The 55,916-nt window shown below is 60.6% G+C and carries 57 protein-coding genes, 4 tRNA genes and 2 pseudogenes (2 of these 63 cut by a window edge); 51 read left to right on the forward strand and 12 right to left on the reverse strand.

Annotation, left to right across the window (positions count from 1 at the left end; translation table 11 throughout):
- The 3 genes from tsaB to EDC35_RS11180 form a co-directional block, all read right to left on the reverse strand.
- On the reverse strand, window positions 1–50 hold the start of the coding sequence (gene tsaB / locus EDC35_RS11170; RefSeq protein WP_132977334.1) for a tRNA (adenosine(37)-N6)-threonylcarbamoyltransferase complex dimerization subunit type 1 TsaB. Its footprint begins 622 nt before the window's first position; 50 of the gene's 672 nt are visible here — the first part of the coding sequence; the start codon lies at window positions 48–50; the stop codon falls past the left edge of the window.
- Window positions 19–993, reverse strand: coding sequence for a hypothetical protein (locus EDC35_RS11175; protein WP_207896193.1), 975 nt, complete (start codon window positions 991–993; stop codon window positions 19–21). Before EDC35_RS11175 ends, tsaB begins: the two co-directional genes overlap by 32 nt.
- A 146-nt stretch (window positions 994–1,139) precedes the next feature.
- Complete coding sequence (locus tag EDC35_RS11180; RefSeq protein WP_132977335.1) at window positions 1,140–2,129, reverse strand: adenosine kinase; 990 nt, start codon at window positions 2,127–2,129, stop codon at window positions 1,140–1,142.
- 324 nt (window positions 2,130–2,453) lie between these two features.
- On the opposite strand from EDC35_RS11180, the gene EDC35_RS11185 reads away from it, so the two are divergent.
- The 4 genes from EDC35_RS11185 (at window position 2,454) to EDC35_RS11200 (ending at window position 4,853) form a co-directional block, all read left to right on the forward strand.
- A complete protein-coding gene (locus EDC35_RS11185) occupies window positions 2,454–3,599 on the forward strand; it encodes a DUF6602 domain-containing protein (protein WP_132977336.1) in 1,146 nt (381 codons plus the stop codon).
- A 219-nt stretch (window positions 3,600–3,818) separates the two neighbouring features.
- Window positions 3,819–4,259 carry a hypothetical protein gene (locus EDC35_RS11190; RefSeq protein WP_132977337.1) on the forward strand — a complete coding sequence of 147 codons (441 nt, stop codon included), beginning with the start codon at window positions 3,819–3,821 and terminating at the stop codon, window positions 4,257–4,259.
- A gap of 172 nt (window positions 4,260–4,431) precedes the next feature.
- Window positions 4,432–4,635 carry a type II toxin-antitoxin system HicA family toxin gene (locus tag EDC35_RS11195; protein ID WP_132977338.1) on the forward strand — a complete coding sequence of 68 codons (204 nt, stop codon included), beginning with the start codon at window positions 4,432–4,434 and terminating at the stop codon, window positions 4,633–4,635.
- Window positions 4,632–4,853 carry a pilus assembly protein HicB gene (locus tag EDC35_RS11200; RefSeq protein WP_132977339.1) on the forward strand — a complete coding sequence of 74 codons (222 nt, stop codon included), beginning with the start codon at window positions 4,632–4,634 and terminating at the stop codon, window positions 4,851–4,853. Before EDC35_RS11195 ends, EDC35_RS11200 begins: the two co-directional genes overlap by 4 nt.
- Window positions 4,854–4,964: 111 nt before the next feature.
- Here EDC35_RS11200 and EDC35_RS11205 read toward each other — a convergent pair whose 3' ends face one another.
- The gene (locus EDC35_RS11205) at window positions 4,965–5,414 is read right to left on the reverse strand and encodes a DUF29 domain-containing protein (RefSeq protein ID WP_132977340.1); all 450 of its coding nucleotides are present in this window, start codon (window positions 5,412–5,414) and stop codon (window positions 4,965–4,967) included.
- 845 nt (window positions 5,415–6,259) lie between these two features.
- Here EDC35_RS11205 and EDC35_RS11210 point away from each other — a divergent pair.
- Window positions 6,260–8,278, forward strand: coding sequence for a glycoside hydrolase family 44 protein (locus tag EDC35_RS11210; RefSeq protein WP_243651626.1), 2,019 nt, complete (start codon window positions 6,260–6,262; stop codon window positions 8,276–8,278).
- Window positions 8,279–8,346: 68 nt separating this feature from the next.
- On the opposite strand, the gene cydC is transcribed toward EDC35_RS11210, so the two are convergent.
- From cydC to EDC35_RS11225, 3 genes are all read right to left on the reverse strand, one after another.
- Window positions 8,347–10,098: a thiol reductant ABC exporter subunit CydC gene (cydC, locus tag EDC35_RS11215; protein ID WP_132977341.1), complete on the reverse strand. Its 1,752-nt coding sequence runs from the start codon at window positions 10,096–10,098 to the stop codon at window positions 8,347–8,349.
- A complete protein-coding gene (gene cydD, locus EDC35_RS11220; protein WP_132977342.1) occupies window positions 10,095–11,882 on the reverse strand; it encodes a thiol reductant ABC exporter subunit CydD in 1,788 nt (595 codons plus the stop codon). Before cydD ends, cydC begins: the two co-directional genes overlap by 4 nt.
- Before the next feature lie 133 nt (window positions 11,883–12,015).
- Entirely contained in the window at window positions 12,016–13,455 is a 1,440-nt protein-coding gene (locus tag EDC35_RS11225; protein WP_132977343.1) for a sigma-54 interaction domain-containing protein, read from the reverse strand.
- Window positions 13,456–13,868: 413 nt separating this feature from the next.
- Here EDC35_RS11225 and rpoH point away from each other — a divergent pair, with 413 nt between their 5' ends.
- From rpoH to EDC35_RS11245, 4 genes are all read left to right on the forward strand, one after another.
- Window positions 13,869–14,708, forward strand: coding sequence for an RNA polymerase sigma factor RpoH (gene rpoH / locus EDC35_RS11230; RefSeq protein WP_132977344.1), 840 nt, complete (start codon window positions 13,869–13,871; stop codon window positions 14,706–14,708).
- Between the two features lie 198 nt (window positions 14,709–14,906).
- Complete coding sequence (locus EDC35_RS11235; RefSeq protein ID WP_132977487.1) at window positions 14,907–15,401, forward strand: 6-carboxytetrahydropterin synthase; 495 nt, start codon at window positions 14,907–14,909, stop codon at window positions 15,399–15,401.
- Window positions 15,398–16,099: an SDR family NAD(P)-dependent oxidoreductase gene (locus tag EDC35_RS11240; protein WP_132977345.1), complete on the forward strand. Its 702-nt coding sequence runs from the start codon at window positions 15,398–15,400 to the stop codon at window positions 16,097–16,099. The genes EDC35_RS11235 and EDC35_RS11240 overlap by 4 nt, the downstream gene beginning before the upstream one ends.
- Window positions 16,096–16,854 (forward strand): SDR family NAD(P)-dependent oxidoreductase, encoded by a 759-nt coding sequence (locus tag EDC35_RS11245; RefSeq protein WP_132977346.1) that lies wholly within the window; start codon window positions 16,096–16,098, stop codon window positions 16,852–16,854. Before EDC35_RS11240 ends, EDC35_RS11245 begins: the two co-directional genes overlap by 4 nt.
- Window positions 16,855–17,032: 178 nt before the next feature.
- Here EDC35_RS11245 and EDC35_RS11250 read toward each other — a convergent pair whose 3' ends face one another.
- Window positions 17,033–17,452, reverse strand: a complete 420-nt coding sequence (locus tag EDC35_RS11250; RefSeq protein ID WP_132977347.1) for an SCP2 sterol-binding domain-containing protein — start codon at window positions 17,450–17,452, stop codon at window positions 17,033–17,035.
- Window positions 17,453–17,591: 139 nt separating this feature from the next.
- A complete protein-coding gene (ppx, locus tag EDC35_RS11255; RefSeq protein WP_132977348.1) occupies window positions 17,592–19,112 on the reverse strand; it encodes an exopolyphosphatase in 1,521 nt (506 codons plus the stop codon).
- Window positions 19,113–19,374: 262 nt separating this feature from the next.
- On the opposite strand from ppx, the gene EDC35_RS11260 reads away from it, so the two are divergent.
- Window positions 19,375–19,557 carry a PA3496 family putative envelope integrity protein gene (locus EDC35_RS11260; RefSeq protein ID WP_132977349.1) on the forward strand — a complete coding sequence of 61 codons (183 nt, stop codon included), beginning with the start codon at window positions 19,375–19,377 and terminating at the stop codon, window positions 19,555–19,557.
- Between the two features lie 63 nt (window positions 19,558–19,620).
- Here the strand turns inward: EDC35_RS11260 and EDC35_RS11265 are convergent, their stop codons facing one another.
- The 3 genes from EDC35_RS11265 to EDC35_RS11275 form a co-directional block, all read right to left on the reverse strand.
- Entirely contained in the window at window positions 19,621–23,022 is a 3,402-nt protein-coding gene (locus tag EDC35_RS11265) for a mechanosensitive ion channel domain-containing protein (RefSeq protein WP_132977350.1), read from the reverse strand.
- 255 nt (window positions 23,023–23,277) lie between these two features.
- Window positions 23,278–24,639, reverse strand: a complete 1,362-nt coding sequence (gene argA / locus EDC35_RS11270) for an amino-acid N-acetyltransferase (protein WP_132977351.1) — start codon at window positions 24,637–24,639, stop codon at window positions 23,278–23,280.
- 54 nt (window positions 24,640–24,693) lie between these two features.
- Window positions 24,694–26,031, reverse strand: coding sequence for a UDP-glucose dehydrogenase family protein (locus EDC35_RS11275; RefSeq protein WP_132977352.1), 1,338 nt, complete (start codon window positions 26,029–26,031; stop codon window positions 24,694–24,696).
- A 187-nt stretch (window positions 26,032–26,218) separates the two neighbouring features.
- Between EDC35_RS11275 and EDC35_RS11280 the strand changes: the two genes are divergently transcribed.
- The 41 genes and pseudogenes from EDC35_RS11280 to rpmJ all read left to right on the forward strand — a co-directional run.
- Window positions 26,219–26,303: transfer RNA gene (locus tag EDC35_RS11280), tRNA-Tyr, on the forward strand.
- A 28-nt stretch (window positions 26,304–26,331) separates the two neighbouring features.
- Window positions 26,332–26,405, forward strand: a tRNA-Gly gene (locus EDC35_RS11285).
- Between the two features lie 29 nt (window positions 26,406–26,434).
- A tRNA-Thr gene (locus tag EDC35_RS11290) sits at window positions 26,435–26,510 on the forward strand.
- A gap of 66 nt (window positions 26,511–26,576) precedes the next feature.
- Window positions 26,577–27,767, forward strand: coding sequence for an elongation factor Tu (tuf, locus tag EDC35_RS11295; RefSeq protein WP_132977353.1), 1,191 nt, complete (start codon window positions 26,577–26,579; stop codon window positions 27,765–27,767).
- 66 nt (window positions 27,768–27,833) lie between these two features.
- Window positions 27,834–27,909: transfer RNA gene (locus tag EDC35_RS11300), tRNA-Trp, on the forward strand.
- A 32-nt stretch (window positions 27,910–27,941) separates the two neighbouring features.
- Window positions 27,942–28,319, forward strand: coding sequence for a preprotein translocase subunit SecE (gene secE / locus EDC35_RS11305; RefSeq protein ID WP_132977354.1), 378 nt, complete (start codon window positions 27,942–27,944; stop codon window positions 28,317–28,319).
- A 2-nt stretch (window positions 28,320–28,321) separates the two neighbouring features.
- The gene (gene nusG / locus EDC35_RS11310; protein WP_132977488.1) at window positions 28,322–28,855 is read left to right on the forward strand and encodes a transcription termination/antitermination protein NusG; all 534 of its coding nucleotides are present in this window, start codon (window positions 28,322–28,324) and stop codon (window positions 28,853–28,855) included.
- Between the two features lie 159 nt (window positions 28,856–29,014).
- Entirely contained in the window at window positions 29,015–29,449 is a 435-nt protein-coding gene (gene rplK / locus EDC35_RS11315; protein WP_132977355.1) for a 50S ribosomal protein L11, read from the forward strand.
- Window positions 29,449–30,144 carry a 50S ribosomal protein L1 gene (gene rplA / locus EDC35_RS11320; protein ID WP_132977356.1) on the forward strand — a complete coding sequence of 232 codons (696 nt, stop codon included), beginning with the start codon at window positions 29,449–29,451 and terminating at the stop codon, window positions 30,142–30,144. The genes rplK and rplA overlap by 1 nt, the downstream gene beginning before the upstream one ends.
- A gap of 275 nt (window positions 30,145–30,419) precedes the next feature.
- Window positions 30,420–30,947 (forward strand): 50S ribosomal protein L10, encoded by a 528-nt coding sequence (gene rplJ / locus EDC35_RS11325; RefSeq protein WP_132977357.1) that lies wholly within the window; start codon window positions 30,420–30,422, stop codon window positions 30,945–30,947.
- Window positions 30,948–31,008: 61 nt separating this feature from the next.
- Window positions 31,009–31,386, forward strand: coding sequence for a 50S ribosomal protein L7/L12 (gene rplL / locus EDC35_RS11330; RefSeq protein WP_132977358.1), 378 nt, complete (start codon window positions 31,009–31,011; stop codon window positions 31,384–31,386).
- A gap of 231 nt (window positions 31,387–31,617) precedes the next feature.
- Window positions 31,618–35,790 (forward strand): DNA-directed RNA polymerase subunit beta, encoded by a 4,173-nt coding sequence (rpoB, locus tag EDC35_RS11335; protein WP_132977359.1) that lies wholly within the window; start codon window positions 31,618–31,620, stop codon window positions 35,788–35,790.
- A gap of 175 nt (window positions 35,791–35,965) precedes the next feature.
- A pseudogene (rpoC, locus tag EDC35_RS19125) lies at window positions 35,966–38,101 on the forward strand (DNA-directed RNA polymerase subunit beta'); the annotation flags it as partial.
- A 288-nt stretch (window positions 38,102–38,389) separates the two neighbouring features.
- Window positions 38,390–40,498: pseudogene (locus EDC35_RS19130) on the forward strand (DNA-directed RNA polymerase subunit beta'); the annotation flags it as partial.
- A 271-nt stretch (window positions 40,499–40,769) separates the two neighbouring features.
- Entirely contained in the window at window positions 40,770–41,144 is a 375-nt protein-coding gene (rpsL, locus tag EDC35_RS11345) for a 30S ribosomal protein S12 (protein WP_132977361.1), read from the forward strand.
- A 50-nt stretch (window positions 41,145–41,194) separates the two neighbouring features.
- Window positions 41,195–41,665, forward strand: a complete 471-nt coding sequence (gene rpsG / locus EDC35_RS11350; RefSeq protein WP_132977362.1) for a 30S ribosomal protein S7 — start codon at window positions 41,195–41,197, stop codon at window positions 41,663–41,665.
- Window positions 41,666–41,708: 43 nt separating this feature from the next.
- Window positions 41,709–43,805 (forward strand): elongation factor G, encoded by a 2,097-nt coding sequence (gene fusA / locus EDC35_RS11355; protein WP_132977363.1) that lies wholly within the window; start codon window positions 41,709–41,711, stop codon window positions 43,803–43,805.
- 19 nt (window positions 43,806–43,824) lie between these two features.
- Window positions 43,825–45,015, forward strand: a complete 1,191-nt coding sequence (gene tuf / locus EDC35_RS11360) for an elongation factor Tu (protein WP_132977364.1) — start codon at window positions 43,825–43,827, stop codon at window positions 45,013–45,015.
- 4 nt (window positions 45,016–45,019) lie between these two features.
- A complete protein-coding gene (gene rpsJ / locus EDC35_RS11365; protein ID WP_132977365.1) occupies window positions 45,020–45,331 on the forward strand; it encodes a 30S ribosomal protein S10 in 312 nt (103 codons plus the stop codon).
- 10 nt (window positions 45,332–45,341) lie between these two features.
- Window positions 45,342–45,992: a 50S ribosomal protein L3 gene (gene rplC, locus EDC35_RS11370; RefSeq protein WP_132977366.1), complete on the forward strand. Its 651-nt coding sequence runs from the start codon at window positions 45,342–45,344 to the stop codon at window positions 45,990–45,992.
- Window positions 45,993–45,998: 6 nt separating this feature from the next.
- Window positions 45,999–46,610, forward strand: coding sequence for a 50S ribosomal protein L4 (rplD, locus tag EDC35_RS11375; RefSeq protein ID WP_132977367.1), 612 nt, complete (start codon window positions 45,999–46,001; stop codon window positions 46,608–46,610).
- Window positions 46,607–46,903 (forward strand): 50S ribosomal protein L23, encoded by a 297-nt coding sequence (rplW, locus tag EDC35_RS11380; protein WP_132977368.1) that lies wholly within the window; start codon window positions 46,607–46,609, stop codon window positions 46,901–46,903. Before rplD ends, rplW begins: the two co-directional genes overlap by 4 nt.
- Window positions 46,904–46,935: 32 nt before the next feature.
- Complete coding sequence (rplB, locus tag EDC35_RS11385) at window positions 46,936–47,763, forward strand: 50S ribosomal protein L2 (RefSeq protein ID WP_132977369.1); 828 nt, start codon at window positions 46,936–46,938, stop codon at window positions 47,761–47,763.
- 19 nt (window positions 47,764–47,782) lie between these two features.
- Window positions 47,783–48,061: a 30S ribosomal protein S19 gene (gene rpsS / locus EDC35_RS11390; protein ID WP_012971548.1), complete on the forward strand. Its 279-nt coding sequence runs from the start codon at window positions 47,783–47,785 to the stop codon at window positions 48,059–48,061.
- 15 nt (window positions 48,062–48,076) lie between these two features.
- Window positions 48,077–48,409, forward strand: a complete 333-nt coding sequence (gene rplV, locus EDC35_RS11395; protein ID WP_132977370.1) for a 50S ribosomal protein L22 — start codon at window positions 48,077–48,079, stop codon at window positions 48,407–48,409.
- Between the two features lie 16 nt (window positions 48,410–48,425).
- A complete protein-coding gene (gene rpsC, locus EDC35_RS11400) occupies window positions 48,426–49,103 on the forward strand; it encodes a 30S ribosomal protein S3 (RefSeq protein WP_132977371.1) in 678 nt (225 codons plus the stop codon).
- Window positions 49,104–49,106: 3 nt separating this feature from the next.
- On the forward strand, window positions 49,107–49,520 hold the full coding sequence (gene rplP / locus EDC35_RS11405; protein WP_132977372.1) for a 50S ribosomal protein L16: 414 nt from the start codon (window positions 49,107–49,109) through the stop codon (window positions 49,518–49,520).
- Complete coding sequence (gene rpmC, locus EDC35_RS11410; RefSeq protein ID WP_132977373.1) at window positions 49,520–49,720, forward strand: 50S ribosomal protein L29; 201 nt, start codon at window positions 49,520–49,522, stop codon at window positions 49,718–49,720. Before rplP ends, rpmC begins: the two co-directional genes overlap by 1 nt.
- Window positions 49,717–49,977 (forward strand): 30S ribosomal protein S17, encoded by a 261-nt coding sequence (rpsQ, locus tag EDC35_RS11415; protein WP_132977374.1) that lies wholly within the window; start codon window positions 49,717–49,719, stop codon window positions 49,975–49,977. The genes rpmC and rpsQ overlap by 4 nt, the downstream gene beginning before the upstream one ends.
- 111 nt (window positions 49,978–50,088) lie before the next feature.
- Window positions 50,089–50,457 (forward strand): 50S ribosomal protein L14, encoded by a 369-nt coding sequence (gene rplN, locus EDC35_RS11420; protein WP_132977375.1) that lies wholly within the window; start codon window positions 50,089–50,091, stop codon window positions 50,455–50,457.
- A 12-nt stretch (window positions 50,458–50,469) separates the two neighbouring features.
- Entirely contained in the window at window positions 50,470–50,787 is a 318-nt protein-coding gene (rplX, locus tag EDC35_RS11425) for a 50S ribosomal protein L24 (RefSeq protein ID WP_132977376.1), read from the forward strand.
- 14 nt (window positions 50,788–50,801) lie between these two features.
- Complete coding sequence (rplE, locus tag EDC35_RS11430) at window positions 50,802–51,341, forward strand: 50S ribosomal protein L5 (RefSeq protein WP_132977377.1); 540 nt, start codon at window positions 50,802–50,804, stop codon at window positions 51,339–51,341.
- 22 nt (window positions 51,342–51,363) lie between these two features.
- On the forward strand, window positions 51,364–51,669 hold the full coding sequence (rpsN, locus tag EDC35_RS11435; RefSeq protein ID WP_132977378.1) for a 30S ribosomal protein S14: 306 nt from the start codon (window positions 51,364–51,366) through the stop codon (window positions 51,667–51,669).
- 276 nt (window positions 51,670–51,945) lie between these two features.
- Window positions 51,946–52,341, forward strand: coding sequence for a 30S ribosomal protein S8 (gene rpsH, locus EDC35_RS11440; RefSeq protein ID WP_132977379.1), 396 nt, complete (start codon window positions 51,946–51,948; stop codon window positions 52,339–52,341).
- Window positions 52,342–52,354: 13 nt separating this feature from the next.
- Window positions 52,355–52,888 (forward strand): 50S ribosomal protein L6, encoded by a 534-nt coding sequence (rplF, locus tag EDC35_RS11445; RefSeq protein ID WP_132977380.1) that lies wholly within the window; start codon window positions 52,355–52,357, stop codon window positions 52,886–52,888.
- Window positions 52,889–52,900: 12 nt separating this feature from the next.
- Window positions 52,901–53,257 (forward strand): 50S ribosomal protein L18, encoded by a 357-nt coding sequence (rplR, locus tag EDC35_RS11450; RefSeq protein ID WP_132977381.1) that lies wholly within the window; start codon window positions 52,901–52,903, stop codon window positions 53,255–53,257.
- A gap of 10 nt (window positions 53,258–53,267) precedes the next feature.
- Window positions 53,268–53,774 (forward strand): 30S ribosomal protein S5, encoded by a 507-nt coding sequence (gene rpsE / locus EDC35_RS11455; protein ID WP_132977382.1) that lies wholly within the window; start codon window positions 53,268–53,270, stop codon window positions 53,772–53,774.
- A 3-nt stretch (window positions 53,775–53,777) separates the two neighbouring features.
- Window positions 53,778–53,984 carry a 50S ribosomal protein L30 gene (rpmD, locus tag EDC35_RS11460; RefSeq protein WP_132977383.1) on the forward strand — a complete coding sequence of 69 codons (207 nt, stop codon included), beginning with the start codon at window positions 53,778–53,780 and terminating at the stop codon, window positions 53,982–53,984.
- Window positions 53,971–54,405: a 50S ribosomal protein L15 gene (gene rplO / locus EDC35_RS11465; RefSeq protein WP_132977384.1), complete on the forward strand. Its 435-nt coding sequence runs from the start codon at window positions 53,971–53,973 to the stop codon at window positions 54,403–54,405. Before rpmD ends, rplO begins: the two co-directional genes overlap by 14 nt.
- Before the next feature lie 18 nt (window positions 54,406–54,423).
- The gene (secY, locus tag EDC35_RS11470; protein ID WP_132977385.1) at window positions 54,424–55,776 is read left to right on the forward strand and encodes a preprotein translocase subunit SecY; all 1,353 of its coding nucleotides are present in this window, start codon (window positions 54,424–54,426) and stop codon (window positions 55,774–55,776) included.
- Between the two features lie 28 nt (window positions 55,777–55,804).
- A protein-coding gene (rpmJ, locus tag EDC35_RS11475) for a 50S ribosomal protein L36 (protein WP_132977386.1) crosses the window boundary here: on the forward strand, window positions 55,805–55,916 show its 5' portion. 2 nt of this gene lie beyond the right edge of the window; only the first 112 of its 114 coding nucleotides appear in the window; its start codon is at window positions 55,805–55,807; only part of the stop codon is in view: it crosses the right edge, with 1 base visible at window position 55,916.

The raw sequence follows: 55,916 nt of genomic DNA on the forward strand, positions 1-55,916 counted from the left end.
AGGGCGGCGGAACAGGTATCACCAGAGGTATCGATTGCCAGCAGTTTCATAGGAATCGGGCCTTGAGAGCGGGGCGAAGTCGCCAAAATCCAGGGGGCTCGATTCTATACCCTCATCCTCTTCATCCTCGATCTGATGAATAAAGGGGTAGGGCGCCTGCAGAATCCAGCCCCGGAAGATCCGGTTCAAAGCGCCAGACTCCTGGCAGGGTGGCTTGTCGCTGTCGATCTCGATCACAAACAGCTTGATGCGACCCATCATCCGCTGGGGATCGGTGAGCAGGGTTTGGGCGGCCCAGCCTTCCAGACCATCCAGAAAATCCTCGCGGCGGATGATCGCGGCATTGAGTTGCGCCGCCAGTCCGAACAGCAGCAGTTGCTTGTACTCCAGCTCCGGATCCATCCACAGCATGGACGAATCAGTCGAACCGGGCAGACCGCCTGGATGCGTGCGCGGGTTCATCAATTCGAGGTGAAGCCGGTGGAGATCGCTCCAGGTCTGTGCCGGCAGGGGCGTGTTCCAGCGCGCGGCGTAACGGATCTGGCGATTGGCGAAGCGGAAAAGATTGCGGATCGCCCATTCGCGCTTGCGTTGCAGACGCTCTGACAGCGCAGCGGACGATTGGTCGATCTGACGCAGTGACTGATGCAGATTCACGAACATGAGTCGGTAGAGACGCTGTTCCAGCGTGACCCCGGACGCCGTCGGCAGGTGTGCGCCACCCGTGTGTTTCGGTTTGGGCAGGCTCGCGCAGGTCTTCAGCAGCGGCGCCTTGAGGGTCGAGAGGACGGAGAGCCGCCGGCTGGGCGAAATCTCCGCCCGGCGCAGGTTCTCCAGCGTCAGCATCAATCCCGGTCCGGCCTGACGCACGCCGGCTGATTTGAGTCCGTTCAGCCAGTCGTGCAGTTGCTCCAGATCGCCATCGAAGCGTGGTCGCATGCATTCGCGGATTGCCAGCGGCGAGGGGAGGGCAGGGGCGTCGAAGGTCGGCATGGCGCAGCTTCCGCTCAGGGAACGACGGTCAGACCGCAGCCGTCCGGTCCATCAGGCTGCGGGGCGTCGATTCAGTGTGGACACAGGGTCGTTGCCGACAATGTTAGCCTCAAGTGCCTGTACGGAAATGATGAGCCGGTCGCACTTCAGGACATCCGTTGCAGAATGGCCTGGGTTTCGGCGGTCGGAATGCGCGGGCCGAGACTGGTCACCAGCTTGGCCGAGGCCGCCGCAGCCAGATCGCCCGCGCGCTGGTGGCTCCAGCCCTGGCTCAGACCAAAGAGGAAGGCGCCAGCGAACATATCGCCCGCGCCCACCGTATCCACCGCCGTCACCTTGACCGGATTGATCTCGATCAGCGTCTGTCCGTCCCAGACCAGTGCGCCCTCTGGGCCACGGGTGATGGCGAAATTCCGGCTGATGGTCTTGAGATAATCCACCGCCTGATGCAGATCGTCGGAACCGGCCATGCCCATCGCCTCGAATTCATTGGCGAAGAGCAGATCCACGCCCGAGCCGATCATCTCCAGCAGACCCGGCTTGAAGAACTTGACCATGTTCGGATCGGACAGCGAGATCGCCGTCTTCACGCCCGAGGCATCGGCGATGCGCTTGGCCTCAATCGATGCCTGACGGGCCGTGTCCGACGTCACCAGATAGCCTTCGGTATAGAACCAGTCCGAATCCCGCAGCGCGTCCTCGATCAACTCGTTGGTGGACAGATTGCCGCTGACCCCGAGGAAGGTGCACATGGTCCGGTCGCTGTCCGGCGTCACCAGCACCACGCAGCGCCCGGTGTGGCCCTGATCCTTCAGGGTGTGATGATTGGTATCCACGCCGCCGTCGAGCAGATCCTGCATATAGAAGTGTCCCAACTCGTCGTCGGCCACCTTGCAGGAATAAAAGCCCTTGCCGCCGAACTGGCTGAAGGCAATGATCGAATTCGCCGCCGACCCGCCCGAGCCGCGCTGATGATGGCGATCACGCAGATGGTGCATGATGCTTGCCTGCTGCGCCTCATCGACCAGGGTCATCACCCCTTTGTCGATGCCGAGGATCCCCAGATCGCCGGCCTCCACCTCGTACTCCATGTCCACCAGTGCATTACCGATGCCGTAGATGTGATATTTCGCCATGATTGCTCCGCTGTTGGGTGTCAAACGCGGCATTGTACAGGGTCGGGCATGGTGATCTGGTATGGCGACGGTTCGTCTGTTATGCCTGACTGCATCGAACGGATGGTGCGCGCCAGGGTTGGGCCTGTTCCGGGACGCCGCGCCGCCGGAGCAGGTCGAGATAAGGCGCCCAGTTTGAAAGAGAGCCGTCCGCACGGCGTGCGCGTTGCGGCTTGACAGATGACATTTGCGGACTACGCTTGGGCCGGACTGCATGTCAGTCTAGGGCAAGAAAACGAGACTGCAATTTAGAACATGTTGTGTTACCTAAGTTGAGAGTTCACATTGAAAAGAGATCTGCGTAAACCGATACCTGAAATCGTACGTCGAAACCAAGCGCCTCCAACTGGACAAAGAGTTCTTCTTGAGGTTGATGGGATTGTTTCAGAATATTCGCATTTCGATAAATATGAGCGAGCTGAACATTTTGATGCCCGATTGCGGGCCGAGATTGATTGGATAGAAAGGTTTACCTCTCACGCTCCCAGTATTGGAACGCATTACGAAAAAATACTGTCCGATCTTGTTTCCGAGTATTTGCCGAGCAGCGTAAATGTCGGGACAGGATTTATATACGACTCACTTCGCGAACAGGTTAGCCCGCAAATCGATTTGCTCTGCTACAACGACCAATCTGTCTCGCCAATATATCAGAGAGATGACTTTGTTATTGTTCAGCCAGAAATGGTTATGGCCGTCTGTGAGGTCAAGAAGACACTTAAATGCAATGATCTGAAATCTTGGATCAAGAAGACAATGGGATGCAATATGGGAACTATGGTCTCTAAGCCAAGAGGTGTGCAGAGTATGTCCATCTTCGCTTATAGCTGCCCTGCCAAAACAAAGACAATCGTACAGAATGTGGCCGAAGCTACGGAAGAATTTTTGAATAACTTTGTAACGAGAACAAAAGGTGGCAATTTGGCATTGTTAGGAATTCAGCAGCTTTGCCTTCCTTCAATGTACATGCACGACCGAGAAGAGTTCGTGTCTGTATCAGTTGAAAGAAAGCTGCCGAATTCGATAGAGGGGCAGATTCGAATAACTACATTGAAATCTAGCGGCCCTAATGGAATTAGCCCTTTTTTGAGTTATCTATCAACTATAACTGATAGCCATATTGGTGCACGCCGTGATCATTGTTCAAGCTTCTTGCAAGAAATTGTAGATGAAATAATACTTGATGTCCCAGTGATGTTGCTTAGTTATATGGGTTCAACTGAACTGATGCGCTATTTCCCGGAAGCAAGATCAATATTGAGAAAAAACAAAGCGTATGGAGTCTGTTTTTCCTCATTTGAAGATCTAGGCAAACATGCAAACCTAGATTCGTTTACCGGTGTAGTGGGTTTTTCTTGGTGTATAGATGAGCGTGTAACACAACAAGGCACTCCAGCCGACGCTGAAAAGCAGCACGGTAGGTTGCCATGAAAGCCCGCCCAGTTGCGCGCAAAAGAGCCTTGCTGCCGCCGTCGCGACATTCTGGCGTCGCGTCACCGATACGCACCAGAGCGGTACGACGGCATTCCCACGCGGGACCGTGGGAACGAGCCGAATTTTGGTTAATAACCAGCTTCACGCGGACCCATCATGCAGCGCGGGTCCAGTGAGCCGAACCGTTAGGCTCTGAATTATCGGAACAGAACTATTATGCCTGAAAAGTCGATATGGGCCCTTATTGTTTCTCTAATACTATATGCGATAGGAACCACTCTGAAAATAGCGGAAACATCTCATTTGCTTAAGCTTGCCAATGATGAAGTCGCAAGGCTTAGGAAGCAACTCGAAGTGGCTCAAGATGAAATCAATAAAGGCGCGGGCCAAGACCGTCATGCTAATTCAAGTCTGCTATTTGGAGATCACCTCAAGACGCTTTTGTTTGATGAAAATACAGGAACTTGGATAGGGTTAGATTCTTTAAGATATTGCCCAAGATGCCAATCTTCAAATATATCATCACCGCTGAAAAACGAGGCCTACGGCTGGAAATGCGCTGTCTGCAACTACTATGCTGCTGATCCTGATCGCCCGATCCCGAGAGACAGAAATCCAGGCTCTTGGATAGCTGGAAAGGCCAGAATAATAAGGTAAATCTAGGGCCGTAGGTTGAGGTGAACGAGAGTGAACCCCAACATTCATAGAAGAAATCGCCTAATAATCGGTTAAAAAGCAGACCTCGCAGACGGCGCGGCGCTTATTAAAGGCTGTACTGGCGATGTCGCTTAACCGATTCGTTAGGCGAGTACGGCAAACAGGATTTCTAGTGCCACAGAAGATCCGTGACTTGCTCAACAATCTGAAACGCGCCGGCTTCAAAGAAATTGCTGGAGCTGGAAAAGGCTCGCACCGAAAGTTCGTTCACCCGAACTACCCCGGTGCAGTGACAGTGAGCGGACAGGCGGGTGATGACGCGAAGCGATATCAAGAGAAAGATGTGGCGCAGGCAATTGAAATGGTTGGCAAATGAAAGAACTTGACAAGTATCACAAATGGGTGGATTGGAGCGAGGAAGATCAGGTCTATATCGGTCAATGCCCTGACCTCATCACAGGAATCCATGGAGATGATCCCATCGCTCTTTATGGCGAGCTTTGCGCCCTCGTTGAGGACGTGATCCACCACTTCAACGCTGAAGGCCGACCCCTTCCGCAGCCAAGGGTTCGCCCTATGCGCGAAGTGGCATAGCGCCGAACAAGCGGTTAAAGCACGGACCCCGCAGACGCGGCGGAGCTTATTCTGCAATACCGTGCCAGCAGAGCCATTTAACCGATTCGTCAGGTGTTGCTGAAAAGCCGATCATTCCACCGAATTCGCCGCTTCCGGAAACCAGCCTGGATTCAAAATCTCGTCCTCGACTGACCAGGGGCAGTCATCGGGAAAGCAGTTCAGACCCGTTTCAGTCACGGCTTGGGCGACGGCTTTCGACCACACCATATCGAGCCAGCGGGGCTCCAGCAGTTTAGGTCTCAGGCTTGGGGTGTCGCTCAGGTGATAATCCAATTCCTTGCGCTGGGCCTTGATGGTTTTTTCCCAGCTTGCTCCGCGTCGTTCCGGCTGATAACGCCATTTCAGCAAGTGCGCAAGCAGAACGGCAAAACGGTTGGCTAATTCGCGCTGTTCACTTTTGCCCACGTCTTCGATTTCCTCGGCGATGTGCTCCAGATCCAGCAGATCGAAACGGCGGCTGCGAATCAATCGGGCCTGTTCCTGTGACCAGGCGAGGATGTCATTCTGATAAGTGTGCATCCCGTGTCGCTCCATTCGTCTGGCGGTTGGTGGTTCAGCCGGTGACTGCGGGGCCAGTCGCAAGCAGCGTGGACTGCATCGCCTGCGGCACAACCGAGACATCGCCGCGCGCCACTTCCTCTGGCTCCCACGCTCCAGAGACTGTGAAAGTATTCCCGCGTAGGTCAGGTTAGCACAGCGTAACCCGATGATCCGTGGAATAATGTCGGGTTACGGCGCGCTTTAAAGCATTGAATAATAAAAATAAGCCGTGCCGCGCACACCTAGCCCGACCCACGAGATGTGGTCGAGATGTCACGCCTGATCGGCGATTGGCAAATACTTTCACAGTCTCTCCAGCGTGGGAGCACGTCGCGACGCTCTGGCGATACGCACCGCTAAAGCGGTGCGACGGCATTTGACTCTCGCTACCGACATGAATAATAACGATGGCATGTCACTTTATCTATCCAGAGGCAAGGATTTCCACACATTCCAAATCAATCGCTTGGTGGGCTAAATTATTAGCCGTTTCTTTGGCGGTATTGTGTTGCTTCTGCCTTTTCTTCAAGGCATGTTGCTGTCATGCCTTCGCAGGTTGTTCGGAAGATGGCTGCCGGGCCTTTGAGTCGAGATCGATCTTGAGATCGGGAAGTCACGACTTGGCGGGACTGGCAGCGGGTTAAGCAAAGATCCTGACTATCGGCGGGGGGCTTTCCGCAAGTTCCTCGCCCACGAGGAGAAGCGTCATGTGTCCAATGGCCTGCAACGGCTCTCTGACAAGACGGTCAGACCTTCGGGGATGGCTGACAGTATTTGTGATTGCGGGTTTGATCCCGGCCTTCGCGGCACGCGCGGCCGATTTGATGATTTACGAGGATGCCCTGGCGGGCGGTTGGCAAGACTGGTCGTGGAATACGACTCTCAGTACCGACACGGCGAACAAGGCCACCGGCGCCTCGTCCCTGGCAGTGACCCATACCGCAGGTTGGGCGGGGCTGTCATTGCGTGCCAGCCCGGCGATCAACACCGCCGGTTATTCCTCGATCCGTTTTTCTGTTTATGGCAGGGCCAACAGCGGCGCGCTGGCGGTTTCCATCCAGACAACCGATAGCGGACCCGTGAGTAATCAGTTTGTATTGACGCCCACCCCGAATGCCTGGAAGGTGATCAATGTGCCCTTGAGCGCCCTGGGCAATCCCGGACAGATCGCCCGGCTGAATATCATGGAATGGACCGGCGCCGCCCAGCCGACCTACAACCTGGACACCCTGCGTTTGATCGGCCAGACCTTGCCGGCGCTGTCGCTGACGGTCGATGCCACGGCGGCACGCAAGCCCATCAGCCCGCTTATCTATGGCATCAACGGCACCAGCGCGACGACTGCCGATGCGGCCTTCATGAAGAGTCTGGGGCTGCCGGTGCGGCGCTGGGGCGGCAACAATACATCGCGCTACAACTGGCAGCTCGACGCGAGCAACACCGGATTCGACTGGTATTTCGAGAATGTCAGGATGAGTAACGCTGTCAGCCTGCCAGCCGATTCCGCCGCCAACCGTGTCATTGCCCAGAATCGCGCGGGAGGAGTGGCGACGGTGCTGACCGTGCCGTTGATCGGCTATGTGGCGAAAAACGCCACGTCCTGCGGATTCAGCATTGCCAGGTACGGCCCGCAGACCGACAGTGACTGGCAGTGGCGCCCCAACTGCGGCAACGGCGTCAAGACGGGCGGCAGCCTGGTGACGGGCAACAACCCGGCGGACACCAGCCTCGCAGTCGGTCCCCGTTTCGTGCAGACCTGGGTAGCTGCACTGGTCAGCCGCTATGGCAGCGCGGCCAACAGCGGCGTGCGCTATTACAACCTGGACAACGAGCCGGACATCTGGTGGGAGACCCACCGCGACGTGGCACCCCTCGCCCTCAAATATGACCAGTTGCGTGACCGCACCTATCAATATGCCGCCGCCATCAAGGCTGGCGACCCCGCCGCCCAGACCCTGGGGCCGGTGGTGATGGGCTGGACCTATTACTGGCATTCGCCTTACGACGGTCAGCGGCAGGATTGGCAAACCCCGGACGATCGCAACGCCCACGGCGGCACGCCACTGGTGCCCTGGTATCTGCAACAGATGCGGGCCTATGAGCAGGCCCACGGCAAGCGCATCCTGGACTTTCTGGACCTGCACTATTACCCGGCCGCGCCTGGCGTCGCCTTGCGCCCGGCGGGCAACGCCGCCACCCAGACCCTGCGGTTGAACAGCACCCGCTCGCTGTGGGATCCGAACTATGTGGATGAGAGCTGGATCGCGTCTGCCGGTCCCGAGGGCGGTATCATCAAATTGATCCCGCGTATGCGCGATTGGGTGAGCGCCAATTATCCCGGTACCAAACTTGCGATCACCGAGTACAACTGGGGGGCGCCCGAGCACATCAACGGCGCGTTGGCGCAGGCCGATGTGTTGGGCATCTTCGGTCGCGAGGGGCTGGATCTCGCGACGCTGTGGTCGCCGCCGCAGTCCACCCAACCGCTCGCCTTCGCTTTCCGTATCTACCGCAATTATAACGGGAGCGGCGGGCGCTTCGGCGAGACCAGTGTGAGTGCCGTGAGCAGCGCCCAGGACCGGCTGGCCATCTATGCCGCCGAGGAGAGCGCCACCGGCGCCTTGACCCTGGTCGTCATCAACAAGACCGCCGACAATCTGTCCGCGCCTTTGACCCTGAACCATTTCACGAACCGGGGTCTCGTGCAGGGCTGGCGCTACAGCGCGGCCCGGTTGACCGGCATCGTGCGTCTGCCCGATCAAGGCATCAGCGGTGTTACCTTCACCAGCACCTACCCCGCCAATTCGATCACCCTCTACCGGGTGCCGGGCAGACACCTGTGATCAGGCGATGTCTGCATACCGGGAATACCGCGTGAGGGAATGGGGTCAGGCCTTGCCTTTTACCCAAGCTAAGCCGGCCTTTCAGCTAAACCGCAAGCTGCGGGGCTCAGTGCAAGCAACGTGGACTGCATCGCCTGCGGGACCACCGAGACATCGCCGTGCGCCACTTCGCGCCCCTCATCCAGCACCAGCACCTGATCGACCCAATCCAGCCCTGCCGGACGATGGGTGATGAGCAGCACGGTGCGTCCAACCATCAGCCGGTCCAGCGCCTGCATCAGATCGCGCTCGGTGGCGGTGTCCAGTCCTTCGGTCGGTTCGTCGAGCAGCAGAATAGGCGCGTCCTTGAGCAGGGCGCGGGCGATGGCGATCCGCCGACCCTGTCCGCCGGAGAGCCGCACCCCGGTTTCGCCGACCCAGGTGTCGTAACCCTCGGGGAGTTCGGCGATGAAATCGTGGATTTGGGCGATCCGGCAGGCGTCTTCGATAGCGGCTTGAGTGGCATCCGGATTGGCGATCAGCAGATTCTCGCGAATGGTCGCGTCGAACAGATGGGTGTGCTGACTGACCACGGCGATCTGGCGGCGCAGATCGTCGCCATGAAGCTCGGCGATGTCCGTGCCGCCGATCCGGATTTGACCGGCATCCGGGGTCCAGAATTTGAGCAGCAGATTGAAGAGCGTGCTCTTGCCGGAGCCGGTGGCGCCGATCACGGCGGCACGCGTTCCTTCGGGGACGTGCAGGCTGATTTCGGCCAGCGCCGGACGCGCGGCGTTGGGATAACCGAAACTGACCTCTGAAAACCTTATGTCGAAGTGATCGAGTCGTGGCGACGGCCCGTCCGGCTCGATGACTGCCGGCTCGGTATCGACGATGGCGAAGAGCCGTCGCGCGGCGGCGAGCGAGCGTCCGAGCAACTGAAAGGCGTGCGGCAGCGGCGCGACGGCCTCGAAACTGGCGAGCGTGAAGAGCGCCAGCATGGCGAGCTGGGGTGGCGGCATCTGCCCCTCGCGCACCATCGGCACCGCCAGCCACAGCAGTACCCAAAGACTCAGCCCGGCGCAGAGAAAGACCATGGCCTGGGTCAGTCCCTGATCGCTGCTCAGTCGTGTCTGATCGGCGACCAGACGGCGGCTCAGATCGTCGATACGCTGCGCCTGACACTCGGTGACGCCGTAGACCGTGAGTTCGGCCATCCCCTGCACGCCGTCGATGACTGCCGTGCGCAAGGCGGCCTCGTCGTCGGCGATTCGCCGTCCCGGTGCGCGCCCCCGGAATTCGGACCAGACGGGCAGGGCGATGCCGGCCAGCAGCAGGAAACCCAATCCGGCGAGCGCCAGCGCCGGTGAGTGGAAGAGCAAAAAAACGCTGAACAGCAGGACGCTCACAACCGCGACCGCGACCGGCACCAGCACCCGGACATACAGATTATCCAGGGCGTCGATGTCGGCGCGAATGCGACTGAGCAGATCGCCGCTGTGATAGGACTGGAGCCGCGCGGGCGCCAGGGGTTCGAGGTGACGATAGAACCAGACCCGCAGACTGGCGATGAGACGGAAGGTGGCCTCGTGATTGACGAGCCGTTCGCCATAGCGTCCGGCAGTGCGGGCGATGGCGCTGCCCCGGATCAGGACCGCCGGGGCGTAATAATTCATGACGATGCCCGCCGCGCCAGCGGTCGCCATGGTGGCGAGAAACCAGCCGGACGCCGCCATGAGAATGACATTGGCGAGCAGGGTGAGGATCGCGAGGACGATGCCGAGCAGCATCCACAGCCGATAGGGCCGAAACAGCTTCCAGAGACGCCAGAGTTCGTTCATGCCGGTTGCTCCTGAGCCGTGACGGTGATGCGCGTCGAACTCGATGCGGCCAGCATCCGCGCATAGTATCCGCCTGCCGCCGCCAGGGTGTCGTGGTCGCCCTGCTCCGCCACCCGTCCCTGATCCAGCACCAGGATGCGATCCGCGCGCCGCACCGTCGCCAGCCGATGGGCGATCACCAGCAGGGTGCGATCACGGGCAAGCTCGTCAATGCCTTCCTGAACCAGACGTTCGCTCTCCGGGTCGAGATTGGCGGTCGCCTCATCCAGGATGACCAGCGGCGCATCGCGCAGAAAGGCGCGTGCCAGGGCGATACGCTGGATCTGTCCACCGGACAGTCCCGCGCCGCGCTCGCCGACCAGGTTCTCATAGCCGTGGGGCAGGGCGTCGATGAAGCGATCCGCGCGTGCGCGCCGCGCCGCCTCGCGCACGGCGTCCAGATCGGCGTCGGGGACGCCGAGCCGGATATTGTCGGCGATGCTGCCCTGGAACAGGCGCGGCTGCTGCGGTACCCAGGCCAGATGTCGGCGCCAGTCGGCAAGATCGATTTGGGACAGATCCTGTTCGCCGATCAGGATGCGGCCCTCAGCGGGGGTGAGAAAACCCAGCAGCAGATTCACGACCGTGGTCTTGCCGGCGCCGCTGGTGCCGACCAGGGCGATGCGCTGTCCGGCAGGGATCTCGAAACTCAGCCCCTGGAGTGCATCGCGTCCGGGCTCATAGCTGAAGTGCACGGCCTCGAAGCACACGCCAAGCGGTCGGTGCGCGGCAAGGGATTCGCCGCCGGACGATGCCTGTGTCGGCTCGGTCTGCAACACCTCAATCAGTTGCTCGGCGGCTGCCACGGCCGCCATGCGGGCGTGATACTGGGTGCCCAGATTGCGCAGCGGGGCGAAAAATTCGGGGGCCAGCATCAGGATGAACAGACCCTGGAGAAAGCTGACTTCGGGCAGGACGATCCAGGATGGAAACGGAAAGGCCACGCCATAGAGCCGGAAACCGATGAAGACGGCGACGATGGCGATCCCGATGGTGGCGAAAAACTCCAGCACCGCCGAGGACAGAAAGGCGATCCGCAAGACCTGCATGGTGCTGACGCGATAGTCATCCGAGATCTGTGCGATGACTTCGACCTCGCGGCGGCTGGCGCCGAAGAGTTTCAGCGTCGTCAGACCCTGGATGACATCCAGAAAATGCGCACTCATGCGTGCAAGCTGTTTCCACTGACGCTGATTGCGCACCTCCGCGCCGGAGCCGATGAGAATCATGAAGACCGGAATCATCGGCGCAGTGACCAGCAGCACCAGCCCGGCGAGCCAGTCGATCGGCATCACCACGGCCAGGATGGCCAGTGGCAGGATGCTGGTGAGGGTCATGGCCGGCAGGAAGCGGGCGTAATAGCCTTCCAGATCGTCGATGCCTTTGGTCAGGGTCTCGACCAGCGCGCCGCTGCGCTGACTGGCGAGATAGGCCGGGCCGAGCCGTTGCAGTTGGCGATAGAGTCGGTCACGCAGGGCGATGCGCACCCCGGCGGCGGCGCGAAAGGCGGCCCGCTCGGCGAACCAGATGGCCAGCGCCCGCAGCACGAACAGGATGAGCAGCGCCCAGAGCCAGGGCTGGATCGTTGTCAGGCCGGCGTCTTCAAAGATGGCAGCATTGAGAATGACCGCCAGACACCACGCCTGGACGATGGCGAGCAGCCCATTCGCGGTATTCAGCGACAGGGTAAGCGAGAGCGCGTTGCCGGCCAGTGGCCGTTGGGCTTTGAGCCAGACATTAACCATAGTTGACGCCGTTCCGAGAGTGGTGCCTTAGACATCGGAGCCGCGAGGATACGGAACCATTCTCTGGCGGGCAATGCGGATTCGCGTGCGCTTGCCCCGGAATGATTCCGTTGAGTCGGATTCGGGGTCGCTGTCAGTTCGCGCCGCTGCGGGCGAGACCATGCTTGGCCATGAGTCGATACAGCGTCATGCGCGAGACCCCCAGATCCTGTGCGGCGCGGGTGACATTGGAAGCATGGCGTTCCAGCGCGAATTCCAGATTGCGCTTTTCGGATTGTTCTCGGGCGTTTTTCAGCGAACCCAAAATGGCGCTGCCATTCGAGTTGCGATGGTGTGTGCCGGATGCTTCGCGCGTTTCCATCGGGAACTCGATTTTCAGTGCAGGGGAGTCGAGGTGGATTTTCAGGTTCTCGGGGCGGATGGCCAGGCCTTCGCAGCTCAAGGCCGCCTGAAAGACCACGCTGCGCAATTCGCGGACATTGCCGGGCCAGGCATAGCCGCGCATGACAGCCAGCGCCGCTTCGCTGAAGCGTAGCCGACGGGTGCCGGCGGTGACCATGACCTCGGCGAGGAAATACTTGGCAAGCAATTCGATATCCTCTTCCCGGCTGCTCAGGCCGGGAGTCTGAATCGTCAAAAAAGCGAGCCGGTAGTAGAGGTCGGCGCGAAACCGCTTATCCTGAATGGCCTGTTCGAGATCGACGTTGGTTGAGGCAATGATGCGCACATCGACCTCTTTGCCACGGGTGCTGCCTACGGGGGTAACGATTTTGTCTTCGAGAAAACGCAGCAGGGCTGCCTGCGACTCCAGTGGCAGATCGCCAATCTCGTCGAGAAACAGGGTGCCGCCGACGGCCGTCTGGATGTAACCGGTTTTGCGCGTGCTGGCGCTGGTGAAGGCGCCTTTTTCGTGTCCAAACAGCTCCGATTGCAGCAGCGTCGGGGTAATGGCGGCGCAGTTGATCGCGACGAAGGGGCCTTCGGCGCGGGCGGAATGGCTGTGGATCGCCCGTGCCGCCAGCTCCTTTCCGGTCCCGGTCGGACCCGTAATCAGCACCGACGCATCCGATTCGGCGGCGCGCTGGAGCATGCGATACAGCGTCAGCATGACCGTGCTTTTTCCGATGACCCCGAAGCGGCCCGGAAAGTCGGGCGCATGACTGGTTGGAGGCAGTTGATCGCTATGCTGCAATTCACGCTCGATTTTGGCCATGCCATAGGCATGGCCGAGGACCGTCGCCAGCCGTGCGCCTTCGATTGGAAACACCTGGAAGTCATAGAGACTTTCGGTGATGAAGCGTTTGATGTCGAGCATCTCGACCAGCTCTTCGTCCAGAGCGGCGATCCATTTGATGTGTGGCAGAGATAAGACCGGCGCCTGGAGGCGTTCCGTCAGTTGTGTATTCTTCGTGTTGTGCAGGACGACGCAACCGACCAGGAAATGGTGCTGCATGTCGAGATGGCGCGCGATTTTCAGATCCTGTGCATGGATCACGGCCCAGTGTTTCCGCTCAAGCAGGCTGACGATGTCGCCCGGCAAGTGACTTTGAGACACAACAAGAAGATTGCGCATGGAGGCTCATCCGTTCGGCTGTGATCGGTAATCGGTAAACGCCTGAAATCGTGAAATATTGACAGGCTGTCTGTCGTCGACTGGGCGCCAGGGGCCATTGGCCCTCAGCGTTAAGCTGTTTCGAGTATATCAGCCCCGCTACACCGAATGTCACTTTGATGTGACGTTTTGTCGTTTCTTTGCCGAAATTGTGAGATTGATCGCACTTCTCGATGTGCTTTAAAACCTATCCGGCGTGGCCCAGACGCCGTTTGAATGTGCGCGACACCTTTACTCACCGCCTTCATCTCCGCTCATTTCGTTCAGGAAACTTTTGTTGTGATACAGGTTCCAAAACCGCGCCGAAAGTGCTGGCAAATTCCCGATCTTATTGCTAGGATTTTTAACACGGTTACAGACTCAGGTATCGGACGATGGCCAAAGACTTTCCCCTTATGCCCACAGGCACAATCGAAGCCTATATCAGCAGTGCTTATCAGATTCCGGTGCTGACCCCGGAGGAGGAAAAGTCGCTGGCAATCCAGCTTCGCGATCATGGCGACATGGCTGCCGCGCGGCGTCTTGTCACCTCGCATCTGCGTTTTGTCATTCGCATTGCCCGCGGTTATCTGGGTTACGGCCTGCCGCTGCCGGACTTGATTCAGGAAGGGACGGTCGGGCTGATGAAGGCGGTGCGTCGTTTCGAGCCGGACATGGGCGTGCGTCTGGTGTCTTTTGCCGTGCACTGGATCCGCGCCGAGATTCACGAATATATTCTGCGCAACTGGCGCATCGTGAAGGTCGCGACCACTAAGGCCCAGCGCAAGCTGTTTTTCAATCTGCGCAGCGCCAAGAAGCGACTTGGCTGGTTTACCCGGCAGGAGGTCGAGGACGTTGCCGCTGATCTTGGCGTCAAACCCGAAACCGTCCTGCAGATGGAATCGCGTCTGGCCAACCAGGATCTCTCATTCGATGGCCTGGAAGACGATGACGACGATGCGCCGTCCGCCCCATCCACTTATCTGCCCGATCTGCGGATGGAGCCGTCCAGGCTGCTGGAACATGAGGATACGGATCGTGACCAGCGCGACCGGCTCTATGCCGCGCTTCAGGGTCTTGACGAGCGCAGCAAGACCATCCTCCATGAACGCTGGCTGGCGGAAAAGAAGCAGACCCTGCATGAACTGGCCGACCAGTTCGGCGTCTCTGCCGAGCGGATTCGCCAGATCGAAAAAAATGCGATGAAAAAGATGCGGCTGCATCTGGAGGTCTAGCGAGTCCGGCGCGGCTGCCGCAGATGAGTCGCTGCACGGACGCGCCAGCCGGCTGATCAGGCTGGCGCGTTGGTATGGCAGGCGGGCATCGAGGATGACGAGCGGTCGCCGGAAGTTGTCTGTGGCGTGGCAGGCCAAATATGGGAGACTGCGCGGCCAGACTGACTCGTCGCGCCAGACCCGGAGACACCCGTGCCTATGCAGCAGACCCTGACCCGCATCGATATCAGCAAGGAATATCTCAATTTCAGCGCCGGTCATTTCACGCTCTTCTCGGCGACCGAACGCGAAAATCTGCATGGTCACAACTTTCAGGTGCGTTGCGCCGTCACGGCGGCCGTCGGCGACGATGGTCTGGCGTTTGACTATGCGCTGCTCAAGCGCGTCCTGAAAGCGCTCTGCGATCAGCTCGACGAGCGCGTTCTGCTGCCGCAATGGTCGCCTTATCTGCGGATCGAGCGTCAGGACGGACTGGTGTTTGCCTGCTTCGCCGATGAGCGCATCCCCTTTCTCGACCGCGATGTGCTGCTGCTGCCGATCCGCAATGTCACCATCGAAGAGCTGGCGCCACTGCTGCTGACGCGGTTGCGCGAACAGGCCGAGCTGACCGCTCAGACCATCCGTACCATTGAGCTTGGCGTGTCGTCCGGGCGTGGGCAATGGGCCTTTTCACAGTGGGAGTCTCATCCATGAATCTCTTGGTCATCACTGGCGCCAGCTCGGGGATCGGGCGCGCCATCGCCACCCGCTTTCTGGTCGATGGCTGGAACGTCGTCAATCTCTCGCGCCGCCCCTGTCCTGAGCGGGGCGTCGAGAATCTGGTCTGCGATCTGGCTGAACCCGATGCCGTGCTGGCGCTGGCGGGCCAACTGTCACCCTGGCTCAACGTGGCCACGCGGATCTGTCTGGTCCACAATGCCTCAGTGATGCGCGCACACCGCATCGACCAGTTGCCCAGCGCGGATCTGCGCGCGGCGCTCGAACTCAACATCCTGGCGGCCAATGGCCTGAATCAACTGGTGGTGCCGCACATGGCGCCCGGATCAAGTCTCATCTATATCGGCTCGACCCTGTCTGAAAAGGCGGTGCCGGGCGTCGCCAGCTATGTCATCGCCAAGCATGCGCTGGTGGGGATGATGCGCGCGACCTGTCAGGATCTGGCCGGGCGCGGCATCCATACCTGCATCATCTGTCCCGGCTTCACCGATACCGAGCAACTGCGCGGACTGATCGGCGACAACCCGGACACACTGGCCGCCATCACGGGGCTCTCCGCTTTTGACCGGCTGATTGAGCCGGAAGAGATCGCCGACGCGGTCGCCTTCGCCGAGCGGGCGCCGGTACTGAATGGGGCGCTGATTCACGCCAATCTGGGGCAGCGCGAGCGATGACTGAGACCGGTCGCATCGTCTGTATCAGCGGCGGCAGCGCAGGCATCGGCGCGGGGCTGGTGGCGGGTTTTCTGGAGGCCGGCGATCGGGTTTATACCTTCGGGCGCGATGCGGAAAAGCTGGCGCGACTGGCTGACCGCTGGCCCGAACCGGTCGCCAGCGGTCGCTTGAAGACCCTGGTCGGCGACGTGACCGATGCTGAATTTCGGGCGCGCCTGATTGCGATGATCGCCAGCGAATCCGGTCGGCTGGATGTGCTGGTCAACAATGCCGGCGTCATTCTCGCGTCAGGCGATCTGGAAGAGTCTGTCGAAGCGTGGCGCGCGACCCTGGAGATCAATCTGATCGCGCCCTTTGCGCTGATCCAGTCCGGCGCGGATCTGCTTGAACGCAGCCCGGCGCCGGTCGTCATCAATCTCTCATCCGCCTGTGCCGACCATCCGTTCGCCACCTGCACCTCCACCAGCTATTCGGCCAGCAAGGCCGGGCTGGACATGCTCACCCGGCGGCTGGCACTCGCCCTGGCGCCGCGCGGGATCCGGGTCAACGGCGTTGCGCCCGGTGTGGTCGCATCGGAGATGTGGGGTGGGGCGATGGATCTGATGGTCGAGACGGTCAGGCGTCGCCATGTGCTCAAACAGGAGGCCGTCACGCCGGAAGATGTTGCCGCCGCCGTCCTTTTTCTGGCGTCATCGGGGGCGCGGCTGGTGACGGGCGCCATTCTCAATGTGGATGCGGGGTATCGCCTGGGCTAAGGTCATTGCCGGGCGTGCCTACCCGCCTCAAATCCCCTTAAACCGCGCCCGCTCGAACGTCCGTCGATTTTGCCAAGGCTGACTCAATCCTCAAACATCACATACCGCACCGGGCGCGGTTTAATCCTGTCTGAATTCATCAAGCCCGCCGGGTAGCGGGCTTGTCGGATGGCAGGAATCAGCCGGCTTCGTCAGTCTCAAGCTGCTGCATCAGACCAAAGCTTTTGACGAACGGATTCGCCATGCGCGGATCCTTGATCATGGCTTTGTAGTCGCCGACCTTGAACTTGAGTTTGCCGGTGGCGAAAGCGGTGCCCATGCCCAGCATGCCGATGCCGTTCTGAACCCACTTGATCCAGTCCTTGAGATCGGCGCGCATGTCCCAGTTGGCCGGCGGATCGCTTTCCGACCAGGAGCCGGCCCGCACGCACACGCCTTTTTCAACCACGAAGACCCCGCGCGGATTCTCCTCATCCTTGAAGCCGCAGTAGATGACCGAATCGAAATCGATCTCGGCCAGTTTTTCACACACCTCGGGCTCGTTATTCCAGGCGTCCTTGAGCTGATTCATCCAGTCGGCGGAAAAGAGTGCAGCCATCGTTTCAAATCTCCAGCGTCAAGAGCAGAAAGGCCGACGCGGCTGAGGCGGCGACCGGGAGGTATTTGTCATATCGACGCGATGTGGAATCCGCGTGATGTCGCATTTTATCAGGATTTACACTGCCCTTACTGTGGGTTCAGGCAAAATTCAGACTGATCCCCGCCACGGCCAGCCGCTCGGCCTCCTGTTCCAGCTCCAACTGAGTCAGCGGATGATCGGCAAGCCAGTTGTCCGGAAAGCTGAGAGTCAGGACATTGGCGTTTGCCTGCAACCTCGGATTGGGCTTGTTGACCGCCGAGCGTCCACGATGCAGCAGTACCGCCAGACGCAGGATGACGCACAGGCGGCGGGCATCGTCCTGCGCGTCCTGCGGCAGGTTCAGGAACTCGGCGACCGGAAACTTGCGCCGATGACCGAGCACCAGGGCCGCGAGGACCGTTTGCTCCTGACGGGTGAAGCCGGCGAGATCGGCGTTGCGCAACAGATAGGCGCCGTGCTTCTGATACTGACTATGAGCAACCATGACGCCGATTTCGTGGAGTCGCGCCGCCCAGGACAGCATCAGCAGATGATCGGGGTCGCGCAACGGCCAGGCGGGCGCAATCTGATGGTAAAGCGCCAGAGCGGTGGCGCGGACACGCTGACTGTGGGCCTGATCGATCCGGAACTGTCGGCAAAGCGTCTCGACGGTGCGTTCACGCACGTCTTCGTGCTGGCTGCGCCCCATCATCTCGTAGATCAGCCCTTCGCGCAGGGCGTAATCCGAGACCTGCATGTGCCGAATGCCAAGCGACTCGAACACCGAACAGAGCACGGCCACACCGCCAGCGAACACGGGTTTGCGTTCGTCGGTCAGCCCTTTGAGGCTGACGGCGGACAGCTTGCCTGCGGTCAGCAGCGCCTCGCGCAGACGGGTGAGTGAATCGGCTGATATGCCGTCCTCGCACCAGCCTTCAGCGTTGACCACGGCGGCGATGGAGCGGATGGTTCCTGAACTGCCGACGGCCTTCTGCCAGCAGGCGTGGCGGAAGAGTTCGCGCACCGGACGCAGTTCCAGGGCGCCATCCAGTTCGGCCTTCTGCATGGCGCGGGCGGTGATGCGACCGTCCGCAAAATGCTTGAGTGACAGGCTGACACAGCCCATGTGCAGGCTTTCGCGCAGTCGCGCGGAAAAGCCCTGGCCAACGATGATCTCGGTGCTGCCGCCGCCGATATCGACCACCAGCCGCCGTTCGGCGCCCGCCGCCAGTCCATGGGCGACACCGAGATAGATGAGGCGCGCTTCCTCGCGTCCGCTGATGATGTCGATGGGATGGCCAAGCGCGGCCTCCGCGCGTTCGATGAAGCCGCTGTCCGGACGCGCCTGTCTGAGCGTGTTGGTGCCGACAGCACGCACGCTGCCCGGCGGAAAGCCGCGCAACCGCTGACCGAAACGCTCCAGACAGGCGAGTGCGCGGGCAACGACCTCGGGGGCAAGCAATTTGTCGTCCGTCAGCCCTTCGCCAAGACGGACCATTTCTTTGATGCGATCCGTGATCTGCATGTGACCGTCGTCGAGACGGGCCACGATCATGTGAAAGCTGTTGGAGCCGAGATCGACCGCCGCCACGATGTCGCGCGACACGCCCTCGGCTGCCTGGTGAGATGCTTCAGGCATGGCACAATCCACTACCGGGAAAGGAGGCGCATGGTATCAGAATCCGACGGCGTGCCGGCTTGGGGGAACGCGCACCGGTGGACGTCTGCTGGCGGGTGATGGGAATCATGCGTTCCGCTGATGTTGACAAAGGGCCAGGGGCAGTAAATGCCGTAAAAAAAATCAATTCTTGAAATTGATCGTTGTGGCTTTCTTTTTATGGCGATTTTGGTTATACGCCCGCCTATCGAAAATTGCGTAGTCACCCTTGAGGTATGAGTAGATGCTGGACCCTGAAAGCAGCTATGGCGAAGACATCGCCGAGCGTGTGCCGCCGCTGACGGCTCAAGAATCGCGTGGTCAGCAGGCGGCGAGCCTGGATGTTCGTCGGCGTATTGAGCACATGCGCGAGCTCAAGCGTCTGCGCGAACTGCTTGACGATCCCGATTTCGACGAGTTGAGCTAAGCCCGCCTCCGGCGGCGCGGCCGCGCGCCGCTGTGCCCGCCAGTTCCCCCCCCTTAAATCCCTTCAGTCTGCCGACTCCCGCTGGAGCCGGATCGTCAGCGGTTCGCTGGTCGAGAGATGCACATCGCGTTGCGGGAAGGCGATTGGCAGACCCTCGTGAGCGAAGGTCTCGTAAATGGCCTGATGCAGATCGGTGATGACACCGATCCGGCCATCAAGCGCATCCAGATAGCAGCGCAGAATCACGGTCAGTGAGTTGTCGCTGAAGCCCTCGAAGCTGACCAGCGGCGCCGGATCCTCCAGCACCCGTTCGTGTCGCTCGGCGATCTGGGTCAACAGCGCCATGGCCTTTTTGGTATCACTGCCGTATTCGAGGCCGAGCGGGATGGTGATGCGGTTCTGCTGATCGGTCAGGGTCCAGTTCAAGAGACGCTCGGTGATGAACTCCTTGTTGGGCACCAGCAGCTCCTGCTTGTCCCAGTTGCGGATGGTGGTGGCGCGGATCTGGATGTTGGTCACCACGCCCGTGGTGTCGCCGATGGTCACGATGTCTCCAACCCGCACCGGGCGCTCGAACAGAATGATCAGGCCGCTGATGAAATTGGCGACGATCTCCTGTAACCCGAAGCCGATACCGAGACTTAAAGCGGCGACCAGCCACTGGACCTGCGACCAACTGAGCCCGAGCGTGCTGAAGGCGAGCAGGAAGGCAACCGCCGTGATGAGATAGCTCGACAGCGTCTTGATCGCATAGCGCCCGCCAGCGGATACCGAATCGCTCTGCAGGAGCACGATTTCAAGCAGTGCCGGCAGGTTCTTGGCTGCGATGGTGGCGACGATGACGATGATCAGCACCAGACCGACATCGGCTGCCGTGACCGGAATCAATTGTTCGGTCCCATCGACCAGACCGGTGTAATGCCAGAGCGCGAAACGCTCGAACAGACTGAAGGCGGGCAGCACATCCGACCAGGTCAGCCAGAGTCCAACCAGCGCGCTGAAGAAGATCGAGGCATTGATCAGGCGGCGGGTCTGTTCGTCGAGGGCGGCGAAATCCGGCTCGGGCTCTTCCACCAGCGGAACTTCCGAGGTGCCGCCAGCGCCGGGTTCGGCCTCCGCCGCACGTCGTGCGGCCTGCCGGTCCAGCGCCGCCTGGAGCGCCAGACGCCGCCGGGTCACGATCAGCCAGCGCACGATGGACTGATGCAGCACCACCAGTGCCAGCACCAGCCAGGTCTGATAGACCAGCGACTGGAAGAGGATGCCGGCGGTATAGACATAGCCGACCAGCGCCAGTCCGGCCAGCGTCAGCGGCGCGCCGACGATGAAGGGAAACCAGAGATGGCGCAGCCGGTTGAGCCAGCCGTTCGGTTCCGCCGCCAGCATTCGCTTGAGGACGCCATGATCGGGGTTCAGCAGACGCGCGAAAAAGACCGCGAAGCCGAGCATGCTGGCGACCAGCGACAGGCGCCCCAGACTGCTGGTATAGGCCGGATCGTTATGGGTATAAACGGCCATGGTCAGCAGGGCGACCGGGATGGCGTAGATCGTGAACCAGTCGAAATCGCGCCGGATCCGCGCGAGCGTTTCGGTGCGCCAGCGGAAATGACGGTCGGCGACCCCGCCGGTGATGCAGAGCAGACGGAAGGCGCGCAGATAATAGAGTCCGAACGAAACATCGGTCAGCGCCGTCCCGAAGGCGCGGGTAAAGGACGTCGCCTCCGCCGACACCAGAAGCTGCTGACCCAGCAGCCAGCACAGCAGCGGCAGCGGCAGGGCCGCCAGCAGCGTCCAGCCGATGGCTTCCAGGGTGAAGCGTGCGCCATCCGTGCGGACCCGGCGCAGAGGCTCGGCGGTCGCGCGAATGGCGCGCTGCATGGCGCCGACCTTCCAGAACAACAGCGCGATGCCCGCAAGCCCCAGCCAGAAGGAAAAGGCATGGCTGAACCGCTCGACCAGGACGCGCGCGACCTCCAGCCAGTTATCCGGCGAAATGAGCCAGCCGAGCGCGGCCGGGAGTGACGTGACGGTTTCGACGCCCACCGCCGCTGCGCTGCGCACCCAGAGCAGACGCTCGGCGAGAAAATTGTCATAGGTGGTCGCAATCTGAGTGACCTGCTCGGAGGCATAATTCAACTCGCCGAGCTGCCGGATGTAATCGTCCTCGATGGACAGCGCCTGAGCGAGCAGAGGTTTGCGCTGCTGGAGCGTTTCGGCGAGCTGACGACGCACCAGCGGCTTCTGCGCGGAGTCGTCGTGTGCGGTCAGGTCGGCGAGATAGCGATCGAGATCGCGTATCTGGCGTTGTTCCTCGCGATAGCGGATCTGCCGCAGCGTGGCCTCGGCGATCTCGTCCTCCCGCTCCCCGATCATCCGTCGATATTGACGCGGATCCGGCAACTGGCTGCGCCGGTCGAGCAGGACCTGACCAAGCGCCTTGCTGAGTCCGGCCGCCTCCAGACGCTGCCGGGCGCCGCGATAGTCCTCCTCGATCCGCTTGCGTTCGGCCTCGATCCGGGCCAGCTCGCCGTTCAGTCCATCGAGCTGGCGCGCAAGCTGTCCCAATGAGTCGGTGATCTCGGCGTTCTGCCGGGTCAGCTCCTGCACCAGCGGGTGCTTGTTTTCAGCCTCGCGTTGCGCCTGTTCGGAGACCCGCCGGGCGGCCTCGGCCTCATCCGTGCGGCGTTTGTTCTGCGCCTCTTCCAGCACCCGTTGACGGGCCTTCAGGACCAGGAGCGACTGCGCGGACTGATCGCGCTGAGCCTTGTAAAGCGCCTCGCGTGCGGCCTGACTGAGGACTTCCTGTTCGAGCATACGGCCTTCGGCCCACAGCGACTGACGGCGGGTCTCCAGCGCCCAGCGGCGGGCCTGCGCGAGATCGGGCGATTCGTCCGCGACCGGCGGCTGACGCAGATCGGCATCGATCTGATCAAGCAGTTGTTTCACTTCAGTCAAACGCGCACGGGCCAGGGCGGGACGATTGGTCCCGCTGTCGATCAGTTTTTCGAGTTCGCTGACACGGGCTTCTTCGGCCGCCGCCTCAGCCAGAACCTTGTTCAGTCGCTGCGTGATGTCATCGGTTGACAGGCTGTCGGGAATCGTCTCGGCTGGCTCGCTCGTGTCCGACTGGCTTTTTTCCAGCGTCTTCTGAATGGCGGCCGTCGCATTTGGCGCCGTTTTAAGCGACTGTGCGAACTCGGCAGTTTTGGTCTCGAAGTTGCTTGCATCTTCCAGACTGGTCAGAGCGCGGCGATAGAGTTCGGTCAAGGTGGCCTTGGTCGTCTCGTCGAGTCCGGTCGCGGCCTTGACCTCGTCAAGCTTGCTGGTGAGCTGTGCGGGTGTGGGTAGATTGACAGAGGTCGCAGGCGCTGCCCCGGTTGAGCTGCCGCCCGACTGGGCCGCCGCTGTCGCCGTGAGCGTGACGAGGAACAGTATAAGCAGGATTGACCAGACGACGCGCCGCATCGGCCAGACCGGCCGCAGGTGAGCGCTGGCTCGGTCAATCAGGGGCGTGTGGGGGATGAAAACGGAAAACAAGGTTGCTGTTCCTGATTGGAGAGGTCAGAAGTCTTGAGCGATTGGCCGGAAATGTTATACCAGCCCCGGTTTTGACGGGATGACAGGATCGACAGGATTTTTAAACATTGATTTAAATCATGTTAATCCTGTCTAAACGCAAAGCCGTCGATCCGGTGAATCGGCGCTATCCGGGAAACCAGGTTACAGCGCCTTGACGAAGACCTTTGAATTGCGCTGAAAATTATAAAGAACCTGTTTTTCCATCGGCAGCGAATCCAGACCTGCCGGCTGGAAGCCGCGCTCCTGGAACCAGTGCGCGGTTTGCGTCGTCAGCACGAACAGCCGCTCGATCCGGCGCGCGCGGGCCAGCCCCTCAATGTGTTCGAGCAGTCGCTCGCCGCGCCGCCCCCCCAGATAATCCGTGTGCACCGCGAGACAGGCCAGCTCGGCCATGCCATCGCGCGGATAGGCATAGAGTGCCGCGCAGGCCGTGACCAGGCCATCGCGCTCGGTCAGCACGAAGCGGTCGATCTCGGTCTCCAGCCGCTCGCGTGAGCGGCGCACCAGCACCCCGCGCTCCTCCAGCGGGCGCAGCAGGTCGAGGATGCCGGCGACATCGTCGATCCGCGCCGGGCGCAGTTCTTCATAGGGTTCAGCCGAGATCAGGGTGCCGCTGCCGTCGCGGGTCAGCAGTTCACGCAGGAGTGCGCCATCGCGACGCCCCACCAGATGCACGCGACGAATCCCGTTGCGGCAGGACTCCGCCCCGGCGCGCAGACAGGCGGCGATCTCGTCGGGGAGGTCGGGCGTATCGGTCAGCAGCCGGTCCACGTCGCGCGCCAGCAGATTCGACGCGAGCCGCTCGCGGTCGGCGAATCCGGCATCCTCGATCAGAAAGATCAGCTTGTCCGCGCCCAACGCGACCGCCGCGCTGCGCGCCACGTCGGCGGCGCTCAGGTTGAAGACCTCACCGGTCGGTGAATAACCCAGCGGCGGCATCAGGGCGACCGCGCCCTGTTCGAGCACCGCCCGCAGGGTGCGATGCTCGACCCGCCGCACCGCGCCGGTGTGGGCGTAATCCACGCCATCAATGACGCCCAGCGGACGGGCGGTGACGAAATTGCCCGAGACGACCGGGATCCGCACCCCGGCCATGGGTGAATTGGCCAGACCCAGCGACAGCAGCGCCTCGATTTCGACCCGCACCACCCCGGCGGCTTCCTTGACGCAGGCCAGCGCGGTGGCATCGGTGACGCGCACCCCGTTGACATAGCGCAGTTGCGCCCCGCGACCCGCCAGCCGCGACTCGATCTGCGGCCGCGCGCCATGCACCAGCACCAGCCGGATGCCGAGTCCATGCAGCAGGGCGATGTCGTGCACCAGATCGGGAAAACGGGCGTCGGCCACCGCCTCGCCGCCGAAGGCGATGACGAAGGTTCGTCCGCGATGGGCGTGGATGTAGGGCGTCGCCTGACGCACCCAGTCAACGAATGGATCGTGGCCCGAGGGCGCGGTGTATTTGGGTGCGGAGGTATCCGACACGCTTGCTATCCTCAATGACATCGTGGCGGACAATACCATCGCGCCTGATTGCGAAACCCATCAATCCGGTGCAGGTCAGCCGGGCCTGAGCGGCAGGCGTCCGATCGAAACATAGGTCAGGCCGGCCGCGTTGGCGAGCCGTCCGTCCAGAATGTTGCGTCCGTCGAAGATGACGGGGGTTTTGAGCTTGCCGTGGACGGTTGCGAAGTTGGGGCTGCGGAATTGCGCCCACTCGGTCAGGATCGCTAGTGCATCGGCGCCGTCCAGGGCGGACATGGCGTCTGCGGCAAGCGTCAGGTCGGCGCGCTCGCCATAGATGCGCCGGGTCTCGTCGGCGGCGACCGGATCGAAGGCGCGGACACTGGCGCCAGCGGCCCACAGCGACTCCATCAGCACCCGGCTGGAGGCTTCACGCATGTCGTCGGTGTTGGGTTTGAAGGACAGTCCCCAGAGCGCGATGGTGCGTCCCTTCAGATCGCCCGCGAAATAATCGTTGATTTTTTTGAACAGCAGTTCCTTCTGACGGAAGTTCACCGCCTCGACCGCATGCAGCAACTGGGGGTCGTAACCCAGACTGCGTGCGGTCTGTTCCAGGGCGCGGACATCCTTGGGAAAGCAGGAGCCGCCGTAGCCGCAGCCGGGATAGATGAACTGATAGCCGATGCGCGGGTCGGAACCGATACCGACGCGCACCTTGTCGATGTCCGCGCCCACGGCCTCGGCGATGTTCGACAGCTCGTTCATGAAGCTGATCTTGGTGGCCAGCATGGCGTTGGCGGCGTATTTGGTGAGTTCCGCCGAGCGGATGTCCATCACCATCAGTCGGTCATGGCTGCGGTTGAAGGGGGCGTAGAGCGCCCGCAGCAGCTCGGCAGTGCGGGGATTGTCGGTACCGACGATGATGCGGTCGGGGCGCATGAAATCCTCAATGGCGGCGCCTTCTTTGAGAAATTCCGGGTTGGAGACGACATCGAATTCAACCGTCGCGCCACGCGCCGCCTGTGTCTCACGCACGGCAGCCGCGACCTTGTCGGCGGTGCCGACCGGCACGGTCGATTTATCGACCAGAATGCGATACCCGTCCATGTGCTCGCCGATGGTCCGCGCCACGGCCAGGACGTATTGAAGATCGGCGGATCCGTCCTCGTCGGGCGGGGTGCCCACGGCGATGAACTGGAACAGGCCATGCCTGACGCCGGCCTCGGCGTCGGTGGAAAAGCGCAGCCGACCGGCTTCGCGGTTGCTTTTGATCAGTTCATCAAGGCCGGGCTCATAGATCGGCACCCCACCGCTGTTGAGCAGATCGATCTTAGCGGGGTCGATATCGATGCACAGCACCGTATTGCCCACCTCGGCGAGACAGGCGCCAGTCACCAGGCCAACATAGCCGCTGCCAAAAATCGTGACATCCATCGTGTTGATTCTCTAGGGCTGATTCTCTCGTGCGAGAGACAAAGAATGGTTGAACGCGGCTGGAAATGGTATCAGCTTGCGCTTGTCCTGGAATGCTTTGTTGACTGGCTGTTCTGGTTGTTGGCAAATTCTTTTCGGTTAGTGGTTGACGGCTGTCTTTTTGGTTCTTATACTGCGCCGCTCATTTGGAGGGGTTCCCGAGCGGTCAAAGGGATCAGACTGTAAATCTGACGGCTCAGCCTTCGGAGGTTCGAATCCTCCCCCCTCCACCATCCTTTTAGAGTGAAAAGGGCGCGCCCGGCGGGTGTAGTTCAATGGTAGAACCTCAGCCTTCCAAGCTGATGGTGTGGGTTCGATTCCCATCACCCGCTCCATTTGTGTTGTAGCTGTTTGAGTTGATATTGCCCATGTAGCTCAGTTGGTAGAGCACACCCTTGGTAAGGGTGAGGTCACCGGTTCGACTCCGGTCATGGGCTCCAGATTTTTGAGCCGTTTGCGTGCCGTGCGGCGCGTCTTGTCGATTTGAACCATGCGGGGAGCTGTTCATGTCCAAAGAAAAATTTCAACGTAGCAAGCCGCACGTCAACGTCGGCACGATTGGCCACGTCGATCACGGCAAGACCACGCTGACGGCGGCGATCACCACGCATCAGGCGAAGAAGTTTGGCGGCGAAGCGCGTGCTTACGACCAGATTGACAACGCCCCGGAAGAGCGCGAGCGCGGCATCACCATTGCCACTGCGCACGTCGAGTACGAGACCACCAATCGTCACTATGCGCACGTCGATTGCCCTGGTCACGCTGACTACGTCAAGAACATGATCACCGGTGCGGCGCAGATGGACGGCGCCATTCTCGTCGTCTCTGCGGCGGATGGTCCCATGCCCCAGACCCGCGAGCACATCCTGCTCTCGCGTCAGGTTGGCGTGCCCTACATCGTCGTCTATCTCAACAAGGCCGACATGCTCGACGATCCCGAGCTGCTCGAACTGGTCGAGATGGAAGTGCGTGAACTGCTGTCCAAATACGACTTCCCCGGCGACGACACCCCCATCGTCACCGGCTCCGCCAAGCTCGCGCTTGAAGGTGTGGACTCCGAGATCGGCACCCAGTCCATCGACAAACTGATGGATGCCCTTGACAGCTACATCCCCGAGCCCGAGCGTGCCATTGACGGCGCTTTCCTGATGCCCATTGAAGACGTCTTCTCCATCTCCGGGCGCGGCACCGTCGTCACCGGACGTGTCGAGCGCGGCATCGTCAAGGTCGGCGAAGAAGTGGAAATTGTCGGCATCAAAGACACCGTCAAGACCACCTGTACCGGCGTCGAAATGTTCCGCAAACTGCTCGACCAGGGTCAGGCCGGCGACAACGTCGGCATCCTCCTGCGCGGCACCAAGCGTGAAGACGTCGAGCGCGGCCAGGTGCTGGCCAAGCCCAAGTCCATCAATCCGCACACCCACTTCGAGGCCGAAGTGTACGTGCTGAGCAAGGATGAAGGCGGGCGTCACACCCCCTTCTTCAATGGCTACCGCCCCCAGTTCTATTTCCGCACCACCGACGTCACCGGCGCCTGTGAGCTGCCCGAAGGGATCGAAATGGTCATGCCTGGCGACAACGTCAAAATGATCATCAAACTGATCGCCCCGATCGCCATGGAAGAAGGGCTGCGGTTTGCTGTCCGCGAAGGCGGTCGCACCGTCGGTGCCGGTGTCGTTGCGAAGATTATCGCGTAAAGTCAGTTGTTAAGCTGCGCGGGCCGGATGTCATCCGGCTTCGCTCGCAGCAGTGTTTTTCGATTTAGGCCAGTAGCTCAATTGGCAGAGCGGCGGTCTCCAAAACCGCAGGTTGGGGGTTCGATTCCCTCCTGGCCTGCCATACAATCCATCGCTTAGGCGACAGGCGATTCCATGAATTCACGCGCAGAGGACCGTAGCGCCAGCTTGGATGTGATCAAGCTGGCTGTTTCCGCGTTTTTGCTGATTGTCGGCATTTTTGCCTTCTATTACCTGTCGTCCGTTTCGACGCTGTTCCGGGTGGTCGGTCTGCTGATCGTCGGCGGGGCTGCGGTCGCGCTGGCGTTACAGACCGCGCCGGGACGTCTGGTCTGGCAATTCGTTGCCGATGCGCGCATGGAAGTGCGGAAGGTCGTCTGGCCTTCGCGACAGGAAACGCTTCAGACGACCCTCGTGGTCATCGTCATGGTGCTGGTCGTCGGCATCGTTCTCTGGTTGTTCGATATGTTGCTGATGGCGATTCTGCGTTTTCTGACTGGCCAGGGAGGCTGATGATGTCCAAACGTTGGTACGTCATCCACGCCTATTCGGGGTTCGAGGGGCAGGTCAAGCGATCGCTGGAGGATCGCGTCAAGCGGGCCGGTCTTGAGGATCTCTTCGGTCAGGTGCTGGTGCCGACGGAGGAAGTCGTCGAGATGCGCGCCGGCCAGCAGCGCAAGAGCGAGCGCAAGTTCTTTCCGGGCTATGTCCTGGTCAACATGGAAATGACCGACGAAACCTGGCACCTTGTCAAAAGCGTTCCCAAGGTCATGGGTTTCATCGGCGGCACCGGTGATCGTCCGGCGCCCGTGCCCGATTCGCAGGCCGAAGTCATTCTGCAGCGATTGCAGGAAGGTGGTGAGAAGCCGCGTCCGAAAGTGCTCTATGAACCGGGTGAGGTCGTGCGCGTCGTGGATGGTCCCTTTACGGATTTCAACGGCGTGGTCGAGTATGTCGATTACGACAAGAGTCGCGTCAAGGTCTCTGTCCTGATCTTTGGTCGCTCGACGCCCGTCGATCTGGAGTTCGCCCAAGTCGAAAAAGGCTGATCAAGCGACTGTCCGCCCCGGCGGTCAGGCAATCAACGGTCAGTCGATCAGTGGCCGCATCCCGATCCGGATCGGTCTCCTTACCAAGTCCCCGTCAGGGGCCATGCATGGGGAGCCAGAGTTTTCATCCCTGGCGTCTGCACCCATTGGAGAACAATCGTGGCAAAGAAAATCAATGCCTATGTCAAGTTGCAGGTCAAGGCCGGCGAGGCGACCCCCAGCCCGCCCGTCGGCCCTGCGCTTGGTCAGCATGGCGTCAATATCATGGAATTCTGCAAGGCGTTCAATGCGCGCACGCAGGAAATGGAAAAAGGTATGCCGACCCCGGTCGTCATCACCGTCTATTCGGATCGCAGTTTCACCTTCATCACCAAGACGCCGCCGGCATCCATCCTGCTGAAAAAGGCGCTTGGTCTGCCCAAAGGCAGTCCGAATCCGAATACCAACAAAATCGGCACGGTGACGCGCGAGCAGTTGGAGCAGGTGGCATCGCTGAAGATGCCCGATCTGACGGCGGCTGATATGGATGCTGCGGTACGGACCATCGCCGGGAGCGCCCGCTCCATGGGTCTCAATGTGGAGGGGGTCAACTGATGGCTCATTTATCCAAGCGCGTGCGCGCGATCCGTGAGCGGGTCGAAGCCAGCAAGTCATATCCCGCCGAAGAGGCGTTTGCCCTGCTCAAGGATCTGTCCAGCGTCAAGTTTGCCGAAAGTATCGACGTGGCGGTCAATCTGGGCGTCGATCCCCGCAAATCGGATCAGGTCGTGCGCGGCTCGACCGTGCTGCCGCATGGCATCGGCAAGACCGTGCGCGTCGCCGTTTTCGCGCAGGGCGCAGCGGCTGATGCGGCGACTGCCGCCGGTGCGGATCGGGTCGGATTCGACGATCTCGCCGAAGACATCAAGGCCGGTCAGATGGATTTCGACGTGGTCATCGCCTCGCCGGACGCCATGCGTCTCGTCGGTCAGCTCGGCAAGGTGCTGGGTCCGCGCGGGCTCATGCCGAACCCCAAGGTCGGCACCGTGACCCCGGACGTGGCTGAAGCCGTGCGCAATGCCAAGGCGGGTCAGGTGCGCTATCGCACCGACAAGGCCGGCATCATCCATTGCCCGCTGGGCAAGGTCGATTTCGAGCCGGTGAACCTGCGCGAGAATCTGGAGGCGCTGCTGGCCAACCTCATGCGGTTGAAGCCGAGCAGCTCCAAGGGCATCTATCTGCAGAAGGTCACGGTCTCCAGCACCATGGGGCCGGGTCTGACAGTCGATCATTCCGGGTTGAGTTTTTGATTCAGGCAGCCGGCGCCTGAGCGTCGGCTGTCTGGGGTTTCTTTGAGGTCTCGGCAACCGCTGGAGACCGTCAAAGACCGCAGGTGTCCCGGTGTCCGTCAGGGAGACGGCAATGGGGCTTAATGCGCGCAGCGCCTGCGCAGACGGTGCTCCCGAGTCAGGTTGTTTGCTGATGACGGCGCACGTTTCTGGTGTTTTGCAGTGGGTTGCCGGATGCGACCGCTGCCAACGCCGCCCGGCTCCGGTCGGGTTATCACGTTAGTGAGGTGACGACAGTGGCGCTGAATTTTGCGCAAAAAGAAGCAATCGTCGCCGAAGTCGCGGAAGTCGCGAAGAGCGCCTATTCGGCCATCGGTGCCGAATATCGGGGTTTGACCGTGGAAAAACTGACCAAGCTGCGCGTGGAAGCACGCAAAGCGGGTGTCTATGTCCGCGTGGTCAAGAATACCCTGGCGCGGCGTGCGCTGGAAGGCACGGATTTCGCGTGCATGCAGGATGGGCTCACCGGCCCGCTGATCCTTGCATTCTCGCAGACCGATCCGGGCTCAGCAGCGCGTGTCTTTGAAGCCTTTGCCAAGGAAAATGACAAATTCCAGGTGCGCATCATCGCCCTGGGCGGCAAGCTGCTTGATCCTTCGGAGATTGGCAATCTCGCCAAGATGCCGACTTACGATCAGGCGATCAGTCTGCTGATGTCTGTCATGAAAGCCCCCGTGCAAAAGCTCGCAGCGACCATCAACGAAGTGCCGGGCAAACTGGTCCGCACCCTCGCCGCGGTTCGCGATGCCAAAGAGGCCGCCTGAACGGCGTCTTCGATTCATCAGCAAATCCGATTAACAGTATTCAGACCCTGAGGAGAAATCCATGGCCGTTTCGACAGACGAGATTCTCGAAGCGATTGGCAACATGACCGTGCTTGAGGTCGTTGACCTCATCAAGGCAATGGAAGACAAGTTTGGCGTGACCGCCGCTGCCGCCGTTGTGGCCGCTGCGCCCGGTGCCGGTGCGGAAGCCGCCGTTGTCGAAGAACAGACCGAGTTCGACGTGATCCTGGCCTCCTTCGGCGCCAACAAGGTTGGTGTCATCAAGGCCGTGCGCAGCCTGACTGGACTGGGCCTGAAGGAAGCGAAGGACGCCGTCGAAGGCGCCCCGACCACCCTGAAGGAAGCCGTGTCCAAGGCCGAGGCCGAGGCCGCCAAGAAAGAACTCGAAGAGGCGGGCGCCACGGTCGAAATCAAGTAACGGCGCATTGCGTCGCTCTTGTTTCGACCAAGCGTGCGGGCTGGCGGCGATGAGCCGCCGGCCTTTTCCCGTTGGATCCAGACCGTCCGGCGGTCTTTCGTGTCCTGAACCCAATGCTGAATCCGGCGCTGCTCACGCCATTGGTTTGATGCCCGTTCTTTGCCATTCGCAATCCGCACCAGCGTTCACGCCCCGTCAGGGATCCCAGCAAGCACTTCGAGGGAAGGCATAATGGCCTATTCGTTCACCGAAAAAAAGCGCATCCGCAAAGACTTCGGCAAGCGTCCCAGCATCCTGGACGTGCCGTTTCTCCTGGCGACCCAAATTGATTCCTATCGCGAGTTTCTTCAGGCTGATTGTGCGCCGAAGGATCGTCGTGACCTGGGACTGCATGCTGCTTTCAAGTCCGTCTTCCCGATCGAGAGCTACTCTGGAAACGCTGTTCTCGACTATGTGAAATATCGTCTTGGCGAACCGGTCTTTGATGAGCGCGAGTGTCATCTGCGCGGCGCGACCTTCGCTGCCCCGCTGCGCGTGCTGCTGCGGCTGGTGATCTACGACAAGGATGCTCCAGCGGGCACCAAGGTCGTCAAGGATATCCGCGAGCAGGAAGTCTACATGGGCGAACTGCCGCTCATGACCGGGACCGGCACCTTCATCATTAACGGTACCGAGCGTGTCATCGTCTCGCAGTTGCACCGTTCGCCGGGTGTCTTCTTCGATCATGACAAGGGCAAGACCCACTCCTCGGGCAAGCTCCTGTTCTCGGCGCGCGTCATTCCCTATCGTGGCTCCTGGCTCGATTTCGAGTTCGATCCCAAGGATAACGTCTTCGTGCGCATCGACCGTCGCCGCAAACTGCCGGCGACCATCCTGCTGCGCGCGCTGGGTTATGGCGTTGAGGACATCCTGTCGCATTTCTTCGAGACCGACACCTTCCGCATCCAGGGCGGCAACGTCACGCTCGATCTGGTTCCCGAGCGTCTGCGCGGTGAAACGGTAGGTTTCGATGTCAAGATCGGCGAGGAAGTCATCGTCGAATCTGGGCGTCGGGTCACGGCCCGTCATATCCGCGAGCTGCAGAAGGCCGGTGTCGAGCGTCTGGAGGTGCCGACCGATTTTCTGCTTGGCCGCATCCTGGCTCATGCCCAGATCGATACCGAGACCGGCGAGGTCTTCGCCGAGGCCAATGCCCCGATCACGCCCGAGTTGCTCGAAACCCTGCTCCAAAAGGGGATCGACACGCTCGAAACCCTGTTCGTCAACGATCTCGATCAGGGACCGTACATCTCCGAGACCCTGCGCATTGATCCCACCACAAGCGATCTGGAAGCGCAGATCGAAATCTATCGCATGATGCGCCCTGGTGAGCCGCCGACCAGGGAGGCCGCGCAGAATCTCTTCCATAACCTCTTCTTCACTTCGGATCGCTACGATCTCTCGGCGGTTGGACGGATGAAGTTCAATCGCCGGCTCGGGCGCGCCTCCGAAGAAGGGCCGGGGGTTGTCTATGACCACCGTTATTTCAGCACCCGCACCGACGAGTTTTCAAAGAAACTGGTCGCCGAGCAGGGCGAAACCTCGGACATCATCGATGCGCTCAAGGTGCTGGTCGAGTTGCGCAACGGGCGCGGCACGGTCGATGACATCGATCATCTGGGCAACCGGCGTATCCGCTGTGTCGGCGAGATGGCCGAGAACCAGTTCCGCGTCGGCCTGGTGCGGGTCGAACGCGCGGTCAAGGAGCGTCTGTCGCTGGCCGAATCCGAGGGGCTGATGCCGCAGGAGCTCATCAACGCCAAGCCGGTCTCGGCGGCGATCAAAGAGTTCTTCGGTTCCAGTCAGCTCTCGCAGTTCATGGACCAGAACAACCCGTTGTCCGAGGTCACGCACAAGCGGCGCGTCTCGGCGCTCGGCCCGGGTGGTCTGGCGCGTGAGCGCGCCGGTTTCGAGGTGCGCGACGTGCATCCCACCCACTATGGCCGCGTCTGCCCGATCGAGACCCCGGAAGGTCCGAACATCGGTCTGATCAACTCACTGGCGGTCTATGCCCGAACCAATTTCTACGGTTTTCTCGAAACCCCTTATATCAAGGTCGAGAACGGACGGGTCACTAAACAGATCGACTATCTGTCAGCGATCGAGGAGGGTAACTTCGTCATCGCCCAGGCCAACGCGACGCTTGGGGAAGACGGTCAGCTCCTGGACGCCCTGGTCTCCTGTCGGCATGCCAATGAATTCACCATGCGTGCGCCGGACGATGTCCAGTACATGGACGTCTCGCCGCGTCAGATCGTCTCAGTGGCGGCATCGCTGATTCCCTTCCTGGAGCACGACGATGCGAACCGTGCGCTCATGGGCTCCAACATGCAGCGTCAGGCGGTGCCCACGCTGCGCGCCGAAAAGCCGCTGGTCGGCACCGGCATGGAGCGCGTGGTGGCCAAGGACTCGGGTGTCTGCGTGGTGGCGCGTCGCGGCGGGGTGATCGAGTCCATCGACGCCGCGCGTATCGTGGTGCGGGTCAACGACGAGGAGGCCGTCCCCGGTATCCCCGGCGTCGATATCTACAACCTGACCAAATACACCCGTTCGAACCAGAACACCTGTATCAATCAGCGTCCGCTGGTCAAGCCGGGCAACGTGGTCGCGCGCGACGACGTGCTGGCCGATGGCCCGTCCACCGACATGGGCGAACTGGCGCTGGGTCAGAACCTGCGCGTCGCCTTCATGCCCTGGAACGGCTACAACTTCGAGGATTCCATCCTCATCTCCGAGCGGGTGGTGCAGGAAGACCGCTTTACCAGCATTCACATCGAAGAGCTCTCCTGTCTGGCCCGTGACACCAAGCTGGGTCCGGAGGAAATCACCGGCGACATCCCCAATGTTGGCGAGTCGGCGCTCTCCAAGCTCGACGAGTCCGGCATCGTCTATGTCGGCGCCGAGGTCCGCGACGGCGACATCCTGGTCGGCAAGGTCACGCCCAAGGGCGAGACCCAGTTGACGCCGGAAGAGAAGCTGCTGCGCGCCATCTTCGGCGAGAAGGCGTCCGATGTGAAGGACACCTCGCTGCGTCTGCCGTCCGGGATGAACGGCACGGTGGTCGATGTCCAGGTCTTCACCCGCGATGGGGTCGAGAAGGACAGACGCGCGCTCCAGATCGAGGAAATGGAGCTGGACCGTGTCCGCAAGGACTTCGCCGACCAGCAGCGCATCATGGAGAACGACACCTTCCAGCGCGTCGAAAAAATGCTGACGGGCAAGGTCGCCGATGGCGGACCCTATGGCTTCAAGCCGGGCTCCAAGGTGACCAAGACCTACCTGATGGGGCTGCTGGAAAAGGGTTCGCGCGATCAGTGGTTCGAGATCCGCATGCATGACGAGGAGATCGCCACCCAGCTCGAAGCGGTGGCGGCCCAGGTCAAGCAGCAGCGTGAGGAATTCCGCGAGCGTTACGAGGTCAAGAAACGCAAGATCGCGAGCGGCGACGATCTGGCACCCGGCGTGCTCAAGATGGTCAAGGTCTATGTGGCCGTCAAGCGCCGCATCCAGCCGGGCGACAAGATGGCGGGGCGTCACGGTAACAAGGGCGTCATCTCCAAGGTGGTGCCGGTCGAGGATATGCCGTTCTCGGCTGACGGTGTCCCGGTCGATATCGTGCTCAACCCGCTCGGCGTGCCGTCGCGCATGAACGTCGGTCAGGTGCTGGAGACCCATTTGGGCTGGGCGGCCCAGGGTCTTGGCGAGCGGATCGGTCGCATGCTGCAACAGCAGGCAGCGGTGTCCGAGCTGCGCGACTTCCTCGGACAGGTCTATAACAGCAGCGGCAAGACCGAAGACCTGACGGGCTTCAGCGATGACGAGATCCTGGATCTGTCGCGCAATCTGATCAAAGGTGTGCCGCTGGCGACGCCGGTTTTCGACGGTGCGACCGAGGAAGAGATCCATGCCATGCTGCGGCTGGCCGAACGCGATAACACCGCGCTCGGCATTCCGAGCGGTCAGACCATCCTCTTCGATGGTCGTACCGGCGATCAGTTCGAGCGCCCGGTGACGGTCGGTTACATGTATATGATCAAGCTCAACCACCTGGTTGATGACAAGATGCATGCCCGTTCGACCGGTCCTTACAGCCTCGTGACGCAGCAGCCGCTGGGCGGCAAGGCGCAGTTCGGCGGTCAGCGCTTCGGTGAAATGGAGGTCTGGGCACTGGAGGCTTACGGCGCGGCCTACACCCTGCAGGAGATGCTCACGGTGAAATCCGACGATGTCAACGGTCGCACCAAGATGTACAAGAACATCGTGGATGGTGACCATCGCATGGAGGCCGGCATGCCCGAATCCTTCAATGTGCTCGTCAAGGAGATTCGCTCGCTCGCCATCAACATCGAGCTTCAGCAGGATTAAAGCGGCGTATTCCAGTCAATAGACAGGATTAACAGGATTTCGCAGGATTGACAGGCTCGATGAAATGATGCTGTCAGTCCTGAAGTGTTCTGTCAGTCCGGTCTGTTTTCCTGAACCCGACCGACGAATTTAGGGCTAACGCTTAGCCAGTTATCCCGAGCAGGAGATTAAGGTCTTGAAAGATCTATTGAAAATCATCAAGCAGCAGGGTCAGGCACTCGAATTCGACGCGATCAGGATCGGACTCGCCTCACCCGAGATGATCCGTTCCTGGTCCTTTGGCGAGGTCAAGAAGCCCGAGACCATCAACTATCGCACCTTCAAGCCGGAGCGCGACGGGCTCTTCTGCGCCAAGATCTTTGGCCCCATCACCGACTACGAGTGCATCTGCGGCAAGTACAAGCGGCTCAAGCATCGCGGCGTGGTGTGCGAGAAATGCGGCGTCGAGGTGACGCTGGCTAAGGTCCGGCGCGAGCGCATGGGTCATATCGACCTCGCCAGTCCGGTCGCCCACATCTGGTTCCTCAAGTCGCTGCCGTCGCGCATCGGGCTGCTGCTCGACATGACCCTGCGCGACATCGAGCGCATTCTTTATTTCGAGTCCTTCGTGGTCATTGATCCGGGTATGGTGCCGGATCTGGAGCGCGGCCAGTTGCTCAATGACGAGCAGTATCTGGACGTGCTGGAGGCCAACGGCGACGAATTCGACGCCCGAATGGGTGCCGAGGCGGTCTATGAGCTGCTGCGCACCATCGACATCGCCGCCGAAATCCGGCGCATGCGTGAGGAGATCGAAAGCACCAACTCCGAGACCAAGATCAAGAAATTCGCCAAGCGGCTCAAGCTGATGGAGTCGCTGCTCGCGTCCGGCAACCGGCCCGAGTGGATGATCCTGACCGTGCTGCCGGTGCTGCCGCCCGAGCTGCGCCCGCTGGTGCCGCTGGATGGCGGGCGTTTCGCGACCTCCGACCTGAACGACCTCTACCGGCGGGTCATCAACCGCAACAATCGCCTGAAGCGTCTGCTGGATCTGGTCGCGCCCGACATCATCGTGCGCAACGAAAAGCGCATGCTCCAGGAATCGGTCGATGCCCTGCTCGACAACGGTCGGCGCGGTCGCGCCATCACCGGCACCAACAAGCGTCCGCTCAAGTCGCTGGCCGACATGATCAAGGGCAAGCAGGGCCGTTTCCGGCAGAATCTGCTTGGCAAGCGTGTCGATTACTCGGGCCGTTCGGTCATCGTGGTTGGCCCGACCCTGATGCTGCATCAGTGCGGTCTGCCCAAGCGCATGGCGCTGGAACTCTTCAAGCCCTTCATCTTCAGCAAGCTGCAACTGCGGGGACTGGCGGCGACCATCAAGGCGGCCAAGAAGATGGTCGAGCGCGGCACCCCCGAGGTGTGGGACATCCTCGAAGAGGTCATCCGCGAGCATCCGGTCATGCTCAACCGTGCGCCGACCCTGCATCGTCTCGGTATCCAGGCATTCGAGCCGGTGCTGATCGAGGGCAAGGCGATCCAGCTCCATCCCTTGGTCTGTACCGCCTTCAACGCTGACTTCGACGGCGACCAGATGGCGGTGCATGTGCCACTGTCGCTGGAGGCGCAGCTCGAAGCCCGCGCCCTGATGATGGCGTCCAATAATATTCTCTCGCCGGCCAATGGTGAGCCCATCATCGTGCCCTCGCAGGACGTGGTGCTGGGTCTCTATTACATGACCCGCGAGCGCGTGAATGCAAAAGGCGAGGGCAGTGTCTTCGCCAATATCGACGAGGCGCGCCGGGCCTATGAGACGGGTCACGCCGATCTGCATGCACGTTGCAAGGTCCGTCTGCGTGAGGTCATCAAGGGCAAAGATGGCGAGATGCGCGAAATCGTCAGCATCAAGAACACCACGCTGGGACGTGCGCTGGTCTTCGCCATCGTTCCGGACGGTCTGCCGTTCGATCTGGTCGATCGCCCGATGGGCAAGAAGCAGATCTCGCTCCTGATCAACACCTGTTATCGCCGACTGGGGCTCAAGGACACGGTTGTCTTCGCCGACCAGGTGATGTATCTCGGTTTCCGCATGGCGACTCGCTCCGGGGTCTCGATCGGACTGGAAGACATGGAAGTGCCGCGCGACGAGAACGATCCCAAGATGGACAAGGGTGCGCTGCTGGCCGGCGCCGAGGCCGAGGTCAAGGAAATCCAGCAGCAGTATGCCTCGGGTCTGGTGACCAATGGCGAGCGCTATAACAAGGTGGTTGATATCTGGTCGCGCACCAACGATCAGGTCGCCAAGGCGATGATGGCCAAGCTCGGCGGCGAGTCTGCCGAGTCCAACCCGGTGTTCGAGGCGCAGCGTCTGGTGGCCGAATATCGCCAGGGTGTCTATAGCGCCGACGATGCGTCCGCAACCGCAAGCGCGCGGCCACTCTTCGATGCCTGGCAGACGAGCATCCAGGAAGCCGGTGCACAGCTTGCCAGCGGTGACCTGGATCTGGCGGCCTTCCAGGAGACGAACGACTCACTCCTGGCCGAATACCGGCCACAGGTCGCGGCGCTGGTCGAACTCGATCAGATTCAGGGACCGGAGCTGAAAGAGCGGGTGGCGACTGGACTCAAGGATGTCAAAAAGCGGGTGGCCCGTCAGCGCAAGCAGGACTCCTTCAACTCCATCTATATGATGGCCAACTCCGGTGCCCGTGGCTCCGCCCAGCAGATCCGCCAGCTCGCCGGCATGCGCGGGCTCATGGCGAAGCCGGACGGCTCCATCATCGAGACCCCGATCACCGCGAATTTCCGCGAAGGTCTGAACGTCATCCAGTACTTCATCTCCACCCACGGCGCACGTAAAGGTCTGGCTGATACCGCGCTCAAGACCGCCAACTCGGGTTATCTGACCCGCCGTCTGGTGGACGTGGCGCAGGACATGGTGGTGCTCGAAGAGGACTGCGGGACCGAGCAGGGTCTGCTCATCTCGCCGGTCATTGAGGGCGGCGACGTGGTCGAACCGTTGCGCGAGCGGATTCTGGGCCGGGTGGCGGCGGTGGATATCTACCGTCCGGGCACCGACGATCTGGTCTGTCCGGCCGGCACCCTCTTCGACGAGGCCTGGGTCGCGCGTTTTGAGGTGATCGGCATCGACCAGGTGCGGGTGCGTTCGCCCATTACCTGCGAGTCGCGGCTTGGTGTCTGCGCCCAATGCTACGGGCGCGATCTGGCGCGCGGCCATCGGGTCAACATGGGCGAGGCGGTCGGTGTCATCGCCGCGCAGTCGATCGGCGAGCCGGGCACCCAGCTCACCATGCGCACCTTCCATATCGGTGGCGCGGCCTCGCGGGCGGCGGCGGTCAACAGCATCGACATCAAGAACGGCGGTTCGGTGCGTCTGCATAACATCAAGACGGTCCGGCATCACTCGGGCAACCTGGTGGCGGTGTCGCGTTCCGGTGAACTCACCGTGGTCGATGACCGTAACATGGAGAAGGAGCGCTACAAGGTTCCCTATGGCGCGACCCTGCGGGTGAGCGACGGCGATCAGGTCAAGCCGGGCGATGTGGTGGCAAGCTGGGATCCGCACACCCATCCGGTGGTCACCGAGGTGGCCGGCAAGCTGGAGTTCGAGGATTTCATTGAGGGTGTGACGGTGCAGGGGCAGGTCGATGATGTGACCGGTCTGACCTCGCTGGTGGTCATCGATCCAAAGCAGCGTCCGGCGGCGGGCAAGGATCTGCGCCCCATGGTCAAGCTGCTCGACGAGGACGGCAATGAGCTGAACATCGCGGGTACCGATCTGCCGGCGCGCTACGCACTCTCTTCGGGCGCCATCGTCAGCGTCGCCAATGGCGCCAATGTCGGGGTCGGTGACATCCTGGCGCGTATTCCGCAGGAGTCCTCCAAGACCCGCGACATCACCGGCGGCCTGCCGCGCGTGGCCGATCTCTTCGAGGCGCGCAAGCCCAAGGAACCGGCGCTGCTGGCCGAGGCGAGCGGCACCATTGCCTTCGGCAAGGACACCAAGGGCAAGCAGCGGCTCATCATCACCAAAGACGATGGCGAGACGGTCGAGGAGCTCATTCCCAAGTGGCGTCATGTCAACGTCTTCGAGGGCGAGCGCGTGGAGCGGGGCGAGGTCATCGCCGACGGCGAGCTGGCCTCGCATGACATCCTGCGTCTCAAGGGCGTGACGGCGCTGGCCGAATATCTGGTCAAGGAAATCCAGGATGTCTACCGCCTGCAGGGCGTGAAGATCAACGACAAGCACATTGAGGTGATCGTGCGTCAGATGCTGCGCAAGGTCGAGATCACCTCCGCTGGCGATACCCGGCTGCTGCGCGGCGAGCAGGTGGAGCACACGGTGCTGCTGGACGAGAATAAACGGGTCATGGCAGAGGGCAAACAGCCCGCACTCTATGAACCGCTGCTGCTCGGCATCACCAAGGCGTCGCTGGCGACCGAGTCTTTCATCTCCGCCGCCTCCTTCCAGGAGACGACGCGCGTGCTGACCGAAGCCGCCGTGCGTGGCTCGCTCGACCGTCTCGCCGGGCTGAAGGAAAACGTCATCGTGGGACGCCTGATTCCCGCTGGCACGGGGTTGTCCTATCATCAGGAGCGCCGTCGTCAGCGTAAACTGGATCTACAAGCGTCCGGCAAGACAGAAATGGCGACGGAAGATCTCGAAGAGGCGCTGAAGAAGGCGCTGAATACATCAGAAGTGGGTTAGGCTCGACCGACATCCTGTTGCCCTTACTGCGGGTTGACAGGGTTCGTCTTGCTCCCTATACTGCTCTGTCTCAGCCAGCCGGCCTTCATGCCGGCTGGTCTCATTTTCTTAAACATCCGGTTCCTTGGTCTGGGCAAATCCGCCCGGTCCCCGAGTTGATCGACTGCATTCGTGCGTGAGTGCTGGCGCAGGTGTCGCTGGCTGGTTCTCGTACAGGTATCGTTTGACTCTTGTGATTCATGGCGCGAGGGCGCCGCTGGAGACTGATTGCATGGCAACGATCAACCAACTCGTCCGGAAGCCCCGCAAGCGGAACGTGGCGAAGACCAATGTGCCTGCCCTGGAGGCATGTCCGCAGCGTCGCGGCGTCTGTACGCGCGTCTATACCACCACTCCGAAGAAGCCGAACTCGGCTCTGCGGAAAGTCGCCCGTGTGCGTCTGACCAATGGCTTTGAGGTCGCCTCCTACATCGGTGGTGAGGGGCATAACCTCCAGGAGCACTCGGTGGTGCTGATCCGTGGTGGGCGCGTCAAGGACTTGCCGGGCGTGCGTTATCACACAATTCGCGGCACGCTGGATACTTCGGGTGTCGAGAAGCGGCGTCAGGGTCGTTCCAAGTACGGCGCCAAGCGTCCGAAGAAATAATTGTGCGCTTGAAGCGATCAAGCGCCAAATTCAGGTTGGAGTCTTAGAGCATGCCAAGAAGACGCGTTGCCGCCCGTCGCCAGATCCTCCCGGATCCCAAGCACGGAAGCGAGTTGTTGACGAAATTCATCAACATGATGATGGAGGACGGCAAAAAGTCCGTTGCTGAGCGGATTATTTATACCGCCCTTGATCAGGCTGCCGACAAGAAAGGCGGCAAGCCCGTCGAGCTGCTTGAGCAGGCGATGGAGAATGTGCGTCCGGCGGTCGAGGTGAAATCCCGCCGTGTGGGCGGTGCGACCTATCAGGTTCCTGTCGAGGTGCGTCCCGCGCGCCGGAATTCGCTGGCCATGCGCTGGCTGATTGATGCCGCGCGCAAGCGTTCGGAAAAATCCATGGCGCAGCGTCTCGCTGGCGAGCTGATGGATGCGGCGGATTCGCGCGGCTCGGCAGTCAAGAAGAAAGAAGACACGCACCGTATGGCGGAAGCCAACAAGGCGTTCTCGCATTATCGCTGGTAGTTTTTGGTTCAGCGTTCTTTAGTTTCACAGGGCGGATTCAGTCGTGGCACGTAGCACACCAATCGAGCGGTATCGCAACCTTGGCATCATGGCGCACATTGATGCCGGGAAGACCACTACGACGGAGCGTATCCTGTTCTACACAGGCGTTTCCCATAAGATTGGCGAAGTGCACGATGGCGCGGCCACCATGGACTGGATGGAGCAGGAGCAGGAGCGTGGGATTACCATCACCTCCGCAGCGACCACCTGTTTCTGGAAAGGCATGAGCCGCCAGCGTCCTGAGCATCGCATCAATATCATCGACACCCCCGGCCACGTCGATTTCACAATCGAAGTGGAGCGCTCGCTGCGGGTGCTGGATGGTGCCTGCGCGGTCTTCTGTGCCGTGGGCGGAGTCGAGCCGCAGTCCGAGACCGTCTGGCGTCAGGCTGACAAGTACGGTGTTCCCCGTCTGGCGTTCGTCAATAAGATGGACCGCATGGGGGCCAACTTCTTCCGTGTCGTGCAGCAGGTCAAGGATCGGCTTGGCGGCAATGCTGTGCCCATTCAGGTGCCGATCGGCGCCGAAGAGGATTTCAAGGGTGTCGTCGATCTGATCCAGATGAAGGCTGTCTACTGGGACGAAGCCTCGCGCGGCATGGAGTACGAATTACGCGATATTCCGGCAGATCTCCTCGATCTTTGTGAGGAATGGCGCGAGAAGATGGTCGAGGCGGCGGCTGAGGCCAATGAAGCCTTCATGGAGAAATACCTTGAGGGTGAGTCGCTGACCGAAGACGAGATCAAGACCGGTCTGCGTGCGCGTACCCTCAAGAGCGAAATTGTCCCCATGATGTGCGGGTCAGCGTTCAAGAACAAGGGCGTGCAGGCCATGCTCGACGCCGTCATCGATTACATGCCGTCGCCGGTGGACGTGACCGCCATCAAGGGTATTCTGGACGATAAGGATGAGACCGAGGCCGAGCGGCCTGCATCCGATGATGTGCCTTTTGCTGCGTTGGCGTTCAAGATTGCGACCGACCCCTTTGTCGGAACCCTGACCTTTTTCCGGGTCTATTCTGGCGTGCTGAAATCGGGCGATACACTCTATAACCCGGTCAAATGTCGGAAAGAGCGCATCGGGCGTATTTTGCAGATGCATGCGAATGAGCGTCAGGAAATCAAAGAGGTCCATGCTGGCGATATCGCCGCAGCGGTCGGTCTGAAGGATGTCACCACTGGTGACACCCTCTGCGATCTGAATAACATCATCACGCTTGAACGTATGGAGTTCCCCGAGCCGGTCATTTCGGTGGCGGTCGAGCCCAAGACCAAGAGCGACCAGGAAAAGATGGGCATTGCGCTTTCAAAGCTGGCCCAGGAAGACCCTTCGTTCCGTGTGCATACCGACGAAGAGTCGGGGCAGACCATCATTTCCGGCATGGGCGAGCTGCATCTGGAAATCATCGTTGATCGCATGCGTCGCGAGTTCAAGGTCGAGGCCAATGTGGGCGCGCCCCAGGTCAGCTATCGCGAGACCATTCGCTCGACGGTGCAGCAGGAAACCAAGTTCGCCCGTCAGTCCGGTGGTCGCGGTCAGTATGGTCATGTCTATATCAAGGTCGAGCCGCAGGAAGCGGGTGTCGGCTATGAATTCGTCAATGGCATCGTCGGCGGTACCGTGCCGAAGGAATATATTCCGGCAGTGGATAAAGGCATTCAGGAAGCCATGAAAAATGGTATCCTGGCCGGCTTCCCGATGGTGGATATCAAGGTCACGCTCTACGACGGCTCCTATCACGAAGTCGATTCGAGCGAAATGGCTTTCAAGATCGCAGGCTCCATGGCGATCAAGGAGGCGGCGGCCAAGGCGCGGCCCGTGTTGCTGGAACCCATCATGAAGGTCGAGGTCGTGACGCCCGAGGTGAATATGGGCGATGTCATGGGCGATCTGAACAGTCGGCGCGGCATGATCCATGGAATGGAAGATGCGCCGTCCGGCAAGGTCATTCGTGCCGAGGTTCCGCTGTCGGAGATGTTCGGTTATGCAACCGACCTCCGGTCGGCGACTCAGGGTCGCGCGACCTACAGCATGGAGTTCAGCAAATACAACGAGGTGCCCGCCAGCATTGCCGAAGCGGTCTCCAAGAAACAGTAACGATTAGGGGTAGAGCGGGATGTCCAAAGAAAAATTTCAACGTAGCAAGCCGCACGTCAACGTCGGCACGATTGGCCACGTCGATCACGGCAAGACCACGCTGACGGCGGCGATCACCACGCATCAGGCGAAGAAGTTTGGCGGCGAAGCGCGTGCTTACGACCAGATTGACAACGCCCCGGAAGAGCGCGAGCGCGGCATCACCATTGCCACCGCGCACGTTGAATACGAGACGACCAAGCGTCACTACGCCCACGTCGATTGCCCCGGTCACGCTGACTATGTGAAAAACATGATCACCGGCGCCGCGCAGATGGACGGTGGCATTCTGGTGGTTTCCGCCGCTGACGGCCCCATGCCCCAGACCCGCGAGCACATCCTGCTCTCGCGTCAGGTTGGCGTGCCCTACATCGTCGTCTATCTCAACAAGGCCGACATGCTCGACGACCCCGAGCTGCTCGAACTGGTCGAGATGGAAGTGCGTGAACTGCTGTCCAAATACGACTTCCCCGGCGACGACACCCCCATCGTCACCGGCTCCGCCAAGCTCGCGCTTGAAGGTGTGGACTCCGAGATCGGCACCCAGTCCATCGACAAGCTGATGGATGCCCTTGACAGCTACATCCCCGAGCCCGAGCGTGCCATTGACGGCGCTTTCCTGATGCCCATTGAAGACGTCTTCTCCATCTCCGGACGCGGCACCGTCGTCACCGGACGCATCGAGCGCGGCATCATCAAGGTCGGTGAAGAAGTGGAAATCGTCGGCATCAAAGACACCGTCAAGACCACCTGCACCGGCGTCGAAATGTTCCGCAAACTGCTCGATCAGGGTCAGGCCGGCGACAACGTCGGCGTCCTCCTGCGCGGCACCAAGCGCGAAGACGTCGAACGCGGGCAGGTGCTGGCCAAGCCCAAGTCCATCAACCCGCATACCCACTTCGAGGCTGAAGTGTACGTGCTGAGCAAGGACGAGGGTGGTCGTCACACCCCCTTCTTCAACGGCTACCGCCCCCAGTTCTACTTCCGCACCACTGACGTCACCGGCGCCTGTGAGCTGCCCGAAGGGATCGAAATGGTCATGCCTGGCGACAACGTCAAAATGATCATCAAACTGATCGCCCCGATCGCCATGGAAGAAGGGCTGCGGTTTGCCGTCCGCGAAGGCGGTCGCACCGTCGGCGCCGGTGTCGTTGCGAAGATTATCGAGTAAGGATATGAGCAGTCAAAGAATCCGCATTCGATTGAAGGCGTTCGATCATCGTTTGATCGATCAGTCCGCGCGTGAAATCGTCGATACCGCCAAGCGCACCGGCGCTCAGGTGCGGGGTCCGGTGCCGCTGCCTTCCAAGAAGGAACGCTTCACGATCCTGGTGTCGCCGCACGTCAACAAAGACGCGCGCGACCAGTACGAGCTGCGGACACACAAACGCCTGATGGATATCGTCGACCCCACGGACAAGACGGTCGATGCGCTAATGAAACTGGATCTGGCCGCGGGCGTCGACGTCCAGATCAAGCTGAGCTGAGGACGAGACGATGACGATCGGAGTTATCGGGCGCAAGGCCGGCATGACCCGCCTGTTCCAAGAAGACGGAGAGAGTATCCCCGTCACCGTGATCGAAGTGACGCCGAATCGCGTCAGCCAGGTCAAGTCCGCCGAGACCGATGGCTATCGCGCCATTCAGGTCGCCTTCGGGACGCGCCGCGCCTCGCGTGTGACCAAGCCGATGGCTGGTCATTATGCCAAGGCTGGCGTGGAAGCGGGCGAAGTGCTGCGCGAATTCCGTCTGGAAGGTGACGAAGGGGCTGAGATTCAGGTTGGTCAGGAGATCACGGTTTCCATCTTTGAGCCCGGCCAGAAAGTTGACGTGCGTGGCGTGACCAAGGGTCGTGGCTTTACCGGCGCGATTCGTCGGCATCATTTTTCCATGCAGGATGCGACACACGGTAACTCGCGTTCGCACCGCTCGGCGGGTTCGATCGGTCAGAATCAGACCCCCGGTCGCGTCTGGAAGGGTAAGAAGATGGCCGGTCACCTGGGCGCTGACAATCGTTGCCAGCAAAACCTTGAGGTCGTGCGCATCGATGCCGAACGCAACCTCCTGCTGGTCCGTGGCGGTGTGCCGGGACCGACTGGCGGGCGTTTAGTCGTGCTGCCGTCCGTGAAGCAAAAGAACAAAGGCTAAGCAGTCATGGAACTCGCCATTCGAAACCACACTGGAGCAGCCAGTGTGCAGGTTTCAGATGCCATCTTTGGCGTCGAATACAAACCCGGCCTGGTGCATCAGGTGGTAACCGCCTATCTGGCGGGCTCCCGCTCGGGCACCAAGGCGCAGAAAACACGCGCCGAAGTGTCCGGTGGCGGCGCCAAGCCGTGGCGCCAGAAGGGTACCGGTCGCGCTCGCGCTGGCAGCTCGCGGAGCCCCATCTGGCGTTCGGGTGGCGTGACCTTCGCTGCCAGACCACGCGATTACAGTCAGAAAGTCAACCGTAAGATGTATCGTGGCGCGGTGCGTTCGATCCTGTCTGAACTGGTGCGGACCGAGCGTCTGGTCGTGGTGCCTGAGCTGTCTTTGCCGGCACCCAAGACGAAGGAGCTCCTGGCGCTGTTGAAGACCTTTGCATTGCAGGATGTCCTGATCCTGACCGATGGTCTGGATGAGTCACTGTACCTGGCGGCCCGTAATCTGCCGCATGTCGATGTCATGTCGGCTCAGGAAGTCGATCCGGTGAGCATGGTGGCCTTTGACACCCTGCTCGCGACCGAGGCGGCGGTCAAGAAGCTTGAGGAGCGGTTGGCATGAACAATGAGCGTCTCATGAAGGTGCTGCTCGCGCCGGTCATCTCCGAGAAATCGTCCCGGATTGCTGAAGCCTCCGGTCAGTACACTTTTCGCGTGCTGACGGATGCCACTAAGCGTGAAGTGGCCCGTGCTGTCGAGCTTCTGTTCGAGGTCAAGGTCGATTGCGTTCAGGTGCTCAACGTCAAGGGCAAGCAGAAGCGCACCGGGCAGCGCCTGGGCAAGCGGCAGGACTGGCGCAAGGCTTATGTGCGCTTGCAGCCCGGTCAAGACATCGACTTCGGCGGCGGCGCGTGAGCGCGGCGGCGGACAGCAACGGATAGACCAAGATGCCAATCGTAAAGACCAAACCGACGTCACCTGGGCGTCGATTCGTCGTCAAGGTGACGACTCCGGAACTGCACAAGGGTGCCCCTTACGCACCCCTGATCGAAAAGAAGAGCAAGCATGGTGGACGCAACAACCAGGGTCGCATCACGGTGCGTCACCAGGGTGGCGGTCACAAGCAGCGTTATCGCATCGTCGATTTCAAGCGCAACAAGGAAGGCGTTCCGGCGACGGTCGAGCGATTGGAGTATGATCCAAACCGCTCCGCTCACATTGCCTTGCTGAAATATGCGGATGGCGAGTGGGCGTATATGATCGCGCCGAAGGGGCTCAAGGCCGGTGACAGCGTTCAGTCCGGTGAGGCGGCGCCGATTGCTGTCGGTAACTGCATGCCGCTGCGCAATATCCCCGTCGGCACCCAGATCCACTGTATTGAGATGCGTCCCGGCAAGGGCGCGCAGCTCGCCCGCTCGGCTGGTGCTTCGGCGCAGTTGGTGGCACGCGATACGGTCAGCGCGACCCTGCGTCTGCGTTCAGGTGAGATGCGCAAGGTTCATGCCGATTGCCGCGCTGTGATCGGCGAGGTCGGCAACAGCGAACATAGCCTGCGCAAGCTCGGCAAGGCCGGCGCGACCCGCTGGCGTGGCGTGCGTCCGACGGTTCGCGGTGTCGTCATGAATCCGGTGGATCACCCGCATGGCGGCGGCGAAGGCCGTACCTCCGGCGGTCGTCATCCGGTCACCCCCTGGGGTGTGCCGACCAAGGGTCATAAGACGCGCAAGAATAAGCGGACCGACGGCATGATCGTGCGTCGTCGCGGTCGCAAGTAAACAAGGCGAGGTTGAGCAAGTGCCACGTTCGATTCGAAAAGGACCCTTTGTGGACCACCACCTGATCAAAAAGGTGGAAGAAGCGGTTGCCCAAAACAGCAAGCGCCCGATCAAGACCTGGTCGCGCCGCTCCATGGTGCTGCCCGAAATGGTGGGCCTGACCATTGCGGTCCATAACGGGCGTCAGCACGTGCCGGTGCTCGTCAACGAAAACATGATCGGCCATAAGCTTGGTGAGTTTGCATTGACCCGCACCTATCGCGGGCATGCGGCCGACAAGAAGGCCAAGAAGCGCTAAGTCGGAGAGCCGCGGATGCAAGCCGAAGCAACACTGAAATACGCCCGGATCTCGGCCCAGAAGGCACGACTGGTCGCAGACCTGATTCGTGGCCGTCATGTCGAGGAGGCCATGAATACCCTGTCGTTCAGCACCAAGAAAGGCGCCGGACTCATCAAGGGCGTTCTGATGTCCGCCATCGCCAATGCCGAGCACAACGAGGGCGCCGATATTGACGAACTCAAGGTCGCGGCCATCCAGGTCAACGAAGGCCCGACCATGAAGCGGATCAGTCCGCGCGCCAAGGGCCGCGCGAACCGCATCATGAAACGCACCAGTCATATCACGTTGACTGTGGCCGAAGCCTAGGATCCAGGGGACCAGCATGGGACAGAAAGTTCATCCGAACGGTATCCGGCTTGGCATCGTCAAGGACTGGACATCCAAGTGGTACGCCAGTTCGAAAGATTATGCGAATCTGCTGAACACCGACCTTGAAGTGCGCGCCTTCCTGCGGAAGGAACTCGCCAAGGCGTCGGTCAGCCGGATTCAGATTGATCGGCCTGCCAAGAACGCGCACATCACCATTCATACGGCGCGTCCGGGTGTGGTGATTGGCAAGAAAGGCGAGGATATCGACAAGCTCCGCGCCAAGGTGTCCAAGATGATGGGCATCCCGGTGCACATCAGCATCGAAGAGATCCGCAAGCCGGAACTCGATGCGCAGCTGGTCGCCGAAGGCATTGCCCAGCAGCTTGAGCGCCGGATCATGTTTCGCCGCGCCATGAAGCGCTCGATTCAGAACACCATGCGACTCGGTGCCGAAGGCGTCCGGATCAATGTCGCGGGTCGTCTGAACGGCGCCGAAATTGCGCGCAGCGAATGGGCCCGCGAGGGTCGTGTGCCATTGCACACCCTGCGCGCCGATATCGACTACGGGTTTGCCGAGGCGAAGACCACCTATGGCATCCTCGGTGTCAAGGTCTGGATTTTCAAGGGTGAGGTGTTCGGCGATCAGCTCCCCGAAGAGCCGGCCCCGAAAACGGCCGGAAAGAAGGGTTAAGTCATGCTGCAACCGAAACGCACCAAATTCCGCAAGCAACACAAAGGTCGTAATCGCGGTCTGGCGCAGAGCGGCAACCGTGTCAGCTTCGGCGAGTTTGGCCTCAAGGCAACTGAGCGCGGACGTTTGACGGCCCGCCAGATTGAGGCCGCCCGTCGTGCCATTACCCGCAGCGTCAAGCGTGGTGGCAAGCTCTGGATCCGTGTCTTCCCTGATAAGCCGATCTCCAAGAAACCGCTCGAAGTGCGTATGGGTAAAGGCAAGGGCAACGTCGAGTACTGGGTCGCCCTGGTTCAGCCCGGCTTTGTGCTCTACGAGATTGAAGGTGTCACGGAAGAGTTGGCGCGCGAGGCGTTCGAACTGGCCGCCGCGAAACTGCCCATTCAAACCACCTTTGAAAAGCGGACGATTCTGTGATGAAGGCGAGTGAATTGAGAAAAAGCAGTCTCGATGAGCTGCAGAAGCAATTGATGGATCTGCTGCGGGAGCAGTTCAATCTGCGCATGCAGCGGGGAACCGGTCAGTTGTCCAAGCCTTCGCAGATGAAGGCCGGACGCCGGGATATTGCCCGGATCAAGACGGTCATGGCTGAGTTGAAGGCGGGCAGGAAATCATGAGCGACGAGAACAAGATCAACCGGACACTGGAAGGGCGTGTGACCAGCAGTGCCATGGACAAGACCGTGACCGTCCTCATTGAGCGCAAGGTCAAGCATCCGCTGTACGGCAAATTCATGCGTCGCTCGACCAAAATTCATGCGCATGACGAAACCAATAGCTGCGGCGAGGGTGATCTGGTTCGCGTCGAGCAGTGCCGTCCGCTTTCCAAGACCAAGACATGGCGTCTGCTCGAAATCATCGAGAAGGCGCGCTGAGGCGTTGGCCTCGACGTGTCGTCGGTGTTCGCCCGCATCCGCGCCCGGCGCGGTCATTCGCAGAGCAACCGGAGCGACTCCGGGATCAGCAACAAGCTTAGGTAAACGACAATGATTCAGATGCAGACCAATCTAAGCGTCGCCGACAACAGCGGCGCAAAGAGGGTGCAATGCATCAAAGTGCTTGGCGGGTCGCATCGGCGCTACGCGGGCATCGGCGATGTCATTAAGGTCTCGATTAAGGATGCCATTCCGCGCGGCAAGGTCAAGAAAGGCGATGTCTACAATGCGGTTGTGGTGCGGACCCGCAAGGGCGTGCGTCGCCCCGACGGCTCGCTGATTCGCTTTGACGGCAATGCCGCCGTGTTACTGAACAATCAGCTGCAACCGATCGGAACCCGTATTTTCGGACCCGTGACACGCGAGCTGCGGGGTGATCGCTTCATGAAAATCATCTCGCTGGCGCCGGAAGTGCTGTAAGGAGTCGATGTCATGCAAAAAATTAAAAAGGGTGATGATGTCATCGTCATTACCGGCAAAGATAAAGGCAAGCGTGGCACCGTGTTGAGGGTCGTCGATGAGAACCGTGTTCTTGTCGAGAATATCAACATCGCTCGCAAGCATCAAAAGGCGAATCCTCAGGCCGGCGAACCGGGCGGGATCATCGATAAGGCGATGCCGATTCAGGTGTCCAACGTGGCGCTTTTCAATCCGCAGAAAGGCGGAGCGGACCGGGTTGGTTTCAAGATCCTGGAAGACGGCCGCAAGGTTCGCGTGTTCAAGTCGAACGGCGAAGTCGTCGACCTCTGACCGAAGGAAGCGAAATGTCCAGATTACAGACAGAATATAAAGAGCGCATCGTCGGTCAACTCCAGGAACGCTTCGGCTTCAAGAGTGTGATGCAGGTGCCCCGGATCGAAAAAATCACCCTCAATATGGGGGTTGGCGAGGCGGTTGCCGACAAGAAAGTGATGGACCATGCCGTTGCCGATCTGCGCGCCATCGCCGGTCAGCAGCCGATCGTCACCTTTGCGCGCAAGTCGGTTGCCGGCTTTAAGATCCGTGAAGGCTGGCCGATCGGTTGCAAAGTGACCCTGCGTCGCGAGCGGATGTATGAATTCCTCGACCGTCTGGTCAGCATCGCGATCCCGCGTATTCGCGACTTCCGGGGTCTGAGCCCGAAGGCGTTCGATGGTCGTGGCAACTATTCGATGGGTGTGCGCGAGCAGATCATGTTCCCCGAGATCGATTACGACAAGATCGATACGCTGCGCGGTCTCGACATTACCATTACGACATCGGCGCGAACGGACGAAGAAGGTCGTGCGCTGCTCGAAGCCTTTAACTTTCCATTCCGGACCTGAGACAGCGGACCCGAGACAGACTATGGCGAAAAAGAGCATGATTGCGCGCGACCGTCAGCGCACCCAGATCGTAGCCCGGTTCAGCGCCAAGCGCGCGGCACTCAAGGCCGTGATCAATGACCGCAGCGCAAGCGCGGAACAGATCGATGAAGCGATGCAGAAGCTGCAAAAGCTCCCGCGTGACGCCAGTCCGTCACGGCAGCAGCGGCGCTGTCGGGTGAGCGGTCGTCCTCATGCGGTCTATCGCAAGTTCGGTCTGTCGCGCAACAAGTTGCGCGAGGCCGTGATGCGCGGAGATGTTCCGGGCGTCGTCAAGGCGAGCTGGTAATCTTGAGTCGTCAGTGATCGGTCTTCAGTCGTCAGGATCGCCGCTTGAGCGAGCGTCCTGGTGATTGCGGGAAATCCGGCTGTTCACGGACGACGAATCGCCCTTGTGCGCAAGAGACGCTGAAGCGGTCTTGCGGCGGCGGCACACCGAAGCGGTTGTCGATGATTGTTGCAAGGCGAATGGCGTGACCATCCGACTGACAACTGTCAACTGACAACTGCCAACTGAAATAAAGGGTATCGCGCCGCAAGGGCGGTCTGACCCACGGAGAAGCCAATGAGTATGTCGGATCCGATTGCGGATATGCTGACACGCATCCGCAACGGCCAGCAGCGCGGCAAGATCACGATTGTGATGCCGTCTTCCAAGCAAAAGGTGGCCATTGCCAATCTGCTGAAGGAAGAAGGCTACATCGCCGAAGCGACGGTCGAAGGCGAAGGTGCCAAGCCTGAACTGGTCATCAAGCTCAAATATTTCCGCGGCAAGCCCGTCATCGAATTCCTCAAGCGCGTCTCGCGTCCGGGGCTGCGCATCTATCGCAGCAAGGATGATCTGCCGAAGGTCTGGGCGGGACTTGGGATTGCGATCATCTCCACCTCGAAAGGTTTGATGACCGACCGCGCGGCCCGCCAGGCGGGCCACGGCGGCGAGATCATCGCCTACGTTGCTTAAAGAGGATACGGAGATGTCACGAGTCGCAAAAGCACCGATCACGGTGCCCAAGGGTGTCACGGTCGAAATCGTCGGTCAGGATGTCACGGTCAAGGGTGCCAAGGGTGCTCTCGCTTGGACAGTGCATCCAACCGTTGCCGTCTGTCAGGAAGCGGGCGAACTCAAGGTCGCGCCGGCTGACGGCCAAGATGGTGCCTGGGCCATGGCCGGCACCACCCGCGCACTGCTCAATAACATGGTGGTGGGTTGTGGGACGGGCTTCACCCGCAAGCTGACGCTGATTGGCGTCGGTTACCGCGCGCAGGCAAAGGGCGATGTCCTTAACCTGAGCCTGGGTTTTTCGCATCCGATCGATTATCCGGTGCCAGCGGGCATCGTGATCGAGACCCCGAGTCAGACCGAGATCCTTGTCACGGGTGCTGACAAGCAGCGTGTCGGTCAGGTCGCCTCGGAGATCCGGGGGTTCCGTCCGCCGGAGCCTTACAAGGGCAAGGGTGTTCGTTACGCGGACGAAAACGTCCTGCGTAAGGAAGCCAAGAAGAAATAAGGGGTCTCACACATGGATAAAAAACAGGCTCGTCTGCGCCGCGCGACGCGGGCCCGCGCCAAGATTCGGGAGTTGGGTGCCTATCGGCTGTGCATACACCGCACGCCGCGTCATACCTATGCCCAGATCATTGCTCCGACCGGCGACAAGGTCGTAGCCAGCGCCTCAACCGTTGAAAAGGCGCTCGCCCAGACGATTGAAGGCAACAAGGCCAACATCGTTGCTGCAAGCGTCATCGGCAAGGCCATCGCGGAACGCGCCCTGGCTGCCGGTGTTGAATCGGTGGCGTTTGACCGTTCCGGTTTCCGTTATCACGGTCGTCTCAAGGCGCTTGCCGACGCGGCGCGTGAGAACGGACTGAAATTCTAAGGGCTCGATCATGGCGAACTTCAATCCCAAGCCGGAAGGCGACGAACTTCTGGAAAAACTGGTGGCGGTCAATCGCGTCGCCAAGGTCGTCAAGGGTGGCCGCCAGTTCGGCTTTGCGGCCTTGACGGTGGTGGGTGACGGCAAGGGCCGGGTCGGCTTCGGTCGTGGCAAGGCGCGCGAAGTGCCGATTGCGATCCAGAAGGCGATGGAAAACGCCCGCAAGAACATGATCGATGTCAAGCTCAATGGCACGACCCTGCAATACCCGCTGAATGGCCGGCATGGCGCAGCCAAGGTCTTCATGCAGCCGGCCTCTGAAGGTACCGGCATCATTGCGGGCGGCGCCATGCGCGCTGTGTTCGAGGTGCTCGGCGTGCAGAACGTGCTGGCCAAGTGCATCGGCACCAACAACCCGATCAACGTCGTGCGTGCAACGGTTCAGGGGCTGCGCGAAATGAACGATCCGCAGACCATCGCTGCCAAGCGCGGGAAAACCGTCGAACAGATTCTGGGGTAAGCGATGTCTGACAAAAAGATGATGAAGGTGAAGCTGGTGCGCAGCTTCAACGGTCGCCTGGAAAAGCACAAGGCTTGCGTGCGTGGACTCGGTTTGCGCCGGATGCACCAGGTCGTGGAAGTTGAAGATACGCCCTGTACGCGCGGCATGGTCAACGCCGTTTCTTACATGGTTAAGGTTGTGGAGGAGTCCTCAGATGCGGCTCAATGATCTGAAACCCGATGCGGGCAGCCGTCCCGTCGCCAAGCGGGTCGGACGTGGCATCGGCAGCGGGCTCGGCAAGACCTGCGGTCGCGGTCACAAGGGCCAGAAGTCGCGCAAGGGCGGTTTCCACAAGGTCGGCTTCGAGGGCGGTCAGATGCCGCTCCAGCGTCGTTTGCCCAAGGTCGGCTTCCGTTCGCGCAAATCGCTGGAACGCGCCGAAGTGCGTCTGAGCGAACTCGCCCGTATCGAAGGCGACAGTGTCGATCTGGTGACGCTGATGGCGGCCGGGATCATCAATCGCAGCATCAAGACCGCCAAAATCATCGCTTCCGGCGAGCTGGCGCGCGCCTTGACGGTGCGTGGCGTGGGCGTCACCAAAGGTGCGCGTGCGGCGATCGAAGCAGCCGGCGGCAAAGTCGAAGACTAACCAACAGGCGCGAAACGGATGGCCAAAAACGTCGGATCCATGGGTAAGGCGCTCGGCGGGATGGGGCGGCTGACAGAGTTGCGGCAGCGCCTGCTGTTCGTGCTGGGTGCCCTGCTCGTCTACCGGATCGGTACCTTTATCCCGGTCCCGGGGGTGAACCCGGAGGCGCTCGCCATCCTGTTCGACCAGAATCAGGGGTCGATCCTGGACATGTTCAACATGTTCTCGGGCGGCGCCTTGGAGCGGGCGAGTCTCTTTGCGCTGGGTGTCATGCCTTATATTTCGGCATCCATCATCGTGCAGTTGATGACCTCCGTGGTGCCTCAGCTTGAGCAGTTGAAGAAAGAGGGTGAAGCGGGGCGTCGCAAGATCACCCAGTACACTCGCTATGGCACGGTGGTGCTTGCGACCTTCCAGGCCATCGGTATTTCGATGGCGCTGCAGGGGCAGACGGCTGGTGGTTCAGCACTGGTAACGCATGCAGGTGTCGGTTTTGTCTTCACGGCTGCCGTGTCGCTGGTGACGGGCACCATGTTCCTGATGTGGCTCGGCGAACAGATTACCGAGCGGGGCATCGGCAACGGCATTTCCATGATCATCTTCTCTGGCATCGTGGCCGGTTTGCCGGGCGCTTTGGGCGGGACACTGGAACTGGCCCGAACCGGTGAGATGAATTCACTGGCGGTGCTGGCGCTGTTTGCAATGGCCCTTGCAGTCACGGCCTTCGTGGTGTTTGTCGAACGTGGACAGCGGCGGATCACCGTCAACTATGCGCGTCGTCAGCAGGGGCGCAAGATGATGCAGGCGCAGAGTACCCATTTGCCGCTGAAGCTCAATATGGCGGGCGTCATCCCTCCCATCTTTGCGTCGAGTATTCTGTTGTTTCCGGGTACGCTTGGTCAGTGGTTCGGCAGTAATGAGGATTTTCGCTGGATCGCAAATATTACGTCGAAGCTGGCGCCAGGGGAGCCTGTATATGTAATCCTCTATACCGTCGCCATCGTTTTCTTCTGCTTTTTTTACACCTCGATGGTGTTCAATCCGAAGGAGACGGCGGACAATCTCAAACGCTCGGGCGCCTTTATTCCGGGCATCCGGCCTGGCGAGCAGACGGCGCGCTATATCGACAGCGTCATGACCCGCCTGACTGGCGCAGGCGCTATCTACATTACGCTGGTCTGTCTGCTGCCGGAGTTTTTGATTGTCGGTTACAACGTGCCTTTCTATTTTGGGGGCACTTCTCTGCTCATCGTGGTCGTCGTGGTCATGGACTTCATGGCCCAGGTTCAGGCCCATTTGATGTCGCATCAATACGAAGGTCTGATGAAAAAGGCCAACCTGAAGTCGCCGGGCGCCGGCATGTTGCGCTAACGGGCGCTCGAGTCTTAAGGAGACAACAATGAAAGTGCGTGCATCAGTCAAGAAATTGTGCAGAAACTGCAAAATCATCCGGCGGAATGGAACGGTACGGGTTATCTGTACGGATCCACGCCACAAACAGCGTCAAGGTT

It is taken from the genome of Thiobaca trueperi (assembly GCF_004342175.1).
GTDB classification, from domain to species: Bacteria; Pseudomonadota; Gammaproteobacteria; order Chromatiales; family Chromatiaceae; genus Thiobaca; species Thiobaca trueperi.

Coding starts and splice junctions, on each gene's coding strand:
- EDC35_RS11175 (WP_207896193.1), bottom strand. CDS start 993: ATGCCGACCTTCGACGCCCCTGCCCTCCCCTCGCCGCTGGCAATCCGC.
- EDC35_RS11180 (WP_132977335.1), bottom strand. CDS start 2,129: ATGGCGAAATATCACATCTACGGCATCGGTAATGCACTGGTGGACATG.
- EDC35_RS11190 (WP_132977337.1), top strand. CDS start 3,819: ATGCCTGAAAAGTCGATATGGGCCCTTATTGTTTCTCTAATACTATAT.
- EDC35_RS11200 (WP_132977339.1), top strand. CDS start 4,632: ATGAAAGAACTTGACAAGTATCACAAATGGGTGGATTGGAGCGAGGAA.
- EDC35_RS11205 (WP_132977340.1), bottom strand. CDS start 5,414: ATGCACACTTATCAGAATGACATCCTCGCCTGGTCACAGGAACAGGCC.
- EDC35_RS11210 (WP_243651626.1), top strand. CDS start 6,260: ATGATTTACGAGGATGCCCTGGCGGGCGGTTGGCAAGACTGGTCGTGG.
- cydC (WP_132977341.1), bottom strand. CDS start 10,098: ATGAACGAACTCTGGCGTCTCTGGAAGCTGTTTCGGCCCTATCGGCTG.
- cydD (WP_132977342.1), bottom strand. CDS start 11,882: ATGGTTAATGTCTGGCTCAAAGCCCAACGGCCACTGGCCGGCAACGCG.
- EDC35_RS11225 (WP_132977343.1), bottom strand. CDS start 13,455: ATGCGCAATCTTCTTGTTGTGTCTCAAAGTCACTTGCCGGGCGACATC.
- rpoH (WP_132977344.1), top strand. CDS start 13,869: ATGGCCAAAGACTTTCCCCTTATGCCCACAGGCACAATCGAAGCCTAT.
- EDC35_RS11235 (WP_132977487.1), top strand. CDS start 14,907: ATGCAGCAGACCCTGACCCGCATCGATATCAGCAAGGAATATCTCAAT.
- EDC35_RS11240 (WP_132977345.1), top strand. CDS start 15,398: ATGAATCTCTTGGTCATCACTGGCGCCAGCTCGGGGATCGGGCGCGCC.
- EDC35_RS11245 (WP_132977346.1), top strand. CDS start 16,096: ATGACTGAGACCGGTCGCATCGTCTGTATCAGCGGCGGCAGCGCAGGC.
- EDC35_RS11250 (WP_132977347.1), bottom strand. CDS start 17,452: ATGGCTGCACTCTTTTCCGCCGACTGGATGAATCAGCTCAAGGACGCC.
- ppx (WP_132977348.1), bottom strand. CDS start 19,112: ATGCCTGAAGCATCTCACCAGGCAGCCGAGGGCGTGTCGCGCGACATC.
- EDC35_RS11260 (WP_132977349.1), top strand. CDS start 19,375: ATGCTGGACCCTGAAAGCAGCTATGGCGAAGACATCGCCGAGCGTGTG.
- EDC35_RS11265 (WP_132977350.1), bottom strand. CDS start 23,022: ATGCGGCGCGTCGTCTGGTCAATCCTGCTTATACTGTTCCTCGTCACG.
- argA (WP_132977351.1), bottom strand. CDS start 24,639: ATGTCATTGAGGATAGCAAGCGTGTCGGATACCTCCGCACCCAAATAC.
- EDC35_RS11275 (WP_132977352.1), bottom strand. CDS start 26,031: ATGGATGTCACGATTTTTGGCAGCGGCTATGTTGGCCTGGTGACTGGC.
- tuf (WP_132977353.1), top strand. CDS start 26,577: ATGTCCAAAGAAAAATTTCAACGTAGCAAGCCGCACGTCAACGTCGGC.
- secE (WP_132977354.1), top strand. CDS start 27,942: ATGAATTCACGCGCAGAGGACCGTAGCGCCAGCTTGGATGTGATCAAG.
- nusG (WP_132977488.1), top strand. CDS start 28,322: ATGTCCAAACGTTGGTACGTCATCCACGCCTATTCGGGGTTCGAGGGG.
- rplA (WP_132977356.1), top strand. CDS start 29,449: ATGGCTCATTTATCCAAGCGCGTGCGCGCGATCCGTGAGCGGGTCGAA.
- rplL (WP_132977358.1), top strand. CDS start 31,009: ATGGCCGTTTCGACAGACGAGATTCTCGAAGCGATTGGCAACATGACC.
- rpoB (WP_132977359.1), top strand. CDS start 31,618: ATGGCCTATTCGTTCACCGAAAAAAAGCGCATCCGCAAAGACTTCGGC.
- rpsL (WP_132977361.1), top strand. CDS start 40,770: ATGGCAACGATCAACCAACTCGTCCGGAAGCCCCGCAAGCGGAACGTG.
- rpsG (WP_132977362.1), top strand. CDS start 41,195: ATGCCAAGAAGACGCGTTGCCGCCCGTCGCCAGATCCTCCCGGATCCC.
- tuf (WP_132977364.1), top strand. CDS start 43,825: ATGTCCAAAGAAAAATTTCAACGTAGCAAGCCGCACGTCAACGTCGGC.
- rpsJ (WP_132977365.1), top strand. CDS start 45,020: ATGAGCAGTCAAAGAATCCGCATTCGATTGAAGGCGTTCGATCATCGT.
- rplC (WP_132977366.1), top strand. CDS start 45,342: ATGACGATCGGAGTTATCGGGCGCAAGGCCGGCATGACCCGCCTGTTC.
- rplD (WP_132977367.1), top strand. CDS start 45,999: ATGGAACTCGCCATTCGAAACCACACTGGAGCAGCCAGTGTGCAGGTT.
- rplW (WP_132977368.1), top strand. CDS start 46,607: ATGAACAATGAGCGTCTCATGAAGGTGCTGCTCGCGCCGGTCATCTCC.
- rplB (WP_132977369.1), top strand. CDS start 46,936: ATGCCAATCGTAAAGACCAAACCGACGTCACCTGGGCGTCGATTCGTC.
- rplV (WP_132977370.1), top strand. CDS start 48,077: ATGCAAGCCGAAGCAACACTGAAATACGCCCGGATCTCGGCCCAGAAG.
- rpsC (WP_132977371.1), top strand. CDS start 48,426: ATGGGACAGAAAGTTCATCCGAACGGTATCCGGCTTGGCATCGTCAAG.
- rplP (WP_132977372.1), top strand. CDS start 49,107: ATGCTGCAACCGAAACGCACCAAATTCCGCAAGCAACACAAAGGTCGT.
- rpmC (WP_132977373.1), top strand. CDS start 49,520: ATGAAGGCGAGTGAATTGAGAAAAAGCAGTCTCGATGAGCTGCAGAAG.
- rpsQ (WP_132977374.1), top strand. CDS start 49,717: ATGAGCGACGAGAACAAGATCAACCGGACACTGGAAGGGCGTGTGACC.
- rplN (WP_132977375.1), top strand. CDS start 50,089: ATGATTCAGATGCAGACCAATCTAAGCGTCGCCGACAACAGCGGCGCA.
- rplX (WP_132977376.1), top strand. CDS start 50,470: ATGCAAAAAATTAAAAAGGGTGATGATGTCATCGTCATTACCGGCAAA.
- rplE (WP_132977377.1), top strand. CDS start 50,802: ATGTCCAGATTACAGACAGAATATAAAGAGCGCATCGTCGGTCAACTC.
- rpsN (WP_132977378.1), top strand. CDS start 51,364: ATGGCGAAAAAGAGCATGATTGCGCGCGACCGTCAGCGCACCCAGATC.
- rpsH (WP_132977379.1), top strand. CDS start 51,946: ATGAGTATGTCGGATCCGATTGCGGATATGCTGACACGCATCCGCAAC.
- rplF (WP_132977380.1), top strand. CDS start 52,355: ATGTCACGAGTCGCAAAAGCACCGATCACGGTGCCCAAGGGTGTCACG.
- rplR (WP_132977381.1), top strand. CDS start 52,901: ATGGATAAAAAACAGGCTCGTCTGCGCCGCGCGACGCGGGCCCGCGCC.
- rpsE (WP_132977382.1), top strand. CDS start 53,268: ATGGCGAACTTCAATCCCAAGCCGGAAGGCGACGAACTTCTGGAAAAA.
- rpmD (WP_132977383.1), top strand. CDS start 53,778: ATGTCTGACAAAAAGATGATGAAGGTGAAGCTGGTGCGCAGCTTCAAC.
- rplO (WP_132977384.1), top strand. CDS start 53,971: ATGCGGCTCAATGATCTGAAACCCGATGCGGGCAGCCGTCCCGTCGCC.
- secY (WP_132977385.1), top strand. CDS start 54,424: ATGGCCAAAAACGTCGGATCCATGGGTAAGGCGCTCGGCGGGATGGGG.